The 56,793-nt window shown below is 61.3% G+C and carries 55 protein-coding genes and 1 pseudogene (1 of these 56 only partly in view); 28 read left to right on the top strand and 28 right to left on the bottom strand.

What is annotated here, in order from left to right; all coding sequences use genetic code 11:
* The 4 genes in view from APH42_RS05430 to APH42_RS05415 are tightly spaced (at most 34 nt apart) and all read right to left on the bottom strand, a layout consistent with a single transcriptional unit that may run on beyond the window.
* On the bottom strand, positions 1-783 hold the beginning of the coding sequence (locus tag APH42_RS05430; protein WP_012614056.1) for an efflux RND transporter permease subunit. The gene continues 2,364 nt to the left of window position 1, outside the view; the window shows 783 of its 3,147 coding nt (coding positions 1-783); its start codon is at positions 781-783; the stop codon falls past the left edge of the window.
* A gap of 13 nt (positions 784-796) precedes the next feature.
* Positions 797-1,912 (bottom strand): efflux RND transporter periplasmic adaptor subunit, encoded by a 1,116-nt coding sequence (locus APH42_RS05425; protein WP_003821159.1) that lies wholly within the window; start codon positions 1,910-1,912, stop codon positions 797-799.
* Positions 1,909-2,460: a hypothetical protein gene (locus tag APH42_RS05420; protein ID WP_015912829.1), complete on the bottom strand. Its 552-nt coding sequence runs from the start codon at positions 2,458-2,460 to the stop codon at positions 1,909-1,911. The genes APH42_RS05425 and APH42_RS05420 overlap by 4 nt, the downstream gene beginning before the upstream one ends.
* 34 nt (positions 2,461-2,494) lie before the next feature.
* Positions 2,495-3,706 carry a TolC family protein gene (locus APH42_RS05415; RefSeq protein WP_223656232.1) on the bottom strand — a complete coding sequence of 404 codons (1,212 nt, stop codon included), beginning with the start codon at positions 3,704-3,706 and terminating at the stop codon, positions 2,495-2,497.
* Between the two features lie 399 nt (positions 3,707-4,105).
* Between APH42_RS05415 and APH42_RS05410 the strand changes: the two genes are divergently transcribed.
* The 12 genes from APH42_RS05410 (at position 4,106) to APH42_RS05355 (ending at position 18,761) form a co-directional block, all read left to right on the top strand.
* Positions 4,106-4,363, top strand: coding sequence for a metal-sensing transcriptional repressor (locus tag APH42_RS05410; RefSeq protein WP_003821156.1), 258 nt, complete (start codon positions 4,106-4,108; stop codon positions 4,361-4,363).
* Between the two features lie 9 nt (positions 4,364-4,372).
* The gene (locus APH42_RS05405) at positions 4,373-5,683 is read left to right on the top strand and encodes an MFS transporter (RefSeq protein ID WP_003821155.1); all 1,311 of its coding nucleotides are present in this window, start codon (positions 4,373-4,375) and stop codon (positions 5,681-5,683) included.
* Between the two features lie 133 nt (positions 5,684-5,816).
* Positions 5,817-6,839 (top strand): cation diffusion facilitator family transporter, encoded by a 1,023-nt coding sequence (locus APH42_RS05400; RefSeq protein ID WP_003821153.1) that lies wholly within the window; start codon positions 5,817-5,819, stop codon positions 6,837-6,839.
* Between the two features lie 43 nt (positions 6,840-6,882).
* Positions 6,883-7,260, top strand: a complete 378-nt coding sequence (locus tag APH42_RS05395) for a helix-turn-helix transcriptional regulator (protein ID WP_003821152.1) — start codon at positions 6,883-6,885, stop codon at positions 7,258-7,260.
* 229 nt (positions 7,261-7,489) lie between these two features.
* Entirely contained in the window at positions 7,490-8,059 is a 570-nt protein-coding gene (locus APH42_RS05390; protein WP_034018378.1) for a DUF4148 domain-containing protein, read from the top strand.
* Positions 8,060-8,225: 166 nt separating this feature from the next.
* Entirely contained in the window at positions 8,226-10,940 is a 2,715-nt protein-coding gene (locus tag APH42_RS05380; RefSeq protein WP_012614060.1) for a heavy metal translocating P-type ATPase, read from the top strand.
* A 235-nt stretch (positions 10,941-11,175) separates the two neighbouring features.
* Positions 11,176-12,006 carry an efflux RND transporter periplasmic adaptor subunit gene (locus APH42_RS30675; RefSeq protein ID WP_305728945.1) on the top strand — a complete coding sequence of 277 codons (831 nt, stop codon included), beginning with the start codon at positions 11,176-11,178 and terminating at the stop codon, positions 12,004-12,006.
* A 14-nt stretch (positions 12,007-12,020) separates the two neighbouring features.
* Positions 12,021-12,365: a hypothetical protein gene (locus APH42_RS30670; RefSeq protein ID WP_305728944.1), complete on the top strand. Its 345-nt coding sequence runs from the start codon at positions 12,021-12,023 to the stop codon at positions 12,363-12,365.
* Positions 12,362-15,538 (top strand): efflux RND transporter permease subunit, encoded by a 3,177-nt coding sequence (locus APH42_RS05370; protein WP_012614062.1) that lies wholly within the window; start codon positions 12,362-12,364, stop codon positions 15,536-15,538. The genes APH42_RS30670 and APH42_RS05370 overlap by 4 nt, the downstream gene beginning before the upstream one ends.
* 20 nt (positions 15,539-15,558) lie before the next feature.
* Complete coding sequence (locus tag APH42_RS05365) at positions 15,559-17,064, top strand: efflux transporter outer membrane subunit (protein ID WP_003821143.1); 1,506 nt, start codon at positions 15,559-15,561, stop codon at positions 17,062-17,064.
* A 49-nt stretch (positions 17,065-17,113) separates the two neighbouring features.
* Positions 17,114-17,500 (top strand): MerR family transcriptional regulator, encoded by a 387-nt coding sequence (locus APH42_RS05360; RefSeq protein WP_015912830.1) that lies wholly within the window; start codon positions 17,114-17,116, stop codon positions 17,498-17,500.
* Between the two features lie 79 nt (positions 17,501-17,579).
* Positions 17,580-18,761 carry an MFS transporter gene (locus tag APH42_RS05355; protein ID WP_012614063.1) on the top strand — a complete coding sequence of 394 codons (1,182 nt, stop codon included), beginning with the start codon at positions 17,580-17,582 and terminating at the stop codon, positions 18,759-18,761.
* Between the two features lie 163 nt (positions 18,762-18,924).
* Here the strand turns inward: APH42_RS05355 and APH42_RS05350 are convergent, their stop codons facing one another.
* Positions 18,925-19,497: a TetR/AcrR family transcriptional regulator gene (locus APH42_RS05350; RefSeq protein WP_017638772.1), complete on the bottom strand. Its 573-nt coding sequence runs from the start codon at positions 19,495-19,497 to the stop codon at positions 18,925-18,927.
* Positions 19,498-19,619: 122 nt separating this feature from the next.
* On the opposite strand from APH42_RS05350, the gene merA reads away from it, so the two are divergent.
* Positions 19,620-21,074, top strand: coding sequence for a mercury(II) reductase (merA, locus tag APH42_RS05345; RefSeq protein ID WP_003821139.1), 1,455 nt, complete (start codon positions 19,620-19,622; stop codon positions 21,072-21,074).
* 377 nt (positions 21,075-21,451) lie between these two features.
* Complete coding sequence (locus APH42_RS05340) at positions 21,452-22,297, top strand: MFS transporter (protein WP_024082530.1); 846 nt, start codon at positions 21,452-21,454, stop codon at positions 22,295-22,297.
* Between the two features lie 46 nt (positions 22,298-22,343).
* On the opposite strand, the gene APH42_RS05335 is transcribed toward APH42_RS05340, so the two are convergent.
* The 4 genes and pseudogenes from APH42_RS05335 to APH42_RS29050 all read right to left on the bottom strand — a co-directional run bounded on the left by APH42_RS05335 (position 22,344) and on the right by APH42_RS29050 (position 26,633).
* Positions 22,344-22,847, bottom strand: a complete 504-nt coding sequence (locus tag APH42_RS05335; protein WP_003821138.1) for a ClbS/DfsB family four-helix bundle protein — start codon at positions 22,845-22,847, stop codon at positions 22,344-22,346.
* 181 nt (positions 22,848-23,028) lie between these two features.
* Positions 23,029-23,562: a nuclear transport factor 2 family protein gene (locus tag APH42_RS30400; protein WP_223656234.1), complete on the bottom strand. Its 534-nt coding sequence runs from the start codon at positions 23,560-23,562 to the stop codon at positions 23,029-23,031.
* Between the two features lie 108 nt (positions 23,563-23,670).
* Positions 23,671-25,404: pseudogene (locus tag APH42_RS29055) on the bottom strand (efflux RND transporter permease subunit); the annotation flags it as partial.
* On the bottom strand, positions 25,401-26,633 hold the full coding sequence (locus APH42_RS29050) for an efflux RND transporter periplasmic adaptor subunit (protein ID WP_073661980.1): 1,233 nt from the start codon (positions 26,631-26,633) through the stop codon (positions 25,401-25,403). The pseudogene APH42_RS29055 and the gene APH42_RS29050, both read right to left, overlap by 4 nt.
* A gap of 119 nt (positions 26,634-26,752) precedes the next feature.
* On the opposite strand from APH42_RS29050, the gene APH42_RS29045 reads away from it, so the two are divergent.
* Positions 26,753-27,782, top strand: a protein-coding gene (locus APH42_RS29045) for an IS630 family transposase (RefSeq protein WP_161789755.1) whose coding sequence is annotated in 2 segments (ribosomal slippage) — positions 26,753-27,207 and positions 27,206-27,782 — 1,032 coding nt in all. Because the reading frame shifts where the segments join, the coding sequence is not laid out codon by codon here.
* A gap of 230 nt (positions 27,783-28,012) precedes the next feature.
* Here the strand turns inward: APH42_RS29045 and APH42_RS29040 are convergent.
* Positions 28,013-31,453: a molybdopterin-dependent oxidoreductase gene (locus APH42_RS29040; protein ID WP_073661981.1), complete on the bottom strand. Its 3,441-nt coding sequence runs from the start codon at positions 31,451-31,453 to the stop codon at positions 28,013-28,015.
* A gap of 142 nt (positions 31,454-31,595) precedes the next feature.
* Here APH42_RS29040 and APH42_RS05305 point away from each other — a divergent pair, with 142 nt between their 5' ends.
* Positions 31,596-32,291, top strand: coding sequence for a FadR/GntR family transcriptional regulator (locus tag APH42_RS05305; protein WP_003821135.1), 696 nt, complete (start codon positions 31,596-31,598; stop codon positions 32,289-32,291).
* Positions 32,292-32,446: 155 nt separating this feature from the next.
* Here the strand turns inward: APH42_RS05305 and APH42_RS05300 are convergent, their stop codons facing one another.
* Entirely contained in the window at positions 32,447-32,857 is a 411-nt protein-coding gene (locus tag APH42_RS05300) for a hypothetical protein (RefSeq protein WP_012614065.1), read from the bottom strand.
* A gap of 180 nt (positions 32,858-33,037) precedes the next feature.
* Between APH42_RS05300 and APH42_RS05295 the strand changes: the two genes are divergently transcribed.
* From APH42_RS05295 to kdsA, 3 genes are all read left to right on the top strand, one after another.
* A complete protein-coding gene (locus APH42_RS05295) occupies positions 33,038-33,739 on the top strand; it encodes a DUF305 domain-containing protein (RefSeq protein ID WP_003821133.1) in 702 nt (233 codons plus the stop codon).
* Positions 33,740-33,749: 10 nt separating this feature from the next.
* A complete protein-coding gene (locus APH42_RS05290) occupies positions 33,750-34,007 on the top strand; it encodes a glutaredoxin family protein (protein ID WP_003821132.1) in 258 nt (85 codons plus the stop codon).
* 174 nt (positions 34,008-34,181) lie between these two features.
* A complete protein-coding gene (gene kdsA, locus APH42_RS05285; RefSeq protein ID WP_003821131.1) occupies positions 34,182-35,054 on the top strand; it encodes a 3-deoxy-8-phosphooctulonate synthase in 873 nt (290 codons plus the stop codon).
* A 50-nt stretch (positions 35,055-35,104) separates the two neighbouring features.
* On the opposite strand, the gene mobH is transcribed toward kdsA, so the two are convergent.
* Entirely contained in the window at positions 35,105-36,976 is a 1,872-nt protein-coding gene (mobH, locus tag APH42_RS05280; RefSeq protein ID WP_003821130.1) for a MobH family relaxase, read from the bottom strand.
* A gap of 316 nt (positions 36,977-37,292) precedes the next feature.
* Here mobH and APH42_RS05275 point away from each other — a divergent pair, with 316 nt between their 5' ends.
* The 3 genes from APH42_RS05275 to APH42_RS05265 all read left to right on the top strand — a co-directional run bounded on the left by APH42_RS05275 (position 37,293) and on the right by APH42_RS05265 (position 39,014).
* The gene (locus tag APH42_RS05275) at positions 37,293-37,919 is read left to right on the top strand and encodes an integrase (RefSeq protein ID WP_003821129.1); all 627 of its coding nucleotides are present in this window, start codon (positions 37,293-37,295) and stop codon (positions 37,917-37,919) included.
* Between the two features lie 12 nt (positions 37,920-37,931).
* Positions 37,932-38,564, top strand: coding sequence for an RES family NAD+ phosphorylase (locus tag APH42_RS05270; protein WP_012614066.1), 633 nt, complete (start codon positions 37,932-37,934; stop codon positions 38,562-38,564).
* 84 nt (positions 38,565-38,648) lie between these two features.
* Positions 38,649-39,014, top strand: a complete 366-nt coding sequence (locus APH42_RS05265) for a DUF3742 family protein (RefSeq protein WP_003821127.1) — start codon at positions 38,649-38,651, stop codon at positions 39,012-39,014.
* Positions 39,015-39,025: 11 nt separating this feature from the next.
* On the opposite strand, the gene APH42_RS05260 is transcribed toward APH42_RS05265, so the two are convergent.
* The 16 genes from APH42_RS05260 to APH42_RS05185 form a co-directional block, all read right to left on the bottom strand.
* Entirely contained in the window at positions 39,026-40,546 is a 1,521-nt protein-coding gene (locus APH42_RS05260) for a conjugal transfer protein TraG N-terminal domain-containing protein (protein ID WP_003821126.1), read from the bottom strand.
* Between the two features lie 15 nt (positions 40,547-40,561).
* Entirely contained in the window at positions 40,562-40,933 is a 372-nt protein-coding gene (locus APH42_RS05255; RefSeq protein WP_003821125.1) for a hypothetical protein, read from the bottom strand.
* Complete coding sequence (locus APH42_RS05250) at positions 40,930-42,327, bottom strand: integrating conjugative element protein (RefSeq protein ID WP_003821123.1); 1,398 nt, start codon at positions 42,325-42,327, stop codon at positions 40,930-40,932. The genes APH42_RS05255 and APH42_RS05250 overlap by 4 nt, the downstream gene beginning before the upstream one ends.
* A 9-nt stretch (positions 42,328-42,336) precedes the next feature.
* Positions 42,337-43,284, bottom strand: coding sequence for a TIGR03756 family integrating conjugative element protein (locus APH42_RS05245; protein ID WP_012614067.1), 948 nt, complete (start codon positions 43,282-43,284; stop codon positions 42,337-42,339).
* Positions 43,281-43,727 carry a TIGR03757 family integrating conjugative element protein gene (locus APH42_RS05240; RefSeq protein ID WP_003821119.1) on the bottom strand — a complete coding sequence of 149 codons (447 nt, stop codon included), beginning with the start codon at positions 43,725-43,727 and terminating at the stop codon, positions 43,281-43,283. The genes APH42_RS05245 and APH42_RS05240 overlap by 4 nt, the downstream gene beginning before the upstream one ends.
* A gap of 162 nt (positions 43,728-43,889) precedes the next feature.
* A complete protein-coding gene (locus tag APH42_RS05235) occupies positions 43,890-44,384 on the bottom strand; it encodes a JAB domain-containing protein (RefSeq protein ID WP_003821118.1) in 495 nt (164 codons plus the stop codon).
* Between the two features lie 182 nt (positions 44,385-44,566).
* Positions 44,567-45,352 (bottom strand): thioredoxin domain-containing protein, encoded by a 786-nt coding sequence (locus APH42_RS05230; RefSeq protein ID WP_012614069.1) that lies wholly within the window; start codon positions 45,350-45,352, stop codon positions 44,567-44,569.
* A 13-nt stretch (positions 45,353-45,365) separates the two neighbouring features.
* A complete protein-coding gene (locus tag APH42_RS05225) occupies positions 45,366-48,251 on the bottom strand; it encodes a conjugative transfer ATPase (RefSeq protein ID WP_012614070.1) in 2,886 nt (961 codons plus the stop codon).
* Positions 48,251-48,691 carry a TIGR03751 family conjugal transfer lipoprotein gene (locus APH42_RS05220; RefSeq protein WP_003149753.1) on the bottom strand — a complete coding sequence of 147 codons (441 nt, stop codon included), beginning with the start codon at positions 48,689-48,691 and terminating at the stop codon, positions 48,251-48,253. Before APH42_RS05220 ends, APH42_RS05225 begins: the two co-directional genes overlap by 1 nt.
* The gene (locus tag APH42_RS05215) at positions 48,672-50,090 is read right to left on the bottom strand and encodes a TIGR03752 family integrating conjugative element protein (protein ID WP_004350605.1); all 1,419 of its coding nucleotides are present in this window, start codon (positions 50,088-50,090) and stop codon (positions 48,672-48,674) included. The genes APH42_RS05220 and APH42_RS05215 overlap by 20 nt, the downstream gene beginning before the upstream one ends.
* Positions 50,080-50,991, bottom strand: coding sequence for a TIGR03749 family integrating conjugative element protein (locus APH42_RS05210; protein WP_004350604.1), 912 nt, complete (start codon positions 50,989-50,991; stop codon positions 50,080-50,082). The genes APH42_RS05215 and APH42_RS05210 overlap by 11 nt, the downstream gene beginning before the upstream one ends.
* Complete coding sequence (locus APH42_RS05205) at positions 50,988-51,680, bottom strand: PFL_4703 family integrating conjugative element protein (RefSeq protein ID WP_012614071.1); 693 nt, start codon at positions 51,678-51,680, stop codon at positions 50,988-50,990. The genes APH42_RS05210 and APH42_RS05205 overlap by 4 nt, the downstream gene beginning before the upstream one ends.
* Positions 51,677-52,087 carry a TIGR03750 family conjugal transfer protein gene (locus APH42_RS05200; RefSeq protein WP_003821108.1) on the bottom strand — a complete coding sequence of 137 codons (411 nt, stop codon included), beginning with the start codon at positions 52,085-52,087 and terminating at the stop codon, positions 51,677-51,679. Before APH42_RS05200 ends, APH42_RS05205 begins: the two co-directional genes overlap by 4 nt.
* Before the next feature lie 12 nt (positions 52,088-52,099).
* Complete coding sequence (locus tag APH42_RS05195; protein WP_003153634.1) at positions 52,100-52,459, bottom strand: TIGR03745 family integrating conjugative element membrane protein; 360 nt, start codon at positions 52,457-52,459, stop codon at positions 52,100-52,102.
* Between the two features lie 16 nt (positions 52,460-52,475).
* The gene (locus APH42_RS05190) at positions 52,476-52,709 is read right to left on the bottom strand and encodes a TIGR03758 family integrating conjugative element protein (protein WP_003050225.1); all 234 of its coding nucleotides are present in this window, start codon (positions 52,707-52,709) and stop codon (positions 52,476-52,478) included.
* Entirely contained in the window at positions 52,706-53,089 is a 384-nt protein-coding gene (locus tag APH42_RS05185) for an RAQPRD family integrative conjugative element protein (protein ID WP_003090167.1), read from the bottom strand. The genes APH42_RS05190 and APH42_RS05185 overlap by 4 nt, the downstream gene beginning before the upstream one ends.
* A gap of 203 nt (positions 53,090-53,292) precedes the next feature.
* Between APH42_RS05185 and APH42_RS05180 the strand changes: the two genes are divergently transcribed.
* From APH42_RS05180 to APH42_RS05155, 6 genes are all read left to right on the top strand, one after another.
* Positions 53,293-53,763 carry a helix-turn-helix domain-containing protein gene (locus APH42_RS05180; protein ID WP_003050245.1) on the top strand — a complete coding sequence of 157 codons (471 nt, stop codon included), beginning with the start codon at positions 53,293-53,295 and terminating at the stop codon, positions 53,761-53,763.
* Positions 53,760-54,335, top strand: coding sequence for a PIN domain-containing protein (locus APH42_RS05175; protein WP_003153636.1), 576 nt, complete (start codon positions 53,760-53,762; stop codon positions 54,333-54,335). The genes APH42_RS05180 and APH42_RS05175 overlap by 4 nt, the downstream gene beginning before the upstream one ends.
* 17 nt (positions 54,336-54,352) lie before the next feature.
* Positions 54,353-55,267, top strand: coding sequence for an AAA family ATPase (locus tag APH42_RS05170; RefSeq protein WP_003050256.1), 915 nt, complete (start codon positions 54,353-54,355; stop codon positions 55,265-55,267).
* Positions 55,264-55,734, top strand: a complete 471-nt coding sequence (cap8, locus tag APH42_RS05165) for a type III CBASS phage resistance system CD-NTase-associated protein Cap8 (RefSeq protein WP_003153638.1) — start codon at positions 55,264-55,266, stop codon at positions 55,732-55,734. Before APH42_RS05170 ends, cap8 begins: the two co-directional genes overlap by 4 nt.
* Positions 55,731-56,231 carry a type III CBASS phage resistance system CD-NTase-associated protein Cap7 gene (gene cap7 / locus APH42_RS05160; RefSeq protein WP_003090159.1) on the top strand — a complete coding sequence of 167 codons (501 nt, stop codon included), beginning with the start codon at positions 55,731-55,733 and terminating at the stop codon, positions 56,229-56,231. The genes cap8 and cap7 overlap by 4 nt, the downstream gene beginning before the upstream one ends.
* Positions 56,231-56,793, top strand: a 563-nt coding sequence (locus tag APH42_RS05155) for a CBASS oligonucleotide cyclase (RefSeq protein ID WP_177336842.1), incomplete at its 3' end; no start/stop codon positions are given. The genes cap7 and APH42_RS05155, both read left to right, overlap by 1 nt.

Here is a 56,793-nt window from a genome sequence, read left to right as displayed (position 1 = left end):
CGCACGCACCGCGAGAGGCAGGTTACGCAGGTCGTCGAGTCGGGACGTGCGGCCCAGGTTGCGGATCAGGTACTCGCGGCCATTGATCTCCAGGAAGCCGCCGGAAGTGTTCGCGGAGAAGCCCTTGAGAGCCGCATCCAGATCGGACGCAGTCACGCCCAGCTCTGACATTCGCGTGGTGTTGGGCTGGACCTGGAACTGACGGACCTCGCCTCCGATCGGGATGACTTGGGCAACACCAGGTATGGCCATCAGCCGGGGGCGTAGCACCCAGTCCGCGTACTCGCGAGTGTCCATGGCCGACAGCGGCGGGGCTGCGTTCTTCTGCCCTGAGGGCTTGGCACCGATGGGGATTGCAATCTGCATGATCTCGCCCATCACTGAGCTGATTGGCCCCATAGTGGGCGTCACGCCCGGGGCTAGCCCTTCCTCCATGGACGTCAGGCGTTCGGAGACCATCTGGCGCGCCCGGAAGATGTCGGTCTTCCAGTCAAATGTCACGTAGATGAAGGAAAGCCCGGCGCTGGAGACCGAGCGCACGCTTTCGACGCTGGGCAGGCCGTTCATGGCCGTTTCGAGCGGGAACGTGATGAGTTGCTCGACTTCTTCGGCAGCCATGCCGCCAGCCTCCGTCATGAGAGTGACGGTCGGCTTGTTGAGATCGGGAAAGACATCTACCGGCGTGCGCGTCAGGGTGAACGCGCCATACGCCATCAGCACCAGCGCCCCGATGATGACCAGGAGCCGGTTTCGTAAGCTATTTTCGAGAAGCCACTTGAACATGGAATGGTGCCCCTCAACGAACTTGATTGATCAGGGACGCGCCCTCGACAACCACGCGGTCGCCGTCCGCCAGGCCCGAAGTGACAGCGATGGATGCACCATCCAAAGGAGTGATGTTCACGACACGCGGCTCGAAGCGCTCGGCCTGGTCTTTGACCCAGACGATGTTCTGGTTGGCAGGGTTCTTCATCAGCGCACCGGAAGGCACGCGGTAGCCAGGTACCGTCGTCGCCTCTTGCACGAAGACCACCACCGGCATACCGACCGCCAAGCGCGAGAGGCTTTCGCTGGTGCCCTTGAACAGCATGGGCAGGGCCTGCTCGCGCAGGCTGCTGGCGGCACCGACGAAGCTCAGCGGCACCTTCTGACCGCCTACTGCGAGTGCAGCACCGGCCAGGTTCTGTGCCATTGCCGGATCGTAGGCAAGCGCCTCGATGCGCAGTTGGGTCGGATCGACCACCTCAAACACCAGTTCGCGCGCATCCACGACCTGCCCGGCAACTGCGGGGCTGGATGCGATGACGCCGCTGACTGGGGCCTTCAGTACGTCCCTGCCGGCGAGGCCCCCGCTCAAGGCGCGGGCGCGTTCGGTCAGGCTGTTCACTTCGCTTTCGGCTGCTTCGATCTCCTTGCGGGGCACGGTCTCCGACAGCTCGCGCAGCCGGGCCAAGCGCTTCTGCGCGAGCGCTTGGCCCGCACGCAGCTCGGCAACCTGGGCCATCTGGCCTGAGCGCTCCAGCACACCGCTGGCCGGTTCGATGTAAGCCAGCACCTGGCCCTTGCGCACGGATTGGCCGATCTGCGGCAGACCATCCGGCCCGGGCACCAGCCGGCCCATTACCATTGCCTGGACCTTGCCGCCTGTCGTCGGGTCCATGATTACTTTGCCAGCCAGTTCATGGCTGCGGGCCAAGGGCTCCTGCTTGATCAGCTGGGTGCGTACACCGATCTGACGTTGCGACGGTTTCGGAAGAAACACGCTGCCATCAGGCTGGCGCTGGGGGCCATTGGAAGACGCAGCCGGCGCTTCGTCGCCGTGGTCATGGCCGTCGTGAGCGAACGCGGGAGCAGCCAGAGCCAATGCAGCCGCCATGGCCGTCGTCATTAGGAAACGGAAGTTGCGCTTCATGCTGCACCTCGCAGTGCACCGTTGGTGCGTGTACGTCTGCGCAGCGCCCACGCTAGGACACCGACGCCGAGGACTGCGGCACCGCCACCTAGTACGACCACACGGCCGGATGCGACGGCATGCTCGTGTTCGGCGTCTTCGCTATGAACATCGAGAACGCCCGTCAACAGGTCCGATTGGCCCTGCGCAGTAATAGTGGCCATGATTGAGGTCTCGCCATCGGATAGCGGCTCAGTCAGATCGGCCTCGAACTCTCCAACCCCGTGTGAGCTGACCTTTACCTGTTGACCACCCAGCTCGAGGGTCAGCTCGCCATCGGTCACCGGCCGGTTGTCGGCAGCATGGTCGAGGTAGAGTGTGAGACGCTGGCCGTTCAGCACACCCACCAGTTCGAAGTCATCGGAAACTGCGGCAAAGCGCGGAAGCGCGGCCGCTGCGGGGGCAGGAGCGGCTTCGCCATGGTCATGGCCGTCGCCGGCCCACGTTGCGCTACTGCCAAGCAGGAGGCTGGACAAGGCAGCTGCACGCCAGAAAGAGGATTGCGACATTTCTAAGGTTCCAGGATGGTTGAGCGCGCGCCGATCAGCGCGTGCCGGAGATGTCAGTGAAAGTCTCGGTCGGCTGCGGCAGCGTGCCTTGTGCCTGCAACAGGGACGAGATGGCCGCGGCATGCTCCACCTTGGCGAGCAGCGCCGCGCGCTCGGCCTCGGTGGCCTCCTGCTCGATGCGAAGGCGTGTCGGCATGTCCGTCTCGCCCATCGCGAACGACTTTTGGTAGAAGGTGCGCGTTTGTTGGGCTAGTCGCTGGCGCTCCGAAGCGGCCTGCATCTGGGTGCTGGTTGCCAGTTCGCGCGATTGGGCAGTTCGAATTTCCGAGAGTAGCCGGGTGCGCTGGGCCGCGAGTGCCGACTCAGCCTCCAGTGCCTGCGCATTGGCGCTGGACAATTGCTCGGTATGACGGCTACCCGTACCGAAGGGAATGCGCACACCCACCGTGATCGTCTGGTTGTAGCGTTCGCCGTAGCCGCCCCGATCCCGCGTGGTCGCCAGGGTCAGTTCGGGGTTGGCGTACTTCTGATGGGACACCAGTTCCGCAGAGCGGCGGGCCGCCAGCGCCTTGTGCTGCAGTTCCAGCAGCGCAGGGTGGTTACCCAACAACGCGCCGGACGGCTGTGCCGATGCCGGTTGAACTCGGACACCTGACTGCTCCGGCTGCGCGGAATCGGCCTGCGACGGGATACTCTCGATGCCGGTCAGTGCCAACAACGCCTCGCGCTGCGTGATTTCTTCGGCCTGAGCAATGGCCAGGGCACTACGAGCCGACGCCAAGGCGCCATCGGCCTGGTTTCTGTCGGCTTGCGCCAGGTCGCCCGCGCGAACTCGGCGAGCCACATCTTGCGCCAACTCGTCCGCGCTGCGGGTGCGATCCTGCGCCGCCACCAATTCGGCCTGGGCACGCTGCCATGCCCACCATGCCTGGCGAACCTGTCCGGCCGTGCGTAGCTTGGCGGCCAGCATCCGGCTGGATAGCGCGAGGCTTTCCGCGTCCGCCCAGCGTGCCGACGAGGCGCGCTCACCAGGCATCCAAAGGGGAATAGCCACCCCGACTTCATATTCGCGCTGTCCGTTGCGGTTGTTGAACCGATCAGTTTTGGTGGAGGCTTCCAGCGCCATCGGACCTGCCACCCAACTGCCGGCCGTCTCTTGGCGTGCTTGGGCGGCCTGCTGCCAGGCGCCTTCTCCAGCGGCTTCTGGCTGCCGCTGCCAAGCTGACTCCCACAATTGGGCGACCATGTGGCTGTCTGGTCTGGATGGGACGTGAGGGGCGGCTACTGGCTGGGCTAGCACGGTGCCGGCCCAAAGCGTGGATACCGCCCATATCCATCCCTTGCGTATGTCTTTGCGAAGCATTCAATTCTCCATCGGTGTTGCATCAGTACTTACCCCCGGCTGGGTGTTCTCTTTCCGAGCAAGTGCTTGTCGTTGAAAAGCCACTGTTCACTGGCTTAGATATGAACAATTGTATATCTATTCATATGAATGGGAAAGAAAACCTTACATCCTTTGAGCACCAATCGCCTTAGAGAGGGCGTCGGGCGCAAGACATCGAGAGGCGAGGTGGGGCTAATCCACTGCGCAAACAGCTATGCAGACTCCTTGAGCATATCCCCCGGGGGGGGATATGATTGCTGCATGAAAGAGATGCACAAGCACACCAGCCACCCAGATCTCGTGAAACGGCTCAAGCGCGCCGAGGGTCATCTGCGACACGTCATCGGGATGATCGAAGGAGAAGAAACCTGCCTGGACATCGCTCGCCAGCTCGCTGCGGTGGAGAGCGCCGTCACAGCGGCCAAGCGCGTCCTGATCCATGACCACATCGACCACTGCCTATCTCATGATGAGGACTCCGTTCTAGCCGAAATGAAGGCGCTAACCAGACTGCTCTGAGGTCTCTCGATGCTCTCCGTCCTAAAGAACCGCACCTACCGCCACCTGTTCACCGCGCAGGTGATCGCACTCGTCGGCACAGGCCTGATGACGGTAGCGCTCGGCCTACTTGCCTACGAGCTGGCCGGGGCCGATGCAGGTGCGGTGCTCGGGTCGGCGCTGGCTATCAAGATGCTGGCCTATGTGGGAGTCGCTCCAGTCGCACAGGCCTTCGCCGACCAGTTCCCGCGACGGTCATTGCTCGTAGCGCTGGACCTGGTACGAGCGGTTGTCGCGATCTGTTTGCCCTTTGTCACCGAGGTCTGGCAGATCTATCTGCTGATCTTTGTCCTGCAAGCGGCATCCGCCGGCTTCACGCCGACTTTCCAAGCCACTATCCCGGACATCCTTCCCGATGAAGAGGACTACACGAAGGCGCTGTCGCTGTCCCGGCTGGCCTATGACCTGGAAAGCCTGATTTCCCCGATGCTGGCTGCTGCGCTGCTGACCGTCATCAGCTTTCACAACCTGTTCGCGGGAACAGTGCTCGGTTTCCTCGTTTCAGCCGCGCTCGTGGTCAGCGTGCGGTTGCCCACAACTATTCCCGGACCGCGCCGCGGCATTTGGGATCGCACGACCCGCGGCACACGCATCTATCTCGCTACGCCACGCCTGCGGGGCCTGCTGGCGATCAGCTTGGCCGTCTCGGCGGCGGGCGCCATGGTGATCGTGAACACGGTGGTTCTCGTGAAGGCGCGCTTTGGCCTAGGCGAGGTCGAAGTGGCGTCGGCACTGGCGGCATTCGGAGGCGGTTCGATGGTGGCAGCCTTCGTTCTGCCATCCTTACTGGAAAAGGTGGCCGACCGAACCGCGATGCTCACCGGCGCTACCGTACTGGTCGTGGGCACGGGGATCGGCGCACTGCTGCCGAGCTATGCATTGTTGCTGCCGCTGTGGTTGATCATCGGCTTTGGCTACAGCGTGGCGCAAACGCCATCCGGCCGTCTTCTGCGCCGCTCGGCCCATGCCGAGGACCGTCCTGCGATCTTCGCGGCACACTTCGCGCTGTCGCACGCCTGTTGGCTCATCTGCTACCCACTTGCCGGCCGCTTCGGCGCGGTCATGGGCTTGCCATCGACCTTCATTGTCATGTCCCTGGTCGGCTTGGCCGGCGTGGCGCTGACGCTCTGGCTGTGGCCGGCCAGCGACCCTTCTGACGTGGCGCATGACCACCCCAGCTTGCCGCCGGATCACCCTCATTTACGCACACACGCAGACCAAGGCAGGCACCATCACCAGCTGATTCTGGATGACCTGCACCGTATCTGGCCGAAAGGATAGGCACATTTTCTCGTTGCGGCATCACAACGCATGGCTTCGGAGGCTGAGAAGGGTGAGCGAAAATATATCACATGAACACATATTCATGTGTTATATTTCGCCATAGTCAAACACTCAACCAGCAGAGGCGCCCATGTCCCAATCCAATGCACATGACCATGGTCACGACCATGATCACGACCACACCCCCACAGTGACGAGCGCCAACGAGCGCAAGGTTCTGGTTTCCTTCTTCCTGATCTTCGGCTTCATGCTCGTGGAAGCTGTCGGCGGCGTGCTGTCGGGCTCGCTAGCCCTACTTGCCGATGCTGGCCACATGCTGACCGACGCCGTGGCACTTGCCCTGGCTTACGCTGCCTTCCGATTCGGTCGCCGCGCAGCCGACAGCAAACGCACATTCGGTTACCTGCGCTTCGAGGTCATCGCCGGCTTCCTGAACGCCGTGACCCTGTTCGCGATCGTCGCATGGATCGCCTACGAGGCGTGGGAGCGGCTGCAGGCGCCGCCCGTCATCCTCGCCGGCCCGATGATGATCGTCGCCGTGCTCGGCTTACTGATCAACGTCCTCGTGCTGTGGATCATGACCCGCGGCGAAACCGATCACGTCAATGTGAAAGGTGCCATCCTCCACGTGATGGGTGACCTGCTCGGCTCTGTCGGCGCCATCGTTGCAGCGATCGTCATCTACTTCACCGGCTGGACTCCGATCGACCCCATCCTGTCGGTTCTAGTAGCGGCGTTGATTCTGCGCAGCGCCTGGAAGCTCCTGGCCAAGTCGATCCATATCCTGTTGGAGGGTGCGCCAGAGGACGCTTCGCCGGAAAAGGTGGAACAAGGCCTGATGAGCACTGTGCCCGGCCTGGCGGCTGTCAGCCATGTTCACGTGTGGCAACTCACTTCCGGTCGCACGATGGCCACGCTACACGTTCGACCCAACGTGGACGAGGAGGCGCGAGCTGTGGTCAAGCGCGTCGAGGCGGTGCTGCGAGAGCAGTTCAGCATCGAACACGCCACAGTCGGAATCGACTGGAACTCGGAGGCTGACGAGAACATCTGCAGCCTGCAACCCACGACAGGCCGTCAGGACCACAGCGGCCACGACCACAGTGAGCACAATCATGACCATGACCACTCCGCTCCCGGTCACAAGCATTGAGGCCGTGCTAGACGGTTCGCAGTTCACTTGAGGGTTTGAATCCATGACATCCCGCAAAACCACCAGCGCCGCTATTGTGCAATGTTCGACCTCTAACCACGGCACGACCACTGATGTCCTCGCACTATCGCAAAGTGACGTCGCTGTTCTGGCAGAGACCTTCCGCCTGCTGGGCGACCAATCGCGATTGAAAATCCTGTTGCAGTGCATGCGCGGATCGGTCGCAGTGGGCGACATTGCTGGCTCGCTAGACCTGTCGCAGTCCTTGGTCAGCCATCACCTGCGCCTGTTGCGCGGCGCGCGCCTCGTGCGCGGCGAGCGCCAAGCCAAGCACATCTTCTACGGCATTGCCGACCAGCACGTCAGCCAGGTACTCCAGGACATGGCGGTTCACATTTCGGAGGACAGACACGACGATTGACTGAACATGTGAGTGCGCGCCGGCCTACGCCTTCAAGGGGTAGGCTTTTTTTGGCTATTAATCTAGAGAGACACCGGCGCGCCTTGCTGAATGCCTAGAAGACCCCAAGCAAAAAGCACTCTAAAAATAAACACTTGAACATATCTTCATGTGTGTTATTATTTGTCTACGGGGTATCCGAAAGGCGTAAGGACCACGCCATTATTTTTAACGTCAAGGAGTATTGACCATGTCCAAGAAAATTCGCTTTGCTGTTCTGCTTTCCGCACTTTTTGCTGCTGGAGTAAACGCTCAACCGTTCGCCGCAGATATGACACGGCAACAGGTCCAGGAGGATCTGGCTGCTTGGAGGCAATCTGGGTTGGAAGCGTTGTCTCGCGGCGAAAGCGGCCCGGATACGTTCAGCCCTCAATACCAGGCTGCCTTTCAGCGCTACTTGCAATTGACCCAAGGTGATATGTATCAGGCGCCCTCAGCAGGAAAGACTCGTGCTGAAGTGATGGCTGATTTGGAACTGTGGAAAATCTCCGGCATGCACGCGTTCACCTCGCGCGGAATCACCACCGCTTCGCACACCCAAGCCTACCAACAAGCCTACGAGAGCTATCTCCAGCTCAAGCTGGTTGCGGCTTACAAGGCTCCGGTGGCATTGACTCGTGCTCAAGTAAAGAGTGATTTGGCAGATTGGCAGGTTGCGGGAATGGCTGGATTCTGGGCTGGTGAGCAGACGCCTGATACCTATAGTGATGCCTACCGCACCGCATTTGAAACCTACCAGATGCTGCGCAACAAAAAATGACTTAATGGCAGCTGCATAAAGCAGCGGTCGGATGGTTCAGCCAGAAAGAGATTCTTTCTTTTTTTTGAATAAACATACAAACAAGTGTTCATTTGTTTGCATAACATTCCGATCGCTGATTTGTGCGTCCTGCCACGGCGATTACTCAGAGAACCAGGAGATTGATATGTCTTTGGAAACATTGGACGGCACAGGAGCGCAGGACGAACAACTGGGCTTTCGGGTCGAAGGTATGGATTGCGCCAGTTGCGTCGGCAAGATTGAAACAGCGCTTGGTCGAATTGATGGCGTATCAAATGTACAGGTTAATTTTACAAATGAGACGCTGACGTTGACGCGCAGCACAAGTAGCCGAAATACTGCACGCGACATTGCCAAGAAAATCCGGTCCCTGGGCTTCGACGTGCAGGCACTGCCCGCGTCCGAAATGTCCGCAGCACCTGCACCGTGCCATGCGGCCCACGCGCATGACCACGCCGGCTGCGGCGGCCACCATGACCATGGGCATGCCCACGACCACGGGCACGATCATTCGCACGGCAAAGCGTGCGGTGATGACCATGGGCATGGCCATGCTCACGGCCATGCCCATGCCCATGACCACGGTCACGATCACGGGGCCTGCAGCGGGCATGACCATGCGCCGGCCTCTGCCTCCCGTGGAGCACCCAGCACGCCCCCCAACGTGTCCATGCGCGTCGAGGGCATGGACTGCGCCAGTTGCGTCGGCAAGATCGAAACGGCGCTCGCTCGCATGGATGGCGTGTCCGATGCCCGCATAAACTTCACCGCAGAAACGCTGGAATTGACGCTCGCGTCTGGCGGCCCCACGCAGCTCGGCCACATCGAGAAGACCATCAAGAGCCTGGGCTTCGGCGTCTCCGACGTGCGCCGCCATGATGGCTCAGCACCCGCGGCCCCAGCAGCAGCATCGACGGCGCGCCATCAGCGCTGGTGGCAGACGAAGAAAGGCAAGCACGTGCTGGGCCTGGGCGGCCTGATGGGCTCGGCCTACGCGATCGCGCAGTTCGTTCCTGGCTACGCTGAATGGATCTTCGCCGCTGCGGTGATCGCGGGCGTGCTGCCGTTCGCTCGCAAAGCCTTCGCGCTGGCTGTGTCAGGCTCGCCGTTCTCTATCGAAACGCTGATGGTCGTCGCCTCGCTGGGCGCGCTCGTGATAGGCGAGGCCGAGGAAGCTGCTGCCGTGGTGTTCCTGTTCGCGATCGGCGAGCTGCTGGAAAGCGTGGCCGCCGGCCGCGCGCGCGCCGGCATCAAGGCGCTGGCCTCCCTGGTGCCTAAGACGGCGGTACTGCTCGATGCCGCGGGCGGGCAGCGCGAAGTGCCCGCCGCTTCCCTGCGCGTGAGCGACCGCGTGCTGGTGCGCCCTGGTGACCGGGTGCCTGCGGACGGCAAGATCCTCCGCGGTGAAAGCAGCCTGGACGAGTCGCCTATCACCGGCGAGTCCGTACCGCGTCAAAAGGCTATCGGTGCCGACGTGTTCGCCGGCTCCATCAACGTCGATGGCGTGCTCGAAGTACAAGTCGAGAAGACGGCATCGGACAACACCATTTCTCGCATCATCCAACTGGTGGAGCAGGCGCAGTCCTCCAAGGCGCCCACGGCTCGCTTCATCGAAAAGTTCAGCCGCTACTACACCCCTGCCGTCATGGCCATCGCGGCGTTGATCGTGGTGGTTCCGCCACTTGCCATGGGTGGCGACTGGGGTACCTGGCTGTACCGCGGCCTCGCACTGCTGTTGATTGCCTGCCCATGTGCGCTGGTGCTCTCCACACCGGCGGCCATCGCCTCGGGCCTTGCGGTGGCCACGCGACGGGGCCTGCTGATCAAGGGTGGCAACGCGTTGGAAACCATCGGCCGCGTGCGCGCCATTGCCTTCGACAAGACTGGCACGCTGACCGAGGGCAAGCCGCGCATCACCGAGGTCCTGCCCTTCGGGCTGTTCAAGCATCAACAGGTCCTTGCGCTTGCCGCCGCTGTCGAGTCCGGCTCAAACCATCCCTTGGCGAAGGCCATTGTCGCCCATGCCAAGAGCCTGGACGTGGCGATTCCCCAGGCCACGGGCGCATCGGCCATTGCCGGCAAGGCGGTGCGCGCCACCGTGAACGGCAGTGCGCTCGCTGTCGGATCGCCCGCCCATGCGGAACAGACGGCCACGCTGACAGCCGCGCACCGCAGGGAAATCGACAAGCTGGAGGATGGCGGCAAGACCGTGGTGGTCCTGTTCGACGAAGCCAGCAAGAACGTTCTGGGCCTGCTGGCCCTGCGCGACGAGCCCCGCCGCGACGCGCGCGAAGGCGTGGCCCAGCTCAACGCCATGGGCGTGCGCTCGGTCATGCTGACCGGCGACAACCGCCGCACCGCGCAGGCGATCGCCGGCAAGCTGGGCATCGAGTGGGAGGCCGAGCTGCTGCCGCAGGACAAGCTGCGCTTGGTCAACGAGATGAAGCGTGATGCCAAGGTGGCGATGGTCGGCGACGGCATCAACGACGCGCCGGCCCTGGCGACCGCCGACGTGGGTATCGCCATGGGCGGCGGCACGGACGTGGCGCTGGAAACCGCCGATGCCGCGCTGCTCAAGAGCCGCGTCACGGACGTGGCCCACCTGGTGGCCCTGTCGCGGGCGACGATGGCCAACATTCACCAAAACGTCGTATTCGCCATTGGCCTCAAGGGCTTGTTCCTGGTCACCACCGTGTTGGGTATCACCGGCTTGTGGGTTGCCGTGCTGGCCGACACCGGCGCCACGGCCCTGGTCACGCTGAACGCACTGCGCCTGCTGCGCTTCAAGGGCGCGCCGGAGGCCAACCACGGCGACGACGCCGGGCGTCCCACCACCTTGTCCGTGCCGTCTGCCCGCTGAGGCAACAAGAGGGCTTGACCTTGCCGTCGTTGTAACGCCTAGCCTCCACACAAATGTCTGCAGAGCGCTTCGGAAGGGCCGGAGTCCTGCATCCAAGAAAGGGTCACTTCCATGCGTAAAAAAATCAGAATCATTGTGGTGGCAGGCGTCATCGCAGCCGTCGGGGGGGATAGCGATCGCTGCCCGCGACGCCAAGGACGAGGGCAAGGCCGCGGCGCCCCCGGCGGGCGCGCCGATGGCGCCGCAGGTGCCCGTGGCCGAGGTCATTACCCGCACGGTCGCGCCATCGGCCGAGTACACCGGCTTCCTGGCCGCGCCCAAGACCGTCGAGCTGCGCTCGCGGGTCGGCGGCGCCGTCGATGCGGTGAGCGTTCCCGAAGGTAGCCTCGTGCGCAAGGGCCAACTGCTGTTCCAGATCGACCCGAGGCCGTTCCAGGTTGCGCTCGACACGGCCGTGGCGCAACTGCGTCAGGCCGAGGTGCTGGCCAGCCAGGCCCAGGCCGACTTTGACCGCGCCGAGCGCCTGGTGGCGACCGGCGCCGTCGCGCGCAAGACCTATGACGATGCCGCCTCCGCACGCAACGCGCGCCAGGCTCAGGTGCAGGCGGCTAAGGCCGCCGTTGCTGCGGCTCAGCTGGACCTGTCCTACGCCCGCGTCACTGCGCCCATCGCCGGGCGCGTCGACCGCGTGCTCGTGACCGAGGGCAACTTGGTCAGCGGTGGCGGCGCCGGCGCGGCCACGCTGCTGACCACGATCGTATCCATCGACCCGTTGCACGTGTACTTCGACATTGATGAGGCCACCTATCTCAACGTCGTCAGCCGCTCGCGGCCCGCTGCGGGCGCCGGTAGCAAGGCTTCGCTGCCCGTGCAGGTCGGGCTGACCACGGACAAGGGTTTCCCGCACAGGGGCGCGCTCGACTTCGTGGGCAACACCATTGACCGAAGCACCGGCACGATCCGCGCGCGCGCCGTTGTGCCCAACCCGGATGGGCGCATGGCACCCGGCATGTTCGCCCGGGCCAAGCTGTCCACCGGCGCGGCGCGGCGCGCGAGGCCGTCCTGATCGACGATCAGGCCGTGGGCACCGACCAAGGGCGCAACTACGTGCTGGTCGTGGGCGAGAACAACCAGGCCCAGTACCGGCCCATCGAACTGGGGCCGGTGGTGGACGGGCTGCGCGTCATCAACGGCGGCCTGCAGGCCGGTGAGAAGATCATCATCAAGGGCCTCGTGCGCCCCGGCATGGCGGTCACGCCGCGCATGGTGCCCATGCAGGCGCCCGCGGCACCGGCCGCCGGCGCGACCGGCGCGACCAAGGCTGCGGCAAACGCTCCGGCTCCCGCTGCGGCGCCTGCCAAGGCCGGTGGCGCGGACCCCGCCAAGGCTGACGGCGCGGCCGGCTCGGCGGAGGCCCGCAAATGAATTTCCCCCGCTTCTTCATCAACCGGCCGATCTTCGCCATCGTCCTGTCGGTGCTGATGCTGATCGCGGGCGCGATCAGCTATTTCCAGCTCCCCCTGAGCGAGTACCCCCAGGTCACGCCGCCGACGGTGCAGGTCACCGCCAGCTATCCCGGCGCCAACCCGCAGGTGATCGCCGACACCGTGGCATCGCCGCTGGAGCAGGCGGTCAACGGCGTGGAAGGCATGATGTACATGCAGTCCCAGATGTCCACGGACGGGCGGATGGTGCTGACCATCTCGTTCGAGCAGCACATCGACCCCGACGTCGCGCAGATCCAGGTGCAGAACCGCGTCTCACGCGCGCTGCCCCGGTTGCCGCCCGAGGTCCAGCGCATCGGCGTGGTCACCGACAAGACCGCGCCCGATATTCTCATGGTGGTGCATATGCTCTCGCCGGGGGACCGCTACGACCCGCTGTACGTGTCCAACTACGCGATGCTCAACGTGCGCGACGAACTGGCGCGCCTGCCGGGCATCGCCAACGTGATCATCGGCGGTGAAGGCGAGTACGCAATGCGCGTCTGGCTCGACCCCGAGAAGGTCGCATCGCGGGGCATGACCGCCAGCGATGTGGTCGCCGCCATCCGCGAGCAGAACGTGCAGGTCGCAGCCGGCTCGATCGGCCAGCAGCCGAATGCGTCGGCCGCCTTCCAGGTCAGCGTCAATGCGCTGGGGCGCCTGACCACCGAAGAGCAGTTCGGCGACATCGTGATCAAGGCCGGCGCCAACGGCCAGGTGACCCGCCTGCGCGACGTCGCACGCCTGGAACTGGGCTCGGACAACTACACCATGCGCGGCCAGCTCGACGGCGAGAACGCGGTCGGCCTGCAAATCCTGATGACGCCCGGCTCCAATGCCCTGGACACGTCCAGCGCGGTGCGCGCGACGATGGAGCGGCTGCAGGCCAAGTTCCCCGAAGGCATCGAGTACAAGATCGCCTACGACCCCACAGTCTTCGTGCGCGCCTCGCTCCAGTCCGTCGCCGTCACGCTGCTGGAGGCCATCCTCCTGGTGGTGATCGTGGTGGTGCTGTTCCTGCAATCTTGGCGCGCGTCGATCATTCCACTGATCGCCGTGCCGGTCTCGCTGGTCGGCACGTTCGCGGTGATGCACATGTTCGGCTTCTCGCTGAACACGCTGTCGCTGTTTGGCCTCGTGCTCTCCATCGGCATCGTGGTGGATGACGCCATCGTGGTGGTGGAGAACGTGGAGCGCCACATGGCGCTGGGCGAATCGCCCAAGGATGCGGCGCGCAAGGCGATGGATGAAGTGACTGGCCCGATCCTGGCCATCACCTCGGTGCTGGCAGCGGTCTTCATCCCCTCGGCGTTCCTGTCGGGGCTGCAGGGCGAGTTCTATCGCCAGTTCGCGCTGACCATCGCGTTCTCGACCATCCTGTCGGCGATCAACTCGCTTACGCTGTCGCCAGCGCTGGCCGCCATCCTGCTCAAGCCGCACCACGGCGCGGCCAAGCCCGATCGTCTCACGCGCATCATCGACGGCGTGTTCGGCGGCTTCTTCCGCCGCTTCAACCGCTTCTTCGATCGCGCCTCGAATTCCTACGTCGGGGGCGTGCGCCGCGCGGTGCGCGGCAGCGCCATCGTGCTGCTGCTCTACGTCGGCTTCCTGGGCCTGACCTGGCTGGGCTTCCACAAGGTGCCTGCGGGCTTCGTGCCGGCCCAGGACAAGTACTATCTCGTGGGCATCGCCCAGCTTCCGACCGGCGCCTCGCTGGATCGCACCGAGGCGGTCGTCAAGGAGATGACCAAGATCGCACTGGCTGAGCCGGGCGTCGAGAGCGTGGTGGCCTTCCCGGGCCTGTCGGTCAATGGACCGGTGAACCAGCCGAACACCGCGCTGATGTTCGCCATGCTCAAGCCCTTCGATGAGCGCAAGGACCCGTCGCTGTCGGCCTTCGCCATCCAGGGCAAGCTCATGGGCAAGTTCAGCCAGATCCCGGACGGCTTCGTTGGCATCTTCCCGCCGCCGCCGGTGCCGGGCCTGGGTTCGATGGGCGGCTTCAAGCTGCAGATCGAGGACCGGGCGGGCCTGGGTCCCGAGGCGCTTGCGCAGGCACAGGGCCAGATCATGGGCAAGGCCATGCAGGCGCCCGAGCTGGCGAACATGCTCGCCAGCTTCCAGACCAATGCGCCGCAGTTGCAGGTGGACATCGACCGGGTGAAGGCCAAGTCGCAGGGCGTATCGCTGACCGAGGTGTTCGACACCCTGCAGGTCAACCTTGGCTCGCTCTACGTCAACGACTTCAACCGCTTCGGTCGCACCTACCGGGTCATGGCCCAGGCCGATGCGCAGTTCCGCATGCAGGCTGAGGACATAGGCATGCTCAAGGTGCGCAATGCAGCGGGCGACATGATCCCGCTGAGCGCGATCGCGACCATCGAGCGCAGTTCCGGCCCCGACCGGGTGATGCATTACAACGGCTTTCCCTCGGCCGACATCAGCGGCGGGCCAGCGCCGGGCTACTCGTCCGGCCAGGCCACCGCCGCGATTGAGAAGATCGTGAGCGAATCGCTGCCGGACGGTATGACCTACGAATGGACGGACCTGACTTTCCAGGAAAAACGGGTTGGCAACACGGCGATCTACATCTTCGCGCTGGCGGTGCTGCTCGCCTTCCTGTTCCTGGCGGCCCAGTACAACAGTTGGTCGCTGCCGTTCGCTGTGCTGCTGATTGCACCCATGGCGCTGCTCTCGGCGATCGCCGGCGTCTGGCTCTCTGGGGGCGACAACAACATCTTCACGCAGATCGGTTTCGTGGTGCTGGTCGGCCTGGCTGCCAAGAACGCGATCCTGATCGTGGAGTTCGCCCGCGCGAAGGAAAGCGAAGGGGCCGATCCGCTGGCAGCCGTGCTCGAAGCCGCGCGCTTGCGGCTGCGCCCGATCTTGATGACGTCGTTCGCCTTCATCGCTGGCGTGGTGCCGCTGGTGCTGGCCAGCGGTGCGGGCGCCGAGATGCGCCACGCCATGGGCATCGCGGTGTTCGCCGGCATGCTGGGCGTGACGGTATTCGGCCTGGTGCTGACGCCGGTGTTCTACGTTGTGGTGCGCAAGCTGGCGCTGCGCCGCGAAGCGCGCCATGCCCGTGGCGGCATGACCGACCAGCACGCATGACGGCCAGGAGGACATACGACATGAAAACATCTTTCGCATTCACACGACCCGCCAGGACGCTGGCGCCGCTCGCCCTCGCGGCGGCGCTGGCTGGCTGCTCCATGGCACCGAAGTATGACCGGCCCGCAGCGCCGATCGACACGGCCTATCCCTCGGGCGCGGCCTATGTGGAACTGGCGGCCGCGACGCCCGACGACGCGATCACGGCCGAGATCGGTTGGCGGGACTTCTTCCGCGACCCGCTGCTGCAGCAGTTGATCGGCATTTCGCTGGAGAACAACCGCGACATGCACAAAGCCGCGCTCAACGTGGAGGCGGCTCAGGCGCTGTACCGTATCCAGCGTGCCGAGATGCTGCCGAACCTGGGCGTTTCCGCCCGCGGCGCGTCAGAGCGCGTACCGGCCGACCTCAGTACCACGGGGCAAAGCGACGTGCTCCGGCGCTACGACGTGGCCGGGGTGACGGCCGCCTGGGAGCTGGACCTGTGGGGCCGCATCCGCAGCCTCAACGACCGGGCGCTGGCGTCCTACCTGGCCCTCGACGAGACCCGCATCGCCACGCAGATGAGCCTGGTGTCCGAGGTGGCCAGCGCCTACCTCACGCTGCGCGCCGACCAGGAACTGCTGCGCCTGACGAGCGACACCCTCGCCACACAGAAGCGCTCCTATGACCTGACCACCCAACTGGTGGAAGCGGGAAATTCCACGCAGCTCGACCTGCGCCGCGCGGAGATCGCGCTGCGCACCGCCGAGGCCAACCGCGCCGCCTACACGCGGCAGGCGGCCAAGGACCGCAACGCGCTGGTGCTGCTGCTGGGCCAGCCGCTGACGCCGGAGCTGTCCCGGCAGCTTGACGAGGCCGTGGCGCTGCCGGACGACATCGTGCCGACCGACCTGCCGAGCGGCCTGCCGTCCGAACTGCTCGCGCGTCGGCCGGACATCCGCGCCGCCGAGCAGATGCTGATCGGCGCCAACGCCAACATCGGCGCGGCGCGGGCCGCGTTCTTCCCGACGATTAGCCTCACGGGCTCGGCGGGCACGGCCAGCGCTTCGCTGGACGGCCTGTTCGATTCGGGCTCGCGGGCCTGGAGCTTCCTGCCGCAGATCACGCTGCCCATCTTCCGCGGCGGCGCGTTGCGAGCCAATCTGGACGTGGCACAGGTACAAAAGAGGATCGAAATCGCCAACTACGAGAAGTCTATCCAGGCGGCCTTTGCTGAGGTGGCTGACGGCTTGGCGGGCAAGCGCACGCTTGATGAGCAGATCCGCTCGGAGCAGCTCCTGGTAGCGGCTAGCCAGAAAGCCTACCAACTAGCCGAGCAACGCTTCCAGGAAGGCGTGGACGACAACCTCACCTTGCTCGATGCGCAACGCACACAGTACGGTGCGCAGCAGACCCTGGTGCGCACGCGCCTGACGCGGCTGAACAACCTCATCCACCTCTACAAGGCGCTGGGTGGCGGCTGGACTGAGCACACGGTGCAATCGGGCGCCACCGGGCAACCATCCGCCCGGTCGCCGGGATAAGGGCTATGCGCAACGGCGGCGTTCCCCATCGTTGCGCACGGAGAACCGGATGAGGATCGGTGAACTTGCGCGCTTGACGGGCACCCCCCCGGAGAACATTCGGTTCTACGAGCGGGAGGGCCTGTTGCAAGCCCCGGAGCGGTCACGCAACAACTATCGGCGCTATGGCCCGGCCCATGTCGAACGGCTTCACCTGATTCGCAACTACCGTGCCTCGGGAATCGGCCTGGATGACGTGCGCCGCCTACTGGGTTGGGCACATGAGGGGTTCCTGGAACCTGAGCTGCTAAGGCAGGCTGTCCAAGGCCATCTCGCCTGTGTTGAGGAACGCATGGAGCAACTGATCCAGGTGAAAGAGCACCTGCTCGCATTGGCCCTGCACGGTGCTGCTTCCGCCGGGGCTTCCGAGGATGGACCGGCTCGCGATGGTTCGTGAGCATCGCATGTCCATATAACTGAATATATATTCATGCGTGTAATATTTCCGGCCAGACAAACGAATAAGAAAGACGCCCATGACCGACCAGAGCATCACGCGCCGAAACATCGGCGTTCTCACCGCCGCGCAGGCGCTCGGCGGCGCCAGCGCGCCCATCGTGATGTCGCTGGGTGGGCTGGTCGGCCAGCAGCTTGCCAAGAATTCGGCCTGGATCACCTTGCCCGTGAGTCTGTTCGGCCTGGGTCTTGCCATCGGCACCTTGCCTGCCGCCTTCATCATGCGGCACCATGGCCGCCGCAACGGATACGTGGTGGGGGTCGGCTTCGGCGTGGCCTCGGGCCTGATCGCCGCGTTGGGCATCATGCTGGCCTCGTTCTGGATCTTCTGCGCCGGCACCTTCCTGGCGGGCTTCTACGGCGCGTATGTGCAGAGCTACCGCTTCGCAGCCGCCGACACCGCCGAGGACGCGCTTAAGGCCAAGGCCATTTCCTGGGTCATGGTGGGCGGTCTCGCGGGCGCCATCATCGGGCCGCAGTTGGTGATCTTCACGCGCGATGCGGTAGCGGGCACGCCCTACGTTGGCAGCTTCCTCAGCCAGGCGCTGCTGCCGCTGATCGCCTTGCCGATCCTGCTGATGCTGCGCACGCCGAGCCAGACCCAGGCCGAAGCAGTCGCCGATAGCGGTCGGACGGTGCTGCAGCTCTTGGCGATGCCGCGCTATCTGCTGGCCGTGGCTGCGGGCGTGGTGTCCTATGGGGTGATGGCGTTCGTGATGACGGCCGCGCCGGTGGCGATGGTCAACCACGGGCATTCGGTGGACAACGCCGCCCTAGGAATACAGTGGCACCTGCTGGCGATGTTCGGGCCGAGCTTCTTCACCGGGCGACTGATGGTGCGCTACGGCAAGGAGCGCGTGACCGCCGTCGGCATGGTGCTGCTCGCCGCCTCCGGGGTGGTGGCCCTGGGCGGGCTCGGCCTGTCCCACTTCTGGGGCTCGCTGGCGCTGTTGGGCATCGGCTGGAATTTGAGTTTCATCGGCGCCACGGCGATGGTCACCGACTGCCACACCCCGGCCGAGCGGGGCAAGGCGCAGGGCATGAACGACTTCTTCGTCTTCGCCGCCACGGCGGCCGTGTCGTTCCTCGCGGGGTCGATCCTGCACAGCTCGGGCTGGCAAGCGGTCAACTGGATGATCTTCCCGGCCTTGGCGCTGATCTTGGTGCCGCTGCTGTGGCAGGGGCGGTACGGTTGCAACTGACTTGACTTGGGGCATTGATCGAGGACTGGAAGCCGATAAGTGGCCCGTTCCGGCACTACACGACTTGTCTCCACTGCTGAAACTTCGGAAAGCTACTTTGCCGTTCCACCTTTATTGATGGTCAAAGAGTTGTATGGACAGATGAATTTAGTTAGTTAGTTAGTTAGTTAGATTTATCAAGAAGCAGTTTAACCACGGCTTTGGCTTTGCGAGCAGCGTGCAGATCTCCAAGAACGTGAGCCTGAATAATCGCCCCTTCAAGCAACATAGCAATTGTTTCAGAGATTTGAACTATCGATTCTCTGGACGTTATGACAAGTGAAGTGTGGTGTGTGATCCATCGCAGCATAGCCTCTTTGTTTCGGGCGCAAAGCTTATGTATATCATGATCCGGATTGCTGAATTCGGCGCTGACATTAATGAAATAACAACCCAAGAAAAGTGGCTTGGATTGATCGAGACCCTGAAACAGATCGTCAAAAGCATCAAGCATGGCATACAAGGCGTCCCTACCTGGCGTCGCTTCGTGCAAACGCAAATCGAGCCAAGAGAAATACTGCTGATCACAATATTCGACGGTCGCAGCAATTAGATCTTCCTTGCTGGAGAAATGGTTATATAGCGTTTTCTTGGCAATGCCGGACTCTTCAAGTACCCGATTGATGCCAACAGCATGAATGCCGTACTTATAAAAAAGGTTAAAGGCAGTTGCGACTAACTGTTCTTTTTTGTCCATGATGTTATTCATCGTTGTGAGGATTCATACGCGACATGTTGACACAAGGAGACAGGGTTGTCTACAATCCCTCAAGGAGACCGATCTGTCTCTTTCTTTGCAATTTCCTTGAGGCTTCTTTTATGAACACGACAACAGCGGCTTCCGCACAACAGCCCTCCGTCATCTATGATCTAGTCACGATAGGTTCCGGTTCGGCGGCTAGAGCCGCAGCGAACGAAGCACGTAGGCTCGACAAAACAGTCGCCATGATCGAACAGGGGTTGGCAGGAGGGACCTGTCTCAATGTAGGATGCGTTCCTTCAAAGACGTTGCTTGCGGCGGCTTCTGCTCGCATGTCTGCTGCGCATGGGAAGTTCCCAGGTATAGCGACCTCGGCCGGGCCTGTCGACTTGTCTTTGCTTGTCAGAGATAAAGATCAAATGATCGGGCACTTCCGGCAGTCTTTCCATGTACAAGCACCCAAGGATGCAGGTATTGCGGTATTTCGCGGCAAGGCGACCTTTGTAGCGTCAGATGAGCCAGATATCGTAGCGCTCGTCGTCGCGGACTCAGACGGAAACACAAACCTGGTGTACGCCAAGCAGGTACTGATCGCCAGTGGGGCAGCGCCATTCATTCCTTCCATTCCTGGCCTCAGTGAGGTGGACTTTCTCACTTCCGGCTCGGCCATGTCCCTTGAGCAGGTGCCTGAGTCCATGCTGGTCGTCGGCGGCAATGCGATCGGTCTGGAGCAAGGTCAATTGTTCGCTCGACTGGGCAGCAAGGTTGAAGTGGTCGAGATAGCTCCTCGAATTGCACCGTTCGAGGATCCCGCGATTTCTGCGGCACTGGAGCAGGCGCTGTCAGCGGAGGGCATCATGTTCCATACTGGCGCCAATCTGACAAACGTCGTACCACACGAGAGCGGGGTGCTTGCAACTGTCGTCGCCGAAGGACGTACTCAGCAAATTTTCGCCCATAAGATTCTCATAGCGACGGGGCGCCGTCCGGCAACTGAAGGACTCAACTTGGATGCTGTCAATGTGTCCAGGGGCGATCGAGGCGAAATAATTGTGGACGAACATCTGCGAACCTCAAATCCTCGCATCTGGGCAGCGGGCGATGTCACTGGTATGGCTCAATTAGTGTATGTCGCTAGTGCGCAGGGGACCGTGGCCGCGAGCAATGCTCTGGGCAACGAGCCTCGGTCCCTAGACTACACCGCCTTGCCCCGCGTCATTTTCACGTCGCCCGAGATGGCTGCTGTCGGCATGACTCCTATGCAGGCTGAGGCGGCCCAAATTGCCTATGATGTTCGTGAAATTCCGGTTTCCTTTGTTCTACGTGCTATTGTAAGTCGTCACGACAAAGGGATAATCAAGATGATATCCGAGCGTGAGACAGGAAGGATTCTGGGTATTCATATGGTAGGCGAATCTGCTGGAGAGGTTATTGCAGCTGCAACCTATATTATCTCCGCAGGACTTACGGTTGACCAACTTGCAAAACAGTGGTCTCCGTACTTCACTATGGCGGAGTCGCTTAAAAACGTAGCAAGCAGTGCGCCAACTTTGGAAGATTCGGCTAATGGCTAAATCTTATTATTACTATGCGCTTAAATTTCAAGGGATCGTTTCAGGGTAAAGTTTCCTGATGTGAGCATGTTTGAGTTTTTTGCTATGGCGGGATCGCTCAATGGGCTTCCCGCCTTTTTTGTGGTGAATCATTAAAGAATTTGCCGATCTTGAATATATGCATAAAAACTCAGGGGGTGCCGTTCAGTCTGTTGACGAGAAAGATAGGATTCTTTTACTGAGAAATTCCCGTCAGAACTTCAATTTATCTTCTCTAAATTTGAAAGGTTGTCAGGCAATTCATGCGCGATGAGTAGACACGCTGGCCTGCTTCAGTGCCCCCGAGTACTGCGACCAGAAGGAAAGGGGTTATTCGTTTCATAGTTCGATTTCCTGCTGTGGGCTACTGCTTCGCAGCCGCCGTCACCGCCGAGGACGCGCTTAAGGCCAAGGCCATTTCCTGGGTCATGGTGGGCGGTCTCGCGGGCGCCATCATCGGGCCGCAGTTGGTGATCTTCACGCGCGATGCGGTAGCGGGCACGCCCTACGTTGGCAGCTTCCTCAGCCAGGCGCTGCTGCCGCTGATCGCCTTGCCGATCCTGCTGATGCTGCGCACGCCGAGCCAGACCCAGGCCGAAGCAGTCGCCGATAGCGGTCGGACGGTGCTGCAGCTCTTGGCGATGCCGCGCTATCTGCTGGCCGTGGCTGCGGGCGTGGTGTCCTATGGGGTGATGGCGTTCGTGATGACGGCCGCGCCGGTGGCGATGGTCAACCACGGGCATTCGGTGGACAACGCCGCCCTAGGAATACAGTGGCACCTGCTGGCGATGTTCGGGCCGAGCTTTTTCACAGGACGACTGATGGTGCGCTACGGCAAGGAGCGCGTGACCGCCGTCGGCATGGTGCTGCTCGCCGCCTCCGGGGTGGTGGCCCTGGGCGGGCTCGGCCTGTCCCACTTCTGGGGCTCGCTGGCGCTGCTGGGCATCGGCTGGAACTTCAGCTTCATCGGCGCGACGGCGATGGTCACCGATTGCCACACCCCGGCCGAGCGCAGCAAGGCGCAGGGCATGAACGATTTCTTCGTCTTCGCCGCCACGGCGGCCGTGTCGTTCCTCGCGGGATCGATCCTGCACAGCTCGGGCTGGCAGGCGGTCAACTGGATGATCTTCCCGGCCCTGGCGCTGATCCTGGTGCCGCTGCTGTGGCAGGCCGCGCGAAAGCCGGCGCTGCCAGCTCCGGTCTGATCGGAGCGGTGCAAGAGGCGCTCCGCGCAGTGGGTCGCCTCGGCCGCTACAGCACCTGCTTCCACTGGCGCAGCCTCGACAGCGCGTCGTCGTAGGCGGTGGAGGTGAAGAACTGGATCTTGCGCCCGAGGGTCTTCATCGGGCTCAACGCGGGATCGAAAAGCGAGGCGTTCGAATGGTGCGCCACGCAGTCGAGCACCCGGTCCTGTCCCTCCGTGAGCATGGCTTCCAGCTCGCGAAGGTCTCTGCCCGCGAAACGGCGCTGGAAGCCGGCAGAAAGACGCTCGGCCCGCTGCGCCATCGCACTCGGCGAGTAAAAGGACGCCGAAGGTCCAGGCGTCCGATCATGCGCGAACTGCAGGATCATCGTGTTCCAGACGATGACGTCCACCAGGACCATCGCAGCGTTGGTATGCAGGCGCGGCTCCTGCCAGATCATGGCCGTGTGCCGGTAGTGGCTGGCGGGAATGGTGGCAGCTTCTACCCCGAGCTTTCGGTGGCTGGCGCGAACCTTGTCAAGGAGTTCCTGCTTCGTGGTTGGTAGTTTCATTCGGGATTTCTATTTCATCGAGACAAGGCTCGATAACCGGCGTGTCAGATATTCATCAAGTCACCAGCGCAATTACCTTGGATTGAGGAAAAGCGCTTGCCTCACCGCTGCGCTGGCGGCGCCGAGGGCTTGTGCATGATGAAGCGGGACATGTCGGTGATTTCCTGTTTGCGGATTTACGTTACTGCTGAAGCTGCTTCTGCATGGTGTTGTGGTTGTAGTAGTCGCTGGCATAGACAATCTTTCCGTTCGAAACACGGAAGAAGCTCGCGCCGAAATAACTGATGGTCGAACTGGAGGGCGACGTCCCGCCATTGCTGTTCTTGGTGGCGGTGAATTCCCACTCGATCGCCACACCATCGCCGGAGGCAACCGGCTGCGAACGGATTTTCATTTTTCGGTCGGGCAGGATTTTCATCAGAAACTGCGAGACTTCGGTAATGGCTTGAGGCCCAGTGCGGGACGCTTCATTGCTGGTATTGAAATAGACGACGTTGGAATCGAGCACTTTTTCCATCGCGTCGGTTCGCCCGCCATTCCAGGCGTCAAGGTATTGCCGGACCACCTTCACGTTCTCTGGCTCATCTGCCGCCTGCGACGTGACGCTATAGGCGAGTGAAGCCAGCCCGAGGAATATCGCTCCCAAAGCCTGCACCGGACGGCAGCGCAAGCCGTCTGAAGAACGAAGGGGCCTGAATGACAGGGCGTGCTGCATGTTGTTCATGGTCGAAATACTCCAAAAGGTGTTGAAAAAAATCCCGCTCGCACGGGCGTGGTGGAAAATCGCATGTCGCGCGCAACGAAGCACAGGCCGTCGGCAATATTTATCCTGAGCAGGCACAAAACCACCAGGAACCTGTTTGAAGCCCAGGAAGGTCAGTGCCAGAAAACCAGCATACAGAATGAGTACAATTGTACTTCCGCGAACGATACGTCGAATCGTCCCAACATAGGAATTCGACAGGCTATCAAAGAAACGGTTAAAACGACGGAAAAAAGATCCGAAAAAACGATCCATTACACGAGTCAACAAATCTTGCTTCTCTATACCTTGATGTGGTTTCAGTAGTACGGAAGCTAATGCCGGAGACAATGTTAAGGAGTTGATAGCCGATAAAATCGTTGAGATAGCAATCGTCAATGCAAATTGACGATAGAATTCGCCCTGAAGCCCCGAGAGGAATGCTGATGGAATAAACACAGCTGCCAGTACTGAGGTAATAGCCAGAATTGGCCCCGTTACCTCGTCCATTGCTTTTCTTGCGGCGTCTTTTGGTGAGAGTCCTTTTGCAATATGGCGCTCAACGTTCTCAACCACAACGATTGCATCATCAACAACAATACCAATTGAAAGAACCAGACCAAATAAAGATAGCGTATTGAGTGAGAACCCAAATACATCCATTAATGCAAACGTACCCACTAATGAAATAGGCACTGCGATCAATGGGATGATTGATGCTCTCCATGTTTGCAAAAATAGCATCACGACCAGCACAACTAATATTGTGGCCTCTAATAAAGTCGTCGTGACAGATTTCAGGGAAGCACTAACAAACACGGTCGGATCATAAGCGATACTGTACTGAATACCTTCCGGAAACCTTACTTTCAGGCGTTCCATTGTTGACCTTACCGATGCAGACACCTCAAGTGCATTGGCGCCCGGGGTCATAACAATCTGCATACCCACTGCATTTTTATTATTTAGTAAACTCCTCATGGAGTAGTTATCTGAACCGAGTTCAAGACGAGCCACATCACGCAAGCGCGTAATTTGTCCGTCATCTCCGGTTTTAATAACTATATCGCCGAACTGTTCCTCAGTAGTTAGGCGCCCTAAGGCATTCACAGTGACCTGGAATGATGACGATGCATTAGGTTGCTGTCCGACAGAGCCAGCCGCTACCTGAACGTTTTGTTCTTTAATCGCAGCAGTGACATCACTTGATGTTAACCCTCTGGAAGCCACTTTATTAGGATCTAACCATACTCGCATGGCATATTCCCCTTCACCTCCCAGCGCTATGCTTGCGACACCTGGTAAGCGTGAAAGCTCATCACGTACGTTTAACATTGCATAGTTAGAAACATAAAGTGGATCATAACGCTCATCAGGAGAGAACAAATGCACCACCATAAGAATATCCGGCGAGGTTTTTTCAGTCACAACCCCTATTTGCTGGACTTCCGTTGGTAGCCGAGGCAAAGCCCGTGATACCCGATTCTGAACCTGAATTTGCGCAATATCGGGGTCAGTTCCCTGTCTGAAAGAGATGGTTAAAATCATTCGGCCGTCAGAAGCAGTTTGAGAACTCATGTAAAGCATGCCTTCAACCCCATTGATGGCTTGCTCAAGCGGGGCGGCAACAGTATCTGCTATTACATTGGGGTTTGCTCCGGGGTAGCTTGCCGTTACCTGAACGGTTGGCGGTGTTACGGACGGATATTCACTGAGAGGAAGTTGAAAAAACGCTAAAGAACCCGCTATCAGCATAAAAACTGATAAGACAATTGCAAATATGGGGCGCTGGATGAAGAAATGAGGAAATTTCATTTACTACCTCCCTCATTTTTGCCATTCGATTTTTTAGATGCACCTTCAGGCTGCCTCTCAGGTACGCTCAACAGCGTTTGCATCGATACGATGTCTGGCGTAACGGCCATCCCCGGTCGTACGAGCCCTTTTATGATAATTTTTTCCCCGGCCTTCAGACCGTCGCTGATAACACGTAATCCATCGACCATTGGCCCCAACACTATCGGGCGATACTGCGCCTTATTATTGGCATCAACAACAAGGACATACTTATTGCCCTGATCTGTGCCTACGGCTTGATCGTTTACCAAAATTACTTTTTGCTCACTACCAGTGCCTAACTGAACTCTGGCAAATGCTCCAGGAGTAAGAAGACCATCAGCATTCGGGATAATAGCCCGGACACGAACAGTGCCGGTATTACGATCAATTTGGTTGCCAACAAAATCAAGCGCCCCCCCGTGCGGATACCCCTTCTCATTTGCCAGACCTATATGTACGGGTAATTTTTCGTTGCTACGTCCGACAACATCAGGCCGAGCCTTACTGACAGTATTGAGATATGTCGCTTCATCAATATCAAAATAAACATATAAAGGGTCGGACGAAACGATTGTTGTCAATAGAGTCGCGGCCCCCCCCTGGCTGCTGCTAACCAAGTTACCTTCAGTTACTAAAATCCGATCGATACGGCCATCAATTGGCGCAGTCACACGCGAGTATGACAAATCCAGCTTTGCTGCTTCGACTGCAGCCTTCGATACCTGAACCTGTGCAACGCGGGCATTTTTCTCAGAAGATGCATCATCATAGTCTTTACGCGAAACAGCACCTCCGTTTACCAGACGGCTAATACGCTCGTAATTGCGGCTTGCCTGGAACGCCTGAGCTTCTGCCTGTCGTAATTGCGCTTGTGCACTATCAAGCACAACCTGGTAGGGCCGCGGATCGATTTGAAATAACATCTGTCCTTTCTGAACCAGACTTCCCTCCGGCACCGTAACAGATTCGATTGCCCCTCCTACCCTGGGGCGTAGCTCCACTGTTTTAATAGCCGCTAAAGAACCGGTAAATTCAGCAGAAGGTATAATATTCCGTGATACGGCAACAGCCACGGGTACCTGTGGACCTGCAGGCGCATTTGCAGTTTTTTTTTGCGTTTCGCTTGCATCATCATTTGCAAGTACCACTTCTGTATTGGCTGTCACTGCAACTGCCATCAGCAATATCCCAACTTTCATTTTCATCATAACGATCCTTTCATTCACCAAAACTCTTCGGCCAGTCCGAAGTTGGCGTCTGTAGTAATACCAATTGTCTTAAAAGTTTGATCTAATAGTGGTATTCATATTCGAGTGATTTTGATATGCATACAGCCGACGACTTTAAACAATTAGCAAAGCAAACCTCCAACGGGCAACTGCGAACCCGCTATCTAGCTTTGTATCATTTCAAGAATGGGGAAACACGAACCCAGATAGCAACTTACCTTGGGGTTGCCAGAGGCAGTGTTAATACCTGGGTATCCAACTATCTGGCGCACGGACTTGAAGGTCTGCAATCCAAACCTAGTCCGGGTAGACCCTGTCAGCTCTCCGTCTCCCAGCGAGAACAGATCGCACATTTTATCAAAGAAAATGCGGTTAAAAAGGAGGGGGGGCGTTTGATTGCACAGGATGTACGACAATACATTAGCGACACCTTCCAAATCGATTATCAGTTGCGAAACGTATACCGCATCATGGATGCGCTCGGTTTCAGTTGGATAACCAGTCGCTCTAAACACCCTAAACAATCACAACAAACCCAGGACACTTTTAAAAAATTTCCTGCTGGAAACGATCCTTCACACTCCCGGTCATCTTCCTCTGGATCGCGTTGACGTCTGGTTTCAAGACGAAGCACGATTCGGTCAGCAAAATCAGACGTCCAGAATATGGGCAGCCAAGGGCAGCAGGCCAAGAGTAGTAAAGCAACAGCAATTCGATTATGGCTATGTCTTTGGGGCGGTGTGTCCGAGCAATGGTAATACTCAGGCGCTTATCAGCCCTCTTGTGAATAAAGAGGTGATGAAGCAGCATCTGAAATTAATAAGTGAAGCGACAGAGCCTGGGCGTCATGCCGTTGTTGTAATGGATGGCGCGGGCTGGCATACGATCGATACGGCCAGCCCATTTACCAATGTCAGTCTGTTAAAACTCCCACCTTATTCTCCGGAGCTGAACCCGATGGAGCAAGTATGGCAATGGTTACGGCAACGTTGCTTATCAAACCGCGTATTTCGAGGTTACGAAGAAATAGTGGAACAGGTCTCTCGCGCTTGGAATACATTCATTGCGGATGTTGAACGAGTCAAAAATCTCTGTTGGAGAGAGTGGATAAAGTTGGTCAATTAATTAATGCAATTGGTATAATTTCTTACAGGCTAAAGCTTGTAGTAACTGGAAGGTCAAGGGGGAGGATGATAAAAACTTAGAAAGATCGCACTGATAAAATTGATTAAATCGGCTATTGAGGTGAATTCGTACAAAAAATTGAAAATTGTTTAAAACATAATGTTATTCATAGAAAAAATCAGGCCACTGAAATGGCCTGATGTAAAGGATGCTAATAGCTAGTACTTACCTCAAGCATCAATCGTGATATCACCGGCAGGAATGCACTGACATGTCAAACATGCCCCCTCATCAGAGGGCTCCACACCATTCAGATGCTGTACGTTCCCTGCAATCACCCTAGTTGAACAGCTTTCACATTGTCCAACACGACAACCACTAGGCATTTGAATCCCAAGCTTTTCCCCAAAATTAAGTAGAGTACCTTTATCCGTGGTCCAAATCTCTGTTCTTCCTGATTTTGCAAAAATGACTTTATGACGTAATGAGGGATCATTATTTATTTTTGCTGGAGAACGAAATATCTCGTAGAAAATAGCAAATGCAGGTACACCTCTCTCCTGAAGCCCTCGCGATATCGCATCCATCATAGGCTGCGGACCACACATGTAATAACGAGCATTATTCTCAATAAGATATGCCTCGACATCTCCCGCACCAACGTAACCAGCTCTATCATAATCCAATCCTGGAATATCACAGTCGAGGGGCTGATTGTAGATATTAATTACTTTAAGCCTGTCAATAGACGCATTTAGCTCCGCAATTCTTTTCTTAAACGCATGTAGCCTACTATTTTGATTAGCATAGAAAAGCCAGATCTCCGGACCTTCCGCTTGGGGGTTAATAGACTCCAGATAGGAAATGAATGGAGTAATTCCAATACCGCCAGCAAAGATTACGACAGGCTGGACGGCATTGAGCGGGACAATGAAATTCCCCCCAGGAGGGGTAAGTTCAACATCCTTGCCTATCTGCAAATGCGTGTTTATGTAGGATGACATTATTCCTTCAACATACTCACCTTTCTCATCAGTCGCTTTCTGATGACGGACAGAAATGGAATAGGTTTTACGGTCATGAACAAACGCAGGGCCTGTCAGCGAATACGCCCGGGTAACGATCTCTTCAGAATCGCTCATCGGACAACAGCTAACAGTGATATGCTGGCCCGGTTCATAATCAGGTAAGTAGCCTTCACTGTTCGATTGGAAGGTAATTGTCGTAACATTATCTGCTTCTTTTTTCAGTTCAATGACTTTGAATGTTTTACGACCTTCCCAGGGGCGCCTTATCAGCTCAAAATCATTCAAGCGGCGAATGCGGCAGCGGAATGAACGCAAAGGTAAAGCACCGCTGACTGGATCATAGCTATCACCGCTGATTAAACTATTGTAATTGCTACTGTACTCACCTTTAACCGGGTATGAAGGTTTGCCAAAATCAGGACAAGCCTGCCACCACCCAAACTCAGCAATTACAGTTTCATGAGAGAGTTTGGCTTCCACTTTTGCTCTAAATCGAGCAAGACCTGCTCTCGTTTCAATTTCTACCCAATCCCCCGTCTTGATACCTTCTTCGTCAGCCAGAGTTGCCGAAATGTCTACCGTTGGATAAGGTGCTTTTTTTCGTAGGCTAGTCAGGCTTCGATGTTGGCTATGACAGAAGAATCCGCTTTTAACGGATGTCAGCATTAATGGATAATCAGGATCGTTGCGCTGGTATTCTTGCGGCTGTACATACTCAGGTAAAGGATTGTAACCATAGTGATGAAGGATCTCAGAGTAAAACTCTGCACGTTTTGTTTCTGTATTGAAACCTGCCAGATATCCACTATTTGGGTCTCTGAAAGCATATTTTCTGACTTTATGCTCAAGCGGGATATCGTAACCTTCTGGCTTATTTCTGAGCATCTCAACAGTCAAACCTAATGGTTCTAGTTGATAATTCCAGGCTGCCTCAATATTGCCGTCGAAGAACGCTTCATTCATTCCTAACCGGCATGCAAGATCGAAAACAATCTCAAGGTCGGAACGGCTTTCACCGCGCGGAGAGACCATTTTTTTTCTCAACTGAATGTGGTCCTGAGCAGCAGCACTACTTTCAAACCCGGTTCTTAGGCCTTCGCGCTCCCAGGCAGTGTTAACTGGCAGAAGGATATCAGCATACTTTGATGTAGGCGTTTCAAACAAATCTACATGGGCATAAAACTCAAGCGCCTCAAGCGCCTGTTGTCCGAGAGAAGTATCACTTTGTGAAAGTAATATGTTGGCACCAAAGCCAATTAACCCGCGAATTTTATAGGGTGTACCTTCTAATACTGAATGCCAGATATCCTGAGAATGAACCCAACCTTGTGAAGGCGGCCCGATAGGCCTTTCTTCAAGGCCTAATGCTTTATCCCATTGTGATTTAGGCATCAATGTCGGTGAATTAACCACATTTACCGGGTGGCTGGCATAGATTCGATTACATCCTTCCTGATCGAAACAACCGGTTAAAGCATACAGTGTCGCAATCGCACGTTCTGTTTGGGTGGCATTAGTGTGTTGAGCCACTCCAGACCAACTGTGGTAGGCGATTTTCTTGGCCCCGGCAATCAAACTCGCAGCGGCTTCAATTGACGCAACAGATACCCCGGTGATACGGCTTACGTTTTCTGGGTCATAATTAGCCAACATATCTTTAAAAGATGAAAACGCCGTTTGGCAGGAAATTTTTGCACCATCAGCTATTGCGACTTCAACATTGCCCTCAAGTGCAGCTGTAGGCATCAGCGTTTCTTCAGTTCGAGTCTCGGAATCGATAAATGTGACTTGCTGGTTGTGTTCGTCCCAAACTGTATAGCGATTACTGATGGCAAGTGGGTTAATATCTTTTTCCCGAAGAAAATAACCATTATCATTTCGAACCAACAAAGGACCATTAGTCCAGTTTCGAACAAACTCATGATTAAACAGGTTTCGTTCTACCAGGAGATGGCTTAACCCCAAAGCTAATGCACCGTCAGTTCCAGGATTGACATCAAGCCAGGCATTTGCTTCTTTCGCTAAGGGTGTCGGGCGAGGATCCACGACAATCAGTTTTGCGCCGTTATTTCGACCAGTACCAATCGCACTAGCCTGGGCAAGCCAAGTATTCGCGGGGTTATGCCCCCAAAGAAGAATAAGATCGGCATGGGAATAATCAGCAACAGGAATGCCGCAGCCAAAGGTCCATCGATGTGCAACGTCTTTATGCCAGTTACATATCTCAGTTCCATAGCTGGTATTTGGGCTGCCATAGATACGAACAAATCGCTCTAACCATTCAATTGCATCACTGAGGGGGGTACCGCTTGGGCTCGTAAAGCCGAAAGCGACAGATTCAGCTCCATCCTCTCGTTTAAATTTTTCCAGTTGTCCGGCTATCGTTGACATAGCCTCTTCCCAACTTATACGTTGCCAGCCCGGATCCTCTGCACCTTTAGGATGAGTTCTCTTCATCGGGTACAGAATTCTATTTGCGCTGTCCACCAGCTCAGGTGCCGCTTTCCCCTTCATACACATGGCCTTACCATTAGGGTGTTCAGGGTTAGCCCGTACCTTGATCAGGTGGTCATTTGCTACTTCACTCAGCGTCCCACACCGCGAACGGCAAAGTGTGCAATATCCGGGAATAATATCTGACATTGGAAACCTCACTACTAAAAACAGTTAATATTCTTTAAAATTGCTCTTTTGTCAAATACATAGAATCATCCTATGTATAAGGCCTGAGTTGCTACAATCGAGGTCCGATGGGCTCCCGTCTCTACGTCATTTGAGAACCGCGATGAATAACCGCTTCACACTCCCACAGGCGCCGCGGCGTTCGCTCGTCGATTCGACGATTGAGCTGATCCGCGGCCAGATCGAGGGAGGCGCCTGGAAGGTCGGCGAGCGCATCCCCAGGGAGCAGGAACTGGCCGAGATGCTGGAGGTTGGCCGCAACACGGTGCGGGAAGCCATTCGCGTGCTCTCGCACGGCCAGGTCCTGGAAGTCCGCCAGGGTGATGGCACCTACGTGCGAACCAATATCGATCCGGCCGAGGTCATGCGCCGTGTCGGGCGTTCCGGCTTGCGAGAGCACTTCGCGTTGCGCTGCATGCTGGAAACCGAGGCGGCCAGGTTGGCCGCGGTGCATCGGTCCAAGGCGGACGTTGGGCTGCTGCGCCGACTGTTGAAGGCCCGCGGCGAGCAGGAGCAACACGCATCGAGCGCGGCCTTTGCCGAGGCCGATACGGCTTTCCACTGCGCGATCGCCGGGATGTGCGGCAACGGCGCGCTGGCTGAGCTGTACCGCTACTTCGCGAACTCGGTCCGCATGAACACGCTGACTGCGCTGAAGGACAAGGAACTGCCCGAGCCGGGTCTCGCGACCCATGAGGCGATCGTGGATGCTATCGAGCGCCAGGATGGAGAAGCAGCTGCGGCGGCTGTGCGGAACGTGGTCGCTCCGCTGATTGCGGCACTTGAGAAATCGGGTTGATCCGAGCGCGACTCCCGCGCTGGCAATGCCGCTTTCCATCGAGCAGCCGGTCGCCGGCCCCGTTGATCGGAACGCGGGTTGTTTCCCGGAGAGCACGCGGTAGCCGGTCCTCATGGATAGGCCCTTGGTGCGCTACAGCGACCGGACGGTGCTGTTCATATCGAATCTTCGACGCGACCACCCGCCAGGACATACCGGGCCAGCGCCTCGGCATCGGCGTGGGTGGCCCGGGTGGACTGCGGTGTACCGAAAGCCTGGACGAGCTTTGGCAGCATGGCCTCCAACTGGGCTCGCTTATCCGAATCCGGTTCGACGTGGATGAGCGCGAGCAATGTGCCGCCAAGCGTCTCCTTGTGAGTCTTCAGCCAGACGCCGCGCTGAGCGCGATCGTCGAGAGTCTCTTCTGGCCCTCCCGCGACGTAGATAAGCACGAAGGGCTTTCCGCAGGCGACGAGTTCATCCATTTCCGCGCACCAGGCGCTGCTGTATCCGTTGTAGATGCTTGCGCCGTCGAAGCGGACGATGGGGAAATCGCTGGTGTCGTGAACTTTCGGTTGCTGGGACATGATCCTGGACTCTCGCTATTAACGTCCTAACATCCTACCTTTGTTGAGAATTACTTGCAACTGAAATGGGCATGGGCACACCGCCGTGCAGCGCCAAGTGACGGGCGAAATAAGGGCTTGACCTTCCAACAATGGGAGGCCCTACAGTGAACCCATCAACCTCATTCAAGGAGTTTTTTCATGAAGGTCAACAAGTTCAGCCTCTTGTTCATTGCGGGCGCCGTCGTGGTCGCCGCCGGCCTGATGGCCGTCCAGAAGAAGGTGGTCGTCCCGTCGGGTGAAGCGATGCAGGCCAGTGCGGGCGGAGGTCACCAAGGGCACGCGATGCCCTCCAGCGCCTCGGCCAATGACAGTCCTTCCACGACCGCGTATCGCGCCGTGAACGACCAGATGCACGCCGGGATGGGAGCGCAGTTCACTGGCAACGCCGACGTCGATTTCATGCGTGGCATGATCCCGCACCACCAGGGCGCGATCGACATGGCCAAGGTGGCGCTGCAGTACGGCAAGGACCCGGAGGTTCACAAGCTGGCCCAGGAGGTCATCACCGTGCAGGAAGGCGAGATCGCCATGATGAACAAGTGGCTGGGCGACAACGGCCAGCAGGCGGCGGCCGGCAGCTCGGGCGATGCCTCGACGGCCGCCTACCGTGCCGGCAACGACCGCATGCATGCGGACATGATGATCGACTTCAGCGGCGACGCCGATGTGGACTTCATGCGCGGCATGATCCCGCACCACCAGGGTGCGATCGACATGGCCAAGGTGGCGCTGCAGTACGGCAAGAACCCGGAGGTCCGCAAGTTGGCTCAGGAGGTCATCTCCGCGCAGGAAGGCGAGATCGCCATGATGAAGAGTTGGCTTGTCGCTCGGGGCAAGTGAAGGCACGACCATGAACCAAGCCAACACCCCGCGCATCCTCATCTATAGCACTCCAACTTGCCCGGACTGCCGGGCACTAAAGGAGTGGTTGTCCCAGCAGGGCATCGCGTTTGAAGAGCGCGACCTGACCGACCCGAAGATTTCCGCGGAGGCCAAGTCACGAACCGGCGTGCGCGTGGCCCCGATCACGATCGTCGGCGACGAGGTCTTCTATGGCACCTTCGCGAGCCAGAAGCCGAGGCTGATGAAGGCGCTCGGTCTTCAGTGAGCCGCTGAAGGAAGACCGTGGTCACGGGCGGAGTCGCCGGTGCGGACCCCGGTCGGACCCTGTAAGCGCTGTTGTGGACGCGTCTGCACGCAAAGCTCAAGACCGTGAGGCATTCTTCGCCGACGACGCTCGGCGCTTTCGCCTGCGGTCGTTGACATCACGAGAGGAATTTTTATGCGATCGACATCATCAGCCACCTCCCTGCACGTCGCCATTTCCGAGGGCATCACAGTCGCCAACGACCTGCCGTTCGTGCTGTTCGGCGGCATCAACGTCATCGAGGATCTCGATACGACCCTGGCTGCGGCTGAGCACTTCGCGGAGGTGACGCGCAAGCTGGGGATACCCTTCGTTTTCAAGGCGTCGTTCGACAAGGCCAATCGCTCGTCGATCCATTCTTTCCGAGGTGTCGGCCTGGAGGAAGGGCTGCGGGTCCTCGATGCGGTCAAGTCGCGGTTCGGATGCCCAGTCTTGACCGACGTGCATGAGGTTGAGCAGGCCATGCAGGTCGCTGCCGTTGCCGACGTACTGCAAGTTCCGGCCTTCCTGGCCCGGCAGACCGATCTGGTGGCCGCCATTGCCCGCACCGGTCGGGTAGTGAATGTCAAGAAGCCGCAGTTCCTCAGCCCGGGCCAGATCAGGCATGTCGTCCACAAACTGCACGAGGCTGGCAACCCGCGCGTCCTGCTGTGCGAGCGTGGCACGCAGTTCGGCTACGACAATCTCGTCGTGGACATGTTGGGCTTCCGCGAAATGAGCGTTGCCAGCAGTGGCCTGCCACTGGTGTTCGACGTAACCCATAGCCTGCAGCGGCGAGAAGCGGATGCGTTGGCTTCGGGTGGGCGTCGCCAACAGTTGCCCGAACTCGCGCGGGCCGGCATGGCGGTCGGCATTGGCGGTTTGTTCCTCGAAGCACACGCCGACCCGGCGCATGCACGTTGTGACGGACCCAGCGCTCTGCCACTGGACACGCTCGAACCGCTGCTGCGGCAGGTCAAGGCGGTGGACCAACTCGTCAAGTCGTTCGAGCCTCTTCGGATCGACTGAAGCTTGCCACCCGTTCAAACAGAACGTGTGGCACTTCCCCTCTTAGTCGGCTATTTGAGCGACAGATAAGGATTGTTCGGTGGAACGGCATCGAATATGTGCGATGGGTCTTCGAGCAAATAGCCATGCACCTGGCGCGTTTTGCGCGGTCCCATGACCTCGCACGTCCTGATGTTCAGACCCGATGGCTGTTTCCTGTGGAGTCCGAGTTTTTCAAAGCGCTTCTGCACCCACTGCCAGTCCTGCAGGGCCGCGTCCTTCGCAAGCGGCCCAATGGTTGGATGCTCTTGTGCGTAGCGCTGGAAAACACCAGGGCTGATCAGGTAAACCGTGTCGGACACGGTATGTACCAGGGCCTTGGCGTCATTGATGATGAGCTTGCGGGTCTGGACGGCCTGTTTCAGCCAGGCCATGAAATGCTCGCCCGATGGCCGCCCGGTAAATGAGGCGAAATCGTGCGGCGCAGGCGCGGCGGTCGGCGCCGAAGGACCTGGGGCCGATGCGGGAGGGTCGAGCGGCACCGCTGCATCGTCGGCACCCTCTGGCGGGGCTTCGACGGACTGCTCCGGCTCAGGCGTTGTCTCGAACATCGCCAGCATGCTTTCCAGTGGGTCGGCCGGATTGCGCTGCGTGCTGGGAGGTATGGCGTGACTTCCGCCCGACTGATCTGGACGGCTGCTTGCTGCGGGCTCCTTCTCCGTTGCCACCGCTGCTCCAGGTAGCAATGCAGCGTCGGGTGCGGACGGGCGCGGCCCGTCCTCGGCCTCGCCGGCGTTGTCCACGGTCACGGTTCCCGCAAATGGGCTGGGTCGCTCCGAGGGCTCCCAGATCAGCGCCGGGGCCAGGCGCAGGAGCGTGAAGGCATGGGACCAGCCACTCTCACTGGTAATAGTTGCGCGCCAGATGGCCTTGCCGGAGGCGGTGGGCTGCAACATGGCATGATCCTGTAGCACGTTGAACACGGCCGTGTTGTTCGCGGGGATGCCATCGACCCCCTGGGACAGCAGGTGCGCGCGCAGCTTGTCCGAGACTGTCTTGCTCACCAGCCACAGCGCGTCCTCGGTGAGCCAGCCATCGGAGGCCTCCGGCTGGTTCAGTTTCAGCTCTTCCTTGAGCAGGTAGCGCAGCCCGTTGACCAGCTTGCGTTGGAGCGAGTGCTTGGGCGCGGCCATGGCGCGCGCGGGATCGCCGCCCAGCTCCTGGGCGACGGAGGCGCGGTCGGCCTGCACGACAAGCTCGCCCAGAACCCCGGCGTGCTCGTACTGCCCAGCCAAGACGTAGAGCAGCGGCGCCCACAAGGATGGATAGCCACTGAGCCAGTCCAGCAGATCGCGATTGAGCAATTGCTGGTACAGCAAGCCTGTCGCGGCGCTATGAAGCCGGTACTCGCGGTCGTCGCGGTAGCGGAAGCGGTACGGTTGGCGCAGCGGGCCGTGCCATGGGTGCCAGGTGCTGCCGTCGGCCAGCTCGACGTGCAGATCGACGGCCACCTTGCCGATGTCATGGAGCAGTGCGGCATAGGCGACGGCCGCAGTCCAGGCTTCGGCCTGCGCCGCCTGGTCTTCGGGGCTGGCCCCGATGGGCAGCAGATGGGACTGCCGCAGCTTTAGGCTGTAGGCGACGATTTCGAGGCCATGGTCGAGCATGCCGCCCGGGTAGGCATGGTGATGCGCTTCGGAAGCCGGGAAGGCCTGGACCAGCTCGGCGTAGCGCTCCAGCGGCGCGCGGTACAGGGAGGCGAACTGCTTGCGCGAAAGCGAGGTGCGCTGCCAGATGTGTTCCAGCAGCTTCTGCCGGCGCGGGGTGGCGAGCAACGATGCGGCCGACTCCGGCCGCATCAACCCTTTCGGGAGGTCGGTGGCGGGTGCTGGCGACGGCGCGGCAGCGACCGGGGGCCGTTTTCGCTGGAACAGGGAGAGCATGTCGGTGTCCTGATGGCGGGCCGGGCGGGAGGCCTTTTGGCCTTTTCAAGGTAGGGCCTTTCCCCTTGCACCCCATTCCCTTGCCGTTTCGACCCTTTGGCCTTTAACCGTTTCGGTATAGCGGGGCCTGGGCTGCGGCTCCAGCGTCAATGCGGAACCCGCACGAATGGATTAGACGGCGACCTGGCGCTGGGCCCCGGCCTATGCTGCCGGGGCGCTACACCGCCAGGTAGGCTCCCACCCGGGCGACTAAGTTGACAAATGCGACAAAGGAGACTAGAGTGAATCCTGTCTCAAACCTACCTGGGAGCTGACCATGCCCACTGCGATCGAATTCATTGCCGACCGGCTGCCGCGAGTCACGGTGGAGGATGTGCGACGCTTCGCCGATACCGTCGAAATCCGGGATGCACCGGCGTTCGCGGCTGAGTTGCAGGCGTTCATCCACGAGCGCGTGGAGGCGGTGACGCTGCCCGCCAACCTGGAAGGTGAAACGGTGGCGCAGGCCTTGCAGCGCAAGGCGGCCGCGTTGCGCTCCGACACGCGCTGGACACCGGCTGAAACCGATGTCCAGCGAGGCCGCGCCTTGCTGCTGGAAGCCTTCAACCAGCCGGACAACCTGCCGCCTGCCGAGTTCGCCAAGCTGGCGGACAAGTCGCGCCAGCAAATCTACAAGGACATCCTCGCCCGTCGGCTGCTGGCGCTGAACGTGGGGCCGCGCGGCCAGAAGCTGCCCGACTGGCAGCTCGACCCGGTGAAGCAGCAGTTGACCCAAACCGTGCTCCAGGAGGTCGAGGGCATCGACCACTGGACGATCTACCGCGCGCTGTCCGAACCCCTCGAAGGCCTGGGTGGTCGCTCGCCCGTGGATGCGGTGACGCATGGCACGATCGATGACGTGGCCGAGGCCGTGTTCAACGTGCTGGGCGTCCAGGTGCATTGAAGCGAGACCGCCATGAGCCACGAGCTGCCTTCGTTCCTGATCGATGCCGGTGAACTGCTCCAGCATGTGAGCCGCGTCGTCTATCGGGGCAGCCCGCTGTACTATGGCCGCAGCAGCACGAATCGCTACGATGACCCAGCGGGGGCCTACGGCGTGCTCTACCTGGGGCGCGACCTGCCCACGGCGCTGATGGAGTCGGTGTTTCACAAGCACCAGTGGCTTGCGGACACGCAACGCTCGATCGCGCTGAAAGAAGTCCAAGCCCGGATGGTGCGCGCAGTAGGCGTGATGGACGACGTGTTTCTGGCCGATCTCACGGCGCAGGGCGTCATGGCGGGCTACTTCGGCCTGAACCTGGAGCAGTTGGCCAGCCGCGACTACACGCACACGCAGCGGGTGTCCGCCCAGGTGCATGCGATGCTCGGAGATGATGGCCAGGCGCTGTTCGACGGGGTGCTCTATCCGTCGCGCAACAACTATCCCGCCAAGAGCATCGCCCTGTTCGAGCGTGCGGGAGCGAAGGTTGGCGTCATCGAGGACATCGACCTGGTGGACCATGTGGACTGGCCGCGTTTCGTTGTTACCTACCGCATCGGCGTTGAACCCGACCCCGGCCCGGTGGGGCCGGATGACGAAGCGTCCTGAAGCAGCAAGAAAACACATTGAAGCCGCAAACCGAATGAAGTGGAGCAAACTGGAATAGGCATTCCTCAACAGCAGGAGACGACCATGAACACGACGACCCGCACCAGCACCGCAGAACGCCTCGGCCGCGCCTTTGGCCGCGGATGGCGTGCCTATGCGCGACGCGAACGGCGGGCGTCGAACTGGTTGGTGTCCAAGGGCATGCCGCGAGCTGGCGCTACCGCGCTCGTGTGGGTAGCCAAGCTGGCTGTACTGGGGGTGCTGCTCTACGTTGCGTTTTGGTTTGCACTCGTGATGCTGGGCGTTGCGGCGGCGGGATGGGCTGCTGCTGCAAATACTTCGGATGAGGACGAGTGGCCTTTCACCGACCTCACCGAGCTGCGCAAGACGCCGGGCTACGATCCCAACCTGTACAACGACACGTCGCACGAGTTGTACACCGACGACTGACCGGCCTCGCGCTATTTCAGTTTTCCTCCGGTGAGCGCCCCGGCACCCTTGCCGCCAGCTTGGCCGGCGCTCTTGCTGCCATCGGAAAGTCCCTGGATGACGTGCCCGGCCCGAATCCCAACCCAGGTAAGGCTCGCCAGCCAGAATCCCGGCAGAACCAGGAACATCGTGCCCATGACGAACATCAGGAGCATGTCGCCGAAGGCGTTGTTCAACCCTACCAGCGGGTCAAAGTTGGTGTGCGGCCGGTTCCAGCCAAAGCCCCAGCCATAAAGCGCGTCCAGAATCGTTGAATCGATCCAGCGTGCGAGCTGGAACCAGAAGTCCGTGAAGAACAGCGCGAACTGCACGACGCTGACGGTGACGACCGTCTTCAGGTCGTAGGTGCCCACAACCAGCACGAGCGGGATGCAGATGACCAGCGCCATCTTCAGTAAGGCGAGGATCATGGGCAGGGATTGGCGCACGACATCCATGGCAGGAAACGCGGCAATCGCGCCGACTGCCATCCCCACGTCGCCCGTGGCGCGCGTCACGATGTTCGGCAGGGTCTTGTCGATCTGGCCGCCGTAGTCCGTATAGACGCTGCCCTGGTTCAGTTTCTGCTGCCGCGGTGACGCGATGGCGCGGATCACCGAATCGTCCACCTCGGCCCGGCTGAGGAACCCGGCCCAGCCCGCCAGGCGATTCAGCAGGGTCGGGTCCACTTGCCCCAGCAGCCGCGCGCGCAGGCCGTTGCTGCCGTCTGACCACCACTGCCTGCAGGTCGGGTAGCCGCCACCATTGGCAACCTGCGCGAGGCCTGCATCGCGGGTGTCGTCATAGGGCCATGCCTCGCGCGCCGTGCTGGAGCGGTAGCTGTCGTAGTAGCCACCCGTGTCCGTGAAAAAGCGCGAGCCGATCCAGGTTACGTCGTGCATCTGCTGCTCATCGAGATCCGGGCGCTGCATGAACAATTTGGCCCGCGCAGGCCCATAGCAATCCCGCGAGAAGTCCGCGACCTCCTGAGCCAGTACCGGGTCGTCAATGCGGGTCGCGTCGATCTCCATCCTCATCTGCCGCAGGTCCGTACCGCACGGGATCGCCGCTACCGAGGCGCTCGTGACGGCGCGCGAGAGCGCGTGCATGAAAGCCCACCAGACCGGCACCTTCGCCGACTGGTTGTTGATGGTGCTGAAGGACTGCGACCAGCCGGTTTCCGTGGGCTGCGGCACGCTGACCTGGCACTGCGCCGAGCGCGAGCTGTCGTACTGGATGGTGCTGAGGTCCACGTCGATGAACGGAATGCCCGCGAACATCACCACCACGATCGCGACGAACACCCGGTTCTCGATACGGGCGGCACTCAGAACGCCTTTGTTGCCCTCGTCAGCGCCTTCCGCGCGGGCCTTCAGCCACTCCTGCACGACGATGGCGACGAAAGGCAGCGCGAACACCCCGCTGGACACCAGCACGGCCCAGATACCGTTGTTGACGATCCAGGACACGAGGGTGAGGTAGTACTCCAGATAGTCGGTCGTGAAGAGCGTCATGGCCCCGATCTCCCCTCAAGCGGCCTGCATCAACAGGCTGGCTTCCAGCGCGACGATGGCGACGACGCCGGCGACCTCGGTACGGATCAGCCGGCGCCGCGCCTGCCCATCTGTCCCGCTTTGGTCTTCGCGGGCCAGCACCCGGCGGCGCATCCAGAACCATCCATAGGCCGTTGCCGCGTACACGCACAGCCGCCAGATGAAGAAATACCCTGCGGAGGCCGCCAGCCACCGTTCCCAGCCTGCAACGCTGCCGACCAGGTTGATGCCCGCGACGTTCGCCCCCACTGCGGCGGCAACGATAAGCACCAGCCACAGCAGCGTCTTCGCCGCGCGCCGGCTGAACAACCAGCGCAGCGGCCGCCAGGCCATGCGCGCCGGGCTCATGGCCGACTCCCCGGATTGCCCTTCTGGAGCTGGTCGAGACGGTCCGGCACAGGATCGCCCTCGTAGATGCCGCGCGAACCGGCCGCGCGCGCGCCGTGGCGCTGGATGATCGCCATGGGCGAGTTGTTCGCCAGTTCGCGCCGCAGCTCCAGTTCGGTCTTGAGGTTGCGAATCTCACGGTCGAGCGTGTCGCTCTCGTGGTTCACCGCCTCCACGGCAAGTTCGTTCGCCGCGACGTTGGGCTCCTTCTTGCCCGTGAGCAGCGTGCGCTGCAGCAGCAGCGCTTTCTCCAGCACGGATGCCAGCGCGACCTCGGACGCGAGGCGCTGCGACAGCAGGTGCTGGTCGGGCTCGTCGCGCAGCGCCTCGATCACGCCGCGCGTGATCGGCAGCGACGCACTGCCAGCTTCGCGCAGGTTCTCCGGCGTCGTGTTCTTGGCCTTGGTTACCAGGTCCTGGAGCGCCTGCAGCTTGGCGTCGTACTCCTCCTGGATCAGCGGCGTGAGCCCGACGCCCGGCGTCGTCTCGGTCTTGGTGCAGGCATCGCACGTGCGCTGCTCCTTCTCGCCGAGCACGCGCGTGGCCCACTCGACGGCAGCCTGCGGCGAGGTCCAGGTCTGGCACGAGAGACTGCTGCAACTGGCCGGCGCAATGGACGAGGTGTCGGTCACGCCGCGGCCGTTGACCAGGTTGTAGCCAGCGCGGGTGACATCGCCGACGACCTTGATCGCGGGCTGGCCGGAGCCGCCCGCGTTGCTGCCCCCGACCCACGGCACGCCGTCATTGCCGCGGCGCGTCTCGGCCTGCTCGATGGCCGAGACCGCATCCGTGCTCGACACGGCATCGCGCAGCGCCAGCCCTTCGGCCATCTGGCTCCAGCCGAGTTGGCCGCCCGCCGTTTCGGCCATCTTCTCGGCCATGGCACGGCACGTCAGCTTGCTGCGGTCGAAATCCAGCCGCGCCTGCAGCACGCCATTGGTGAGCAGGTTGTACAGACCGGGATCGGCCCGCTGGATGATCAGTGCGGGCAACGATGCCACCGCACTGGTGGCACTCTGGATCACCGACGACATGATTTGCTGGAAGCCGTTGGTAATGCCGTTAAGTTGGTTCTTCAACGTGGTCTGGATGCTCATGTCGCCGCAGATCAAGTTGCTGTTCCAACCCACGCCGACACCGATGGAGCGCATGCCGGCTGCACGTCCCATCGACACGGCGTTGCCGCCACCGATCGAGTACATGACGTCATCGCCGATGACGCTGCCGCTGGTCTGGTATCCCAGTTGACCCCAGGCCACGCCGCTGCCCAGCGCGAGCGCGCCGGCCAGTGCCAGGACGATCTCCGTGCGACGTACCCGGCGGGAGAACGGATTGAATGCAGGACGGAACTTCATGGCACCCCCTCAGAGGAAATCGACGCTGCCCAGGAACACCTGGCCCCGGCGCTCGCAGCAGGCATACGGCCGCCACAGCGCCCATGCGTAGTCGCCTTGCTGGGCCTGGGTAAGGAAGCCGCTGCGCGGGAAGACCGTGCAGGACGAGGACAGGACGGGCGTGAGTTCTTGCCACTTGCCGGTCGAGGCATCGCCCTCCATCAGCGCGCCGGCCGGCCAGTAGCCGTCACGGGAGTTGGCAAGCAACGGCTGATAGACGTGGATCTGCCCGCGGCGCGTGACCACATCGCCCGCACGCTGGGCCACCACTGCGCCGGCCTTGAAGTCGTCGGTCTGGTGCAGGAAGCCGCCACGGGGATACACGTTGCCCCAGAGATTCATCGTGGTACGGGCACCGACTTCGCGCCGGCCCGGAATCAGCGCTTCCGGGTAGGCCATCTCGGGCACGTTGTAGCGCCAGGCCAGCGTATCCAGGGTGCTGAGCAAGTACGGCATAAACGCCGTGCCCGCGCCCTCACAGAAGTAGCCTGACGAAGAGACGAACTGGTTGAACACCTCTGCGCCGGGGTGACCGATGACATCCGCGTTCTTGAATTTGGCGAGGCTGTTTTCGTGATCCTCGTTCGTCGTTCCGTCGCCGCCAGCTTGGGCGGACGGGTTGGGCGTGCTCATTGCCTGGACTTCGACCCAGGGGTTTTCTCCGGTATTCGAGTACGACGACACCACTGCATCGGGGATGTAGTGGCGCACCTTGATCGACGTGCGCACGGTGCAGCCCGTCCATGTGCAGTAGAGCCAGTAGCAGATGCCGACGACGCGGTATTCGAGGCAATCGGGCGATGCCACCGAGCCGATGATGGTCGCTGTATTGAGGGCGTAGCTGCCCGTGGCGCTGAGCAGCAGCAACGAAGCCACGCCAGCGCGCAGGCGGCGCATCAGGTCGAATGGTCGGGTCACGGCTGGGTCCTCCGGTGCTGCTCGATGCGCGCGACAGCGCGAGCCACATCCGGCTCGCCATAGACCACATAGCGCCTGTCCACCACCACGGCCGGGAGGCTGGTGATGCCGAGGCTCCATGCGTCGGTAACGCCTTGGTATGCGGAAGCGATGCGTCGCTGCAGATCGGCACCGCCGCCATTCAGCCGGCGCTTGACGATGGCCGTCGCCTGTTCGGGGTCGGTGGGCAGTCCCGCGGAAAGCTCCGCTTCAATCCTGTGGGCTTCGTCCAGCTCGATCAGCCGCTCGCCGCCCATGGTCTTGACCGGGTGGCGGCTGTCGGTGACGACCACCACGTCGGCGGCGAAGGTGGCCGGGCTGAAAACGGCCAGGGCTGCCGGCAGCGCCACGGCCCGGCCGAGGGTTCGCCAGCCCGGCGCGAACCTGGAAAGGGATGCTGTCATGTCGCGTGCCCTTGAAGTTGATCAGAGCAGTAGTCAAACGCGAAGCCGACGCGGCCCCAACAAACAATGCGCATCGCGCACTGCCCGCATACCTGCTTGTCTCGCGCCCATGAAAAAGCGGAGGCCGAAGCCTCCGCGTGGATCAGGGAGCCGATGCCGTCGCTACAGCAGGCCGGATTCCGCGAACGAGTACGGCGTGCCCTGGCCGACGATGAGGTGATCCAGCACCCTCACGTCGATCAGCGACAACGCGGCCCTCAGCGTTTGGGTCAACGCACGGTCCGCGCTCGACGGCTCCGTGCAGCCCGAAGGGTGTTGGTGAGAAAAAATGACCGCTGCCGCATTCAGTTCCAAGGCACGCTGCACGATCGGACGCGCATGCACCGAGGTCGAATGGATCGTGCCTCTGAACATCGGCTCGTAGGCCAGCACCTCGTGCATGCTGTTGAGGAACACGATGGCGAAGACTTCATTGGGCTCGGCGGCCAGTTTCAGGCGCAGGTAGTCCTTGACGGCGGCAGGCCTCTCCAGGGATGGCCCCTTCTTGAAGACCCGCTGCTCCAGCAGCGCGATGGCTTGCCGGATGATCCAGTCATCGGATTGGGACATGGGGGCAAAACGTGGCTCCACGCAGGAGTCGTTGGCGACGAGAGACATGGCGGACCTCCAGAAAGTGAGCGGAGGGCGCCACCCTGGGAGGGCAAGCCCTCCTGGGGATGGAAACAGCGGAACAAGGTGCATCCATCACCGCGCGGCGGTGATTGTTCGCGGCCAGGATGCGAAAGCGAACGGGTAGCGGTCAGCGCGGCGAGCCGCGCCGTAGCCTTCAAGACCGAGGGCTACCTGGGCATGTCGCCGACAACGTCGGCAGGCATTTCGGATGTGGGGGTGGCGGGCGAACCCGGCGCGTCGCTGGCCATTTCCCCGGCCGCCAGCAGGTCCATGGCCGAGAGCAAGGCATCGCCCTCGATCGGCCCCTGCAACAGGATGGCCTGGCCCGTCTGGCGATCGAGCAGTCGCAGCGACGGCGTGGCGGTCACGCCGCTCTTGGTGGCTTCCGCGGCCTGCGCGCGGATGGCCACGTTGGGGCGCTCGCTAGCCATGCACTGTTCGATGGCTGACGTTGTTTCGGGGTAACGCAAGCCATCGGGCAAGCCCTGGCCGTCGCTGCGCGTGTGGGCATAGACCCATTCGACCGCCTGCCAGAACGCCGCATGCCCGCCCGCTTCGGCGGCGCACTCGGCCAGACGTGCCTCGGCCGACGCGGCAGGCTCGTGCGCGGCCAGCGGCTGGTGATGCCATTGCAGCGCCACGTCGGTGTTGTTGCCGACCCAGCGCTTGAGCTGCGGGAAATACTCCCGGCAGAACGGGCATTCCAGGTCGGCATAGAGCGTCAGCGTGAAACGGCCTTCCGGGTTGCCCATCTGCCAGGGTGGCCCAGCGACCTGCGCCGTGCTGACCGGCGCGCGCGACGGCGCTGAGGATTCGCCGGGCGTCCGGGACACCAGCCAGATCAGCAGCAGCGCGACCAGCGCAGCAGCCAATACCCAGGGCCAGCGAGGCCGCCAGCGGCGACGGCGGAACGCCTGGACCTGCATCGGAATGGAAGGACGTTTCTGTTCCATGGCGTTCTCCGGTTTACGACAGTTCCAGGGCCGGCGACTCGATGCCGCGGGCCTGGTCGATCTTCTCGGCCACCTTGAAAGCCGCTTCCAGTTCGGTGCAGCCGTACTGCTGCATGAGCTGGTAGCGTTCGGCCTTCTCCTCGGGTTCTGTCTGCGCGAGGGCGAGGTACAGGGACGGCGGCACGGCGCGGAACAGCACTTCCATGCTCTTGGAGAGGATGACGCCTTCGGTGAATTTCCCCGCTTCCTTGCGCGCCGAAAGCATCAGCGCCTTCTGCGCGGGCGAGAGTTCGCGGAACCGCGCGATCTTCTCAACTTCATCGGGCGGCATGCTGAGACAGATCCACCACTCGATCATGTTGAGCATGGGCTCCGCGGCGCGCGGCAGGTCGTCGATGTTCTGCGTCGCGAGCCAGAACCAGGCCCCCAATTTCCTCCACATCTTTGTAATTTTCACGACGTAGGGCGCGAGCAGCGGGTTCTTCGTGATGATGTGGCCTTCGTCGGTGACGTTGATGATCGGGCGTCCCAGGTATTGGTCGCGCTCGGCGATGTTGTTCACCGTGCTGATCAGGCTGATGTAAGCGATGGAGAGCTGCGCGTTGTAGCCCTCGCGGGCGTATGTCGCGAGGTCAACCAAGGTGATGTCGGCTTCGGGCCACGGCGTGCCGTCGCGGTCGAACATTTCGCCGTCCGTGCCTTGACAGAACATGTCCATCGCATCCGCCATCTCCAGCAGCCGCACGCGGCGCATTTCGGGCAGCGTCGGGTCCTGGCCGCGGGCGCGCAACGCGTTGCGCACGTCGCGCGTAAGCACCGTGCGTTTGTCGGCCACGCAGTGCTCGGCGGCGTCGAGGATGCACTGACGGATCAGCGAGCGGTCAGCCCGCGTCATCCGGGCTTCCTCCTTGTCCTCTCCGCCCGTGATCATCAGCCGCGCCGTGATCTCCAGTTCGCCGAGCACGTCGCGCTGCTCGTCCGCCTCCATGGCCGAGGCATCTGGTGGCGGGTCTTCATCCAGCGCGTCGGCGTCGAGCGTCTGCACGTCGCTGGGCGTCTCGATCAGCCGACGCGCGTCTGCGAATGGCGCGAGGCTGATGCCCGAACCTGGGGCCAGCTTGACCCGGTTTACCGTCAGCCCGAGCATGCGTGCGAAGTCGCTGAACAGGCCGAAGCTGTTGCCAGCCTCCACGATGAACAGCCGCGGTCGGTAGATGGCCGTGACCTGATTCAAGAGGTTGTTGAGCGTGGCGCTCTTGCCGGAGCCGGTGGGGCCGAACAGGAACAGATGGGCGTTCATCTGCCGATCCAGGCGGCTGAGCGGGTCGAAGGTGATCGGCCCGCCACCGCGGTTGAACATCGTGATGCCCGGGTGCCCCGTACCTTGAGCGCGGCCCCACACCGGCGACAGGTTCGCCGCGTGCTGAGCGAACATCAGTTGGGTGTACCACTTGCGCCGATCCTGGCCGGGGTTGTAGCAGCATGGCAGCCACCGCAAGTAGCTGTTGAGCGGCGCCACCTCGTCGTCCTCGCGCACCGGCTGCAAGCCAGCATTGAGCATCACGTTCGCCAGGTCCAGGCCGCGCCGGTCCAGTTCCGCTTCGTCGCGTCCGCGCAGGTAGAATGCCAGCGTCCCCCGGTAGAGCTTGTGTGCGCTGCCGATGAGGGAGCGGGCTTCCTGCACGTCCTTCAACGTCTGCTCCGACGCCAGCGTCTCGCCCACGGCCTTCTTCGCCAGGTGGTTGAGATCCGCTTCCAGGACATCCTGCGGCGTGGCGACCATCGTGAGACACAGCAAGGTGTCTTCCGGCATCTGGTCGAACAGCGTGTTGATGGCATCCCCTTTGCGGGTCTCGCCGGTCAGGTGTCCGGTGCCGGGCGGCATGCGCAGCCGGTCGGTGATCAGCACGCGGTGCGGCATGCCGTCGAAATACCAGGTGCCGTGCTCCACGTCGGAGCGTGGCTGGCCGAAGAACAGCCGCTGGCTGAAATCCCGCCCGCTCGCCAGCTCGATTTCGCCGGCCTCGCTTTCTTCGGTGCTGTCGGGGTAGCGCGCCAGCGCGTAGAAGCGCTCCCGGTCCTCTGCACTCGGTCCAAGCATCGCCGGGCGCGGATTGAACCACCGCAGCAGCCAGTCGTGGACGTCGGCTGCGACCATGCGCCGTGCCTGGATGCCGGCGTTCGCCAGGCCGCCGCACAGGCGGTCGCAGACGATGTTCAGCATCTGCTCGGGCGTCTGGCCGCGGCGGCTTGCCTGCCCAGTTGCACGGCGATAGATCACCATGCGCACCCGCCGCGTCTGGCCGCGCCAGCGCAGCCGCGTGACCACCGTGTCCTCGAACAGGCCGCCGGGCTTGGCCACAGCGCGCAGGTGGTGGCCGAAGAAGCGCAAGTAGAACTCGGTGAACGCCGAGCCGCGCGCACGTGGCTGCACGTAATCGCGCAAGGTCTGCATGTACTGGTCGAAGCTCGGTTCGTCCTGGGCATAGAGCTGGAGCACCCACGGGTTCTCGTCCAGTTCATCGAAACTGTCCTGAAGCGCGTTTTCCAGGGCGTCGCGGGCATGCGCGAGCCAGCCGGGTTCCCGGCCTTCGGTGCCCAGCGGCACCAGTTCGTAGAACGCCGCCACCGATTGGCCATCCTCCAGGAGCATCGATTTCGACCCGGGCAAGAACTCCACCCAGGGCAGCAGTTCCACGAAGGACGGCGCAACGTCGTACAGCGCCTGCTCGTCGGCCACGGTCGCTGGCTTGCGGCCGTGGACTGCCGAACCGGGTTCGGGGATGCCGGCCTGGCGCAAGGCCTCGACGTGGCGCTGCCAGCTGTCCGGCTGCTCATCGCTAGCCGGGCTACTGGAGCCGGCGCCGGCCAGCTTCGGCCATGGGAGTTTCCACCGCATCAGTAGTCCTCCACGCGCTCGCCCGGCATCGCGTACTGGATGCGCTGGTAGAGCGGGAAGACGGTCGTGTAGCCGGGCACCGGCACGGGATCGGTGCCGGCCAGATGCGGGTACACGTACATCACGAGATCGGGATTGGGCAGGCGCTGGAACTGGCGGTGGACCTCATTGCGCGCGGTGCGCGTGTAGCGCATCTGCTCGACAGGTGCGGCCTGCACGTCGGCGTCGGTCAGGGGCCGACGCAGGCTCTGGCGCGCATCGAGCAGCTGGCGGCCGGCGTTCCGTCCGGCTGCGCCACCGCCGTCGCCGGCCTCCTGCTGCCAGATGTCCATCATCGTGCGGTCACCGTGGGTCAGCAGCTTTTCCTTGCTGGTGGCGCAGCCGCCGAGCACCGCGACGGCGAGGGCCAGCACCAGGCCCTTAATCGAGTTCGAGAGCATGGCTTTCTCCTGCGCGGTGATCGACCTTGCGGCCTTCGGGATCGAAGTCGATGGCGAGCGGTTTTTCGAGGTGGACGGCGACCTTGGCGCCGGGCTGCACATAGACGGCGGCGAACGCCTGGCCGTAGAGCTTGTTGACCCAGGCCGACATGTCCCGGACACCGCCCGCGAGAATCTGGCCGACCGCTTCCTGGCCGGTGATGCCCACGGTGCCGATGGAGCCGTCCGAGCCGACATAGGACATGCGGCCGCTGTCGCTCTCGATGAGCGAGGCCACGCCGGCACCGGCCGCGGTGATCAGGGCCTGCGAGCCGAGGTACTGCTGGGCGTTGCTGCGCCGCTCGCCGCTGACGCAGGGGATGCCGTGCGGGTCGCTGATCCAGCCCAAGCCGTCGCGTTGCTGGTTGTTCTGCTGGTTGCCCTCGCGGTCTTCGGGGATCGTGCGGATCGTGCCGTCGTTGAAGACGAACGTGATGCTGCGCACCTGGCCGCGCACGCACGAAAGCGTCCAGTCGCCCGATGCGGTGCCGCTGAACACGGCGCCGGCCACGTCGGGAATGTCGATGCCATTGGCGGTCAGGTTGTCCGGCCCGACCAGGACTTTGAACGGATAGGGATCGTTGACCGTGCCGTCGATCGGCACGCGGCCGATCAGCGCGGTCATGGCGACCGAACCCATGAGCGTGGAGTTGGTCGGCACGGTATAGACCGGCTTGGCACTCTTGACCCCAGAGGCGCGGGCGCCCGCGTTGGCCACGGTTTCCGCGGTGGTTTCGAGCGTGCTCTGCGCCGGGCCGAAGCTCGTGGGGAAGCTCATTCCGCCGCTCGCGCCACGACCGCCGTTGCGCCCCTCGGCGGGCTTTGCGTCGTCCGGCTCGACCCACCGCACGCCGCCCTCCATGCCGGCCTCGTCGCCGCCCTGCAGCCCCAGGCCCACGGGCAGGTCCGCATGGCCGCCGCCGCGCCCGCCGATGCTGTCCAGGCGCCGCTGCAGGTCGGCGAGCAGCCCTTCGGTCTGCTGGCGCGCGCTGGCCGCCTGCTCCTGGTCGCGGCGCAGGTTGGACCGCTCGGATTCGAGCGCCGAGTTGATGCGCTGGTCGATGGAGTTCTCGCGCTGGCGCAGTCGCTGGTTCTCTTCACGCTGCGACTTGTTGTCCGAGAGCGCGGTCTGAAGCTCGGTGCGCAACTGCTTCACTTGGGCAACGAGCGTCGCCACGGTGTCGCGCGGGGTGTCGCCTTCGATGCCCAGCGCCTTCATTTCCTCGGGCGTGAGCTGGGCGCCGTTGTCCGCCGCGGGTGGCGCCGTGCTGCCTCCACCCGAGAACAGCCGGATACCGACGAACAGCACCAGGATGGCGACAGGGATCATCAGCCACTTGAGCAGGCCGTTACTGCGCATGGCGGGCCTCCTTGGCGTTCTCGTCGCCGTCCGGCTGCGGCAGATGCACGGCAGGGTCGAAGCGGTGAATCGCCGGCAGCAGCGACTGCGCGAGGCCGCGGCCGCCCGTGACCAGGTAGAGGACGGTCGTGTCCTCGGGCGTGCCGCGCGGGCCCAGCGCCTCGTGCTGGAAGGTGGCGGTGAGGAAATCGCCTTGCAGCACGCGCGGGTCGAGCGCGACCCAGTCGGCGCCGGTGTTGGTAAGGCGCACGGCAGTCACCCATTGGTCTTCCAGGCGCCACGACGCGAGCGCGACCGCGCGCACCGGCAGCGTTGGCATCAGTGTGTCCAGGTCGAGGTCGCGGGGCAGGTTGACCCGCATGACGCCCGGAAGCGGCTCGACGGTGCGCAGCGGTGCGTAGAGGTTCTGCGCGGCGAAGCGCGTCAGCACGACAGGGACCGGAGTTTCGCGCCGCGCGGTCCGCGCACCTGCCTGGCCCTGGGCGCGTGCCGGGGCCTCGGCACTGTCGGCCTGCTCGCCATAGCGTCCCGGTGCGCTGTCACCCTCGACGATGCGCACCGGCTCCAGCTCGGCTTCCCCGTCCTTGGGCGGTTCGGCTGCGATGTCCAGCAGGATCAGCGCGCCCGTGTCGGCGTCCTGCAGTTGCAACCGCGTGGGCTCGATCGGCTCGCTGGCGCGCAGGTACACCGCGCCACCCGCACTCTGCACGCGCAGGCGTTCGCCCACGCCCGCGGGCACGCCCACGCGCACGTTCCGGTCGATGAACACGATGCGTTCCTGACCGACCTTCAGCGGCACTGCCAGTGGCATGCGTTCCCAACGCAGGATCTCCACCGCCTGGGCGACGGGTGCCGCGGCCACGGCCAGTAGCCCCAGCAGCGCGAGTACAGGATGCTTCATGGGGTGTTTCCTCCTTGAGGCGCTTGCGGAGACAGGCCACTCGACGCCGGGCGCGCCGGCTCCGGTGCACTGATGCGCTGGGGCGCGCCTTCGTAGCAGTCCAGCGCCAGGCCGAACGGGTTGCGGGCGGGATCGACGTCCACCCGCGTGACCTTGATCGGATAACGCACCAGGGCGCGCTTGACCTGCTCGGCGCCGTAGTACTCGTCCGCCGTGATGTCCAGCGTCACCACCCAGTCGCGATCGGACACGGTGCGCACGCGCGCCGTGGGGTCGTCGCCATAGCCGCGGCCGGGAATCTCGTAGATGCCGCGCACGCGCTGGCGTAGCTCGCCGGTGGAGCGGCGGTAGTCGTAGTCCGCGCGAAGGAAGGCCTGGCAGGACGGGGTGAGGTACGGCGAGAGCGTGTGGAGGTTGCGCGAGTAGTCTTCTTCGCCATTGGTCGGCCAGCGGTTCAGCGTCTGGAACACGTAGAACGTGAACGCATAGACCGATTCGGGCGGCACTTCCCACCACTTGCGGGTACTGCCAGAGCGCAGGTCGGGCGGGACGTGGATGGTCAGGTCGCGCGGCGCGCTCCACCAGCCGCCGCCCATGACCAGGGCGACAATGACCAGCGCGCCCGCGCCCAGGCGCAAGGTCTTGATGTGCGCCTGCAGGTGGGTGATCTCGTTCTTGAAGCGGCTCATCGTGCCCCCCTTGCAACGGACCTTCGGGTGGACCAGAAGCCGGAGCGCGAGATCAGCACGTGGCCGCCTACCCATCCCGCCATCAGTGGATGGCGCGTGGCGATGCGCCATTGCAGTTGCCGGTACAGCCAGGTGTCGGGGCGCCCGCGCTTGAGCCGGCGCAGGATGCCGCCGCCGATGAAGACGCCCAGGGCCACGCCCAGGACGACGAACGTCGGCGCGATGGCGATCGTGCGGAACACCCAGGACAGCGGCGCGCCGACCAGCAGGCCGGCGGCGCCGGACAGGCCGCAGCAGATCCACAGTTCGTCGGCGGTGAGGCCGCGCACGACAACAGGGTGGCGGTTGAGCCGATGCGGAAGGAACGTGACCGTCCCGTCCGCACGGACGTGCTGCTGCTCGGACATACCGGCCTCGCCTTACAGGATGCCGGTGGCTTCGGTGAGCAGCCAGATGCCGATCACGAGCAGCACGGCACCGATCGCGACGGTGAGGCCAAACTGGCCCCAGGTCTTGCGGCCGGTGTGGATTTCCGCGTAGGTGCCGTAGGCGTGGTAGCAGACGCCGATGAACATCGACGCCACGACCAGGAGGGCTACGAGCATGATGATGTCGTAGCCGTAGTTCCTGATCGTTTCCATGATGCCGTTGCCGGTGCCGCGGGTCGGGTTCTCCAACTGCGGCAGGCCTTGCGCGAACGACAGCGCGGGCAGCGCGGCGGCGCCCAGGGCCATGGCGGCGCGCTGGGCGAGACGGGAAGTGAGGATGCGGTTGTGCATGGTCGGGCCTTTCAGGTCAGGACAGAAGGAAGAAACTCAGGACGAGGTACATCGCGACGAAGCGGATGCAGACGCCGAGGAACTGGCGCTGGTTGAGGCGGCTCTCGGACCACCCCACGTAGGCCGTTCGGATGGCCCAGACGCCCCACACGAGCAGGACCGCGAACACGACGCCGACCAGGACGGTCGCCATTGCGGAAGGCGCGATGCCGCTGTTGGCTTGAAATGCCGAGACCTGGGCGCCGTTCATTGCTTGCCCCCCGCAGTCGTCGCCGGCAGCGGCTCGGCCGCCCGCTCGGTGCGGTAGTCGCCGGCCAGTTCGGAGGGGTCGCGCGGCTGAGCGCGCGATGGCGTCAGGTGAAACTGGATGCCGGCGCGAACGCGCGCCAGGTCAGCCAGCAGCCGCGGGTAGTCGAAGTGGTAGCGCTCGCCCGGCTGGATGGGGGCATGCGCGGCGCTGTCCGCGACGGTGCGCTCCAGCGCGTCGAGCTGGCGCAGTGCGGCGACCAGCTCCTGGCGCTGTGCCGGAGACTCGGCCAAGGCCATCTGGGACTGACCCAGCAGGAGGGCCGTCACGAGAAAAGTGGGCACGCCGCGATGCGCGGCGCGCAGCCAGATCGAAGCCACCATCGCGCCATTCCTGTGTGATCAGCAATGGGGTGATCGTGGAGATCAGGGCTGTTTTAGGCCGCAAACAATAGGAACTGGCGGACGACCGGATTGGGCATACCGCGAGCGAACCTACAAAAGCCCGGGTGGAGTTTCGATTATTGCGTTTTTCGAGTGTTTCGAATATGATCGGCTCTGCAACCGTTTTCGCTTAGGAGCTACCCATGACCACCGCCACTGCCCAATCCAAGATGACCCTTCCCGCCGCGGGAGAGGTTAAGGCAGCCGTCCAGGGTCAACGTGCCTTGGCGGCTTACCTCGCAACCCAGTTCGAGACGCAGCACATCCAGATCTTTGATGACCACAAACAGGCTCATCAGGTGGAACTGCCTACCTCGGCTTTACGCCTGCTGGTCGACATCCTGGCCGAGTTGGCCGATGGCAATGCAGTAAAGGTGGTGCCCGTCCATGCAGAGCTGACGACCCAAGAGGCGGCGGACTTGCTCAACGTGTCCCGTCCCCATTTCGTCAAGCTGCTAGAAGATGGGGTGTTGGCATTTCATCGCACCGGCAAGCACCGCAGGGTGAGGTTCGCCGATCTGATGCAGTACAAGGAAGCGCGCGAGCGCGCCAGTGAGCAGGCGATGGCCGAACTCGCTCAGCAGTCGCAAGAGTTGGGAATGGGATACGAATGAGGCATTCCCCATTCACCGCCGTCTACGACGCGTGCGTTCTATATCCCGCGCCACTGCGGGATTTCCTGATGTGGCTCGGCCTGTCTGGCCGCTTCCGGGCGCGGTGGAGCCAAGCCATTCATGAGGAGTGGAAACGCAATCTGTTGATCAACCGCCCCGATCTCACCCGGGTTCAGGTCGACAGGACGTCGGATCTCATGGACAGGGCCATTCCGGACGGCTTGGTGGAGGGCTACGAAGCGCTCGTGGCAGGCCTGACATTACCCGATCCGAACGATCGGCACGTCCTGGCTGCGGCGATTCGCTGCGGTGCGAGCGTGATTGTGACGTTCAACGAACGTGATTTCCCGAACGATCTGCTGGCTCCGTACGGCATCGAATCGCAGCACCCCGATGAGTTTGTGGACAACCTGCTGGATCTGGATGCGGCCGCCGTAGTGTCGGCTGCGCAGCGCCAGCGTGCCCAACTCAAGCATCCGCCGATCGATGTGGACCGCTATCTCGAAATCCTGCTGCGCCAAGGCCTTGTGCAAACGACCAAGGTGCTGGCGACCTATCGCACCATTCTCTGACCCGCCGAGAGCCACGGATGACCAAGAATCCTTCATCAGACGCCACTTTGCCGAAAGGCATCCATCGAAGCTGGAAGCTGCCGGATAAGTCGCTGGGTGACTTGTGGGATTCGATCGTGATGGACGAAGCCATCAAAAAACAGTTGCTGTCACAAGCGATCGTCAACTTCACGGTGCGCCCCAAGGTGGAGCGCACGGTACTCCCCCTGCACGGCGTGATCTTGTTGGTCGGCCCGCCGGGGACTGGGAAGACCTCCTTGGCACGGGGCTTGGCGCATCGTGTGGCCGAATCTTTTTCTTCTGCGAAGTTTCGATTGCTGGAAGTGGAGCCTCACACGCTGACGAGCTCTGCAATGGGAAAGACTCAACGCGCCGTGGCAGACCTGTTCTCGCAATCGATCGCAGAATCCGCAGCGGCGGGCCCGACGATCGTCCTTCTGGACGAGGTCGAAACGCTTGCGGCTGATCGAGCGAAGCTCAGCCTGGAAGCCAACCCGGTTGATGTGCACCGGGCCACCGACGCGGTGTTGGTGCAGTTGGACATGTTGGCCGAACGCAACCCGCATCTGCTGTTCGTGGCCACCAGCAACTTCCCACAGGCCGTCGACAGTGCCTTCCTATCTCGTTGCGACATGGTGATGGAGGTGCCACTGCCCGGCAAGGATGCCTGCAAGCAGATCCTAGTGGACTGCCTGAATGGCCTGGCAAAGACATTTCCGGGGATTGGCAAGCTTTCCTCGGCTCACCAGTTCGACGCGTGCGCTGGCGAGTGCGTCGGATTGGATGGTCGGGCCATTCGCAAGGTCGTAGCCAACGCCCTCGCGGCCGACCCGCAAGTGGCTATCGATCCGAACAAGCTTTCCGTAGAGCACTTGCGCAGTGCGATACGACAGGCAAAGCAAATGCGCCTTCAAGGAGGGAAGCAAAAATGACCACCGTTGTCAGCCGGACGTTTCGCAGCTCGCCGCACCGCGATGCGTTGCAGACATGGGATGCCATTGTCGAACTGCTCACTCAGGGCAAGGACGGCACGGCTCGCTCTGAACTCAGGGCCGTGACGGGCGTGGCCGCCAGCTTGATCGCCGACCAGGCACCCAAGAGCGCGCCCATCGTTGCGACATGCGATGGACCACGGACCAGGATCTACTGCCTCTTCGACGAAGACGCGATCTATGGTGATGATGCCAACGAAGAAGTCTTGGGGTTCGAGCCGTTGAAGGGAGACTGGGGAGTCTCGCTGCCGTGTCCGAAGGAGCAGCTCGGCTGGGTGCAAAGCGCGCTCAAAAAGCACAGTTCTCGCATCATTGCACGGGACTTGAGCCAAGGAATTGCCACGCAGGCGCAGGCCGATGCTGGGCAAGCGCTGTCGCTCGACCTCGGAGGTTTCCTCAAGTCATGAGCACCGTCGCCACCTACTCGTACACGCACTCGGTTACCTATGTGACCGACAACATCCTCAAGAGCTTGAAAGACATCATCCTGCTCAGTGGGCTGGACCCTGAGCACTTTGCGGATCGCTGGGAGAGCAATACCCGAGCCATCAAGACGTGGCTCGGGACCGGTGATCTGCGCAAGGTGATTCTGGAGATCTACAACCCGGCAACCGACAAGCTCGTGACCCGATGGGATATCGACATCGTGTATGGGTGGTCCGATGGCGACGGCAGCTTCTGGACAGATACCGAGCAGTTGAAGTACGCGATCAAGAAAGCTGGGCTGCTGCCATCGCAGGCCAAGTACAAGTTAATGCTCGATACAAAGCCAGGGCGACCTGATGTGGAGGGATGGAGCAAAGGAAGTTATCGCTCGACGGATGGAATGGTCAAGCAGAGCCTAGGCTCGACTGTCGAACACAGCGGCCTGGCGGGTCAGGCCGGATATTGGAGGCAACGCTGATGCTGTCGATCGATGAAGCTTTTCGCAAGTTCAAGTCGCGTCTGGAACTCAACGAACGCGAACAGAAGAATGCCTCGCAACGCCAGAACGAAGTGCGGGACTACCTGCAGACCAAGTTCGGCATTGCGCGCAGCTTCCTGACCGGTTCCTATGCTCGATACACGAAGACGAAGCCGCTCAAGGATATCGACATCTTCTTCGTGCTGAAGGACTCGGAGAAGCATTACCACGGCAAGGCCGCATCGGTAGTGCTGGATGATTTCCACTCTGCATTGGTGGAGAAATACGGTTCGGCGGCCGTGCGCAAACAGGCGCGCTCGATCAACGTGGATTTCGGTGTTCACATCGACGCGGAGGACAACACGGACTACCGGGTGGTCAGCGTGGATGCGGTGCCCGCATTCGATACCGGCGACCAGTATGAGATCCCCGATACGGCGTCCGGAAAGTGGATCAAGACGGACCCGGAGATCCATAAGGACAAGGCGACCGCAGCGCACCAAGCCTATGGCAATGAGTGGAAAGGTCTCGTGCGCATGGTGAAGTACTGGAACAACAATCC

The sequence above is a fragment of the Pseudomonas sp. NBRC 111140 genome, assembly GCF_001320885.1.
Classification (GTDB): domain Bacteria; phylum Pseudomonadota; class Gammaproteobacteria; order Pseudomonadales; family Pseudomonadaceae; genus Aquipseudomonas; species Aquipseudomonas putida_P.
The sequence above is the reverse complement of the archived record's forward strand: the minus strand, read 5'-3'. Positions and strand labels throughout refer to the sequence as shown.

Coding starts and splice junctions, on each gene's coding strand:
- APH42_RS05420 (WP_015912829.1), bottom strand. CDS start 2,460: ATGTCGCAATCCTCTTTCTGGCGTGCAGCTGCCTTGTCCAGCCTCCTG.
- APH42_RS05235 (WP_003821118.1), bottom strand. CDS start 44,384: ATGTCTCTCGTCGCCAACGACTCCTGCGTGGAGCCACGTTTTGCCCCC.
- APH42_RS05170 (WP_003050256.1), top strand. CDS start 54,353: ATGACCAAGAATCCTTCATCAGACGCCACTTTGCCGAAAGGCATCCAT.
- APH42_RS30400 (WP_223656234.1), bottom strand. CDS start 23,562: ATGCAGCACGCCCTGTCATTCAGGCCCCTTCGTTCTTCAGACGGCTTG.
- APH42_RS05220 (WP_003149753.1), bottom strand. CDS start 48,691: ATGCTCTCGAACTCGATTAAGGGCCTGGTGCTGGCCCTCGCCGTCGCG.
- APH42_RS05410 (WP_003821156.1), top strand. CDS start 4,106: ATGAAAGAGATGCACAAGCACACCAGCCACCCAGATCTCGTGAAACGG.
- APH42_RS05210 (WP_004350604.1), bottom strand. CDS start 50,991: ATGAAGCATCCTGTACTCGCGCTGCTGGGGCTACTGGCCGTGGCCGCG.
- APH42_RS05240 (WP_003821119.1), bottom strand. CDS start 43,727: ATGACAGCATCCCTTTCCAGGTTCGCGCCGGGCTGGCGAACCCTCGGC.
- APH42_RS05305 (WP_003821135.1), top strand. CDS start 31,596: ATGAATAACCGCTTCACACTCCCACAGGCGCCGCGGCGTTCGCTCGTC.
- APH42_RS05355 (WP_012614063.1), top strand. CDS start 17,580: ATGACCGACCAGAGCATCACGCGCCGAAACATCGGCGTTCTCACCGCC.
- APH42_RS05175 (WP_003153636.1), top strand. CDS start 53,760: ATGAGGCATTCCCCATTCACCGCCGTCTACGACGCGTGCGTTCTATAT.
- APH42_RS05390 (WP_034018378.1), top strand. CDS start 7,490: ATGTCCAAGAAAATTCGCTTTGCTGTTCTGCTTTCCGCACTTTTTGCT.
- APH42_RS05400 (WP_003821153.1), top strand. CDS start 5,817: ATGTCCCAATCCAATGCACATGACCATGGTCACGACCATGATCACGAC.
- APH42_RS05265 (WP_003821127.1), top strand. CDS start 38,649: ATGAACACGACGACCCGCACCAGCACCGCAGAACGCCTCGGCCGCGCC.
- APH42_RS05415 (WP_223656232.1), bottom strand. CDS start 3,706: ATGGTCGCCCAATTGTGGGAGTCAGCTTGGCAGCGGCAGCCAGAAGCC.
- APH42_RS05275 (WP_003821129.1), top strand. CDS start 37,293: ATGCCCACTGCGATCGAATTCATTGCCGACCGGCTGCCGCGAGTCACG.
- APH42_RS05255 (WP_003821125.1), bottom strand. CDS start 40,933: ATGAGCCCGGCGCGCATGGCCTGGCGGCCGCTGCGCTGGTTGTTCAGC.
- APH42_RS05260 (WP_003821126.1), bottom strand. CDS start 40,546: ATGACGCTCTTCACGACCGACTATCTGGAGTACTACCTCACCCTCGTG.
- APH42_RS05250 (WP_003821123.1), bottom strand. CDS start 42,327: ATGAAGTTCCGTCCTGCATTCAATCCGTTCTCCCGCCGGGTACGTCGC.
- APH42_RS05270 (WP_012614066.1), top strand. CDS start 37,932: ATGAGCCACGAGCTGCCTTCGTTCCTGATCGATGCCGGTGAACTGCTC.
- APH42_RS05405 (WP_003821155.1), top strand. CDS start 4,373: ATGCTCTCCGTCCTAAAGAACCGCACCTACCGCCACCTGTTCACCGCG.
- APH42_RS05195 (WP_003153634.1), bottom strand. CDS start 52,459: ATGCACAACCGCATCCTCACTTCCCGTCTCGCCCAGCGCGCCGCCATG.
- cap7 (WP_003090159.1), top strand. CDS start 55,731: ATGAGCACCGTCGCCACCTACTCGTACACGCACTCGGTTACCTATGTG.
- APH42_RS05205 (WP_012614071.1), bottom strand. CDS start 51,680: ATGAGCCGCTTCAAGAACGAGATCACCCACCTGCAGGCGCACATCAAG.
- merA (WP_003821139.1), top strand. CDS start 19,620: ATGAACACGACAACAGCGGCTTCCGCACAACAGCCCTCCGTCATCTAT.
- APH42_RS05360 (WP_015912830.1), top strand. CDS start 17,114: ATGAGGATCGGTGAACTTGCGCGCTTGACGGGCACCCCCCCGGAGAAC.
- APH42_RS05290 (WP_003821132.1), top strand. CDS start 33,750: ATGAACCAAGCCAACACCCCGCGCATCCTCATCTATAGCACTCCAACT.
- APH42_RS05300 (WP_012614065.1), bottom strand. CDS start 32,857: ATGTCCCAGCAACCGAAAGTTCACGACACCAGCGATTTCCCCATCGTC.
- APH42_RS05395 (WP_003821152.1), top strand. CDS start 6,883: ATGACATCCCGCAAAACCACCAGCGCCGCTATTGTGCAATGTTCGACC.
- APH42_RS05185 (WP_003090167.1), bottom strand. CDS start 53,089: ATGGTGGCTTCGATCTGGCTGCGCGCCGCGCATCGCGGCGTGCCCACT.
- APH42_RS05230 (WP_012614069.1), bottom strand. CDS start 45,352: ATGGAACAGAAACGTCCTTCCATTCCGATGCAGGTCCAGGCGTTCCGC.
- APH42_RS30675 (WP_305728945.1), top strand. CDS start 11,176: ATGGCGCCGCAGGTGCCCGTGGCCGAGGTCATTACCCGCACGGTCGCG.
- APH42_RS05425 (WP_003821159.1), bottom strand. CDS start 1,912: ATGAAGCGCAACTTCCGTTTCCTAATGACGACGGCCATGGCGGCTGCA.
- APH42_RS05365 (WP_003821143.1), top strand. CDS start 15,559: ATGAAAACATCTTTCGCATTCACACGACCCGCCAGGACGCTGGCGCCG.
- APH42_RS29050 (WP_073661980.1), bottom strand. CDS start 26,633: ATGAAAATGAAAGTTGGGATATTGCTGATGGCAGTTGCAGTGACAGCC.
- APH42_RS05295 (WP_003821133.1), top strand. CDS start 33,038: ATGAAGGTCAACAAGTTCAGCCTCTTGTTCATTGCGGGCGCCGTCGTG.
- mobH (WP_003821130.1), bottom strand. CDS start 36,976: ATGCTCTCCCTGTTCCAGCGAAAACGGCCCCCGGTCGCTGCCGCGCCG.
- APH42_RS05335 (WP_003821138.1), bottom strand. CDS start 22,847: ATGAAACTACCAACCACGAAGCAGGAACTCCTTGACAAGGTTCGCGCC.
- APH42_RS05370 (WP_012614062.1), top strand. CDS start 12,362: ATGAATTTCCCCCGCTTCTTCATCAACCGGCCGATCTTCGCCATCGTC.
- APH42_RS05380 (WP_012614060.1), top strand. CDS start 8,226: ATGTCTTTGGAAACATTGGACGGCACAGGAGCGCAGGACGAACAACTG.
- APH42_RS05350 (WP_017638772.1), bottom strand. CDS start 19,497: ATGGACAAAAAAGAACAGTTAGTCGCAACTGCCTTTAACCTTTTTTAT.
- APH42_RS29040 (WP_073661981.1), bottom strand. CDS start 31,453: ATGTCAGATATTATTCCCGGATATTGCACACTTTGCCGTTCGCGGTGT.
- APH42_RS05215 (WP_004350605.1), bottom strand. CDS start 50,090: ATGCGCAGTAACGGCCTGCTCAAGTGGCTGATGATCCCTGTCGCCATC.
- APH42_RS05190 (WP_003050225.1), bottom strand. CDS start 52,709: ATGAACGGCGCCCAGGTCTCGGCATTTCAAGCCAACAGCGGCATCGCG.
- APH42_RS05180 (WP_003050245.1), top strand. CDS start 53,293: ATGACCACCGCCACTGCCCAATCCAAGATGACCCTTCCCGCCGCGGGA.
- APH42_RS05200 (WP_003821108.1), bottom strand. CDS start 52,087: ATGTCCGAGCAGCAGCACGTCCGTGCGGACGGGACGGTCACGTTCCTT.
- cap8 (WP_003153638.1), top strand. CDS start 55,264: ATGACCACCGTTGTCAGCCGGACGTTTCGCAGCTCGCCGCACCGCGAT.
- kdsA (WP_003821131.1), top strand. CDS start 34,182: ATGCGATCGACATCATCAGCCACCTCCCTGCACGTCGCCATTTCCGAG.
- APH42_RS05225 (WP_012614070.1), bottom strand. CDS start 48,251: ATGCGGTGGAAACTCCCATGGCCGAAGCTGGCCGGCGCCGGCTCCAGT.